Annotated in this window: 45 protein-coding genes and 2 pseudogenes (1 of these 47 running past the window's edge); 17 read left to right on the forward strand and 30 right to left on the reverse strand. The window is 61.1% G+C overall.

What is annotated here, in order from left to right:
- On the reverse strand, positions 1 to 6,797 hold a 6,797-nt coding region (locus tag BLJAPNOD_RS32205), incomplete at its 3' end, for a peroxidase family protein (RefSeq protein ID WP_115422821.1).
- A gap of 431 nt (positions 6,798 to 7,228) precedes the next feature.
- On the opposite strand from BLJAPNOD_RS32205, the gene BLJAPNOD_RS32210 reads away from it, so the two are divergent.
- The 3 genes from BLJAPNOD_RS32210 (at position 7,229) to BLJAPNOD_RS35815 (ending at position 9,724) form a co-directional block, all read left to right on the forward strand.
- Positions 7,229 to 8,701 (forward strand): ATP-binding protein, encoded by a 1,473-nt coding sequence (locus BLJAPNOD_RS32210; protein ID WP_158556204.1) that lies wholly within the window; start codon positions 7,229 to 7,231, stop codon positions 8,699 to 8,701.
- A complete protein-coding gene (locus BLJAPNOD_RS32215; RefSeq protein ID WP_115422823.1) occupies positions 8,694 to 9,353 on the forward strand; it encodes a response regulator transcription factor in 660 nt (219 codons plus the stop codon). Before BLJAPNOD_RS32210 ends, BLJAPNOD_RS32215 begins: the two co-directional genes overlap by 8 nt.
- A gap of 206 nt (positions 9,354 to 9,559) precedes the next feature.
- Positions 9,560 to 9,724 (forward strand): hypothetical protein, encoded by a 165-nt coding sequence (locus BLJAPNOD_RS35815; RefSeq protein ID WP_206750054.1) that lies wholly within the window; start codon positions 9,560 to 9,562, stop codon positions 9,722 to 9,724.
- Between the two features lie 161 nt (positions 9,725 to 9,885).
- Here the strand turns inward: BLJAPNOD_RS35815 and BLJAPNOD_RS32220 are convergent, their stop codons facing one another.
- From BLJAPNOD_RS32220 to BLJAPNOD_RS32235, 4 genes are all read right to left on the reverse strand, one after another.
- Positions 9,886 to 10,737: a ChaN family lipoprotein gene (locus BLJAPNOD_RS32220; RefSeq protein WP_244611184.1), complete on the reverse strand. Its 852-nt coding sequence runs from the start codon at positions 10,735 to 10,737 to the stop codon at positions 9,886 to 9,888.
- A 14-nt stretch (positions 10,738 to 10,751) separates the two neighbouring features.
- Complete coding sequence (locus BLJAPNOD_RS32225) at positions 10,752 to 11,483, reverse strand: hypothetical protein (protein WP_077498122.1); 732 nt, start codon at positions 11,481 to 11,483, stop codon at positions 10,752 to 10,754.
- Between the two features lie 44 nt (positions 11,484 to 11,527).
- Positions 11,528 to 13,228, reverse strand: coding sequence for an ABC transporter ATP-binding protein/permease (locus BLJAPNOD_RS32230; RefSeq protein WP_158556205.1), 1,701 nt, complete (start codon positions 13,226 to 13,228; stop codon positions 11,528 to 11,530).
- A 64-nt stretch (positions 13,229 to 13,292) separates the two neighbouring features.
- Complete coding sequence (locus BLJAPNOD_RS32235) at positions 13,293 to 15,611, reverse strand: TonB-dependent hemoglobin/transferrin/lactoferrin family receptor (protein WP_115422825.1); 2,319 nt, start codon at positions 15,609 to 15,611, stop codon at positions 13,293 to 13,295.
- A gap of 429 nt (positions 15,612 to 16,040) precedes the next feature.
- Here BLJAPNOD_RS32235 and BLJAPNOD_RS32240 point away from each other — a divergent pair, with 429 nt between their 5' ends.
- Together BLJAPNOD_RS32240 and BLJAPNOD_RS32245 are read left to right on the forward strand one after the other, a co-directional pair.
- On the forward strand, positions 16,041 to 16,571 hold the full coding sequence (locus BLJAPNOD_RS32240) for a hypothetical protein (RefSeq protein WP_199566084.1): 531 nt from the start codon (positions 16,041 to 16,043) through the stop codon (positions 16,569 to 16,571).
- Positions 16,572 to 16,703: 132 nt separating this feature from the next.
- A complete protein-coding gene (locus tag BLJAPNOD_RS32245; protein WP_077498127.1) occupies positions 16,704 to 18,020 on the forward strand; it encodes a hemolysin family protein in 1,317 nt (438 codons plus the stop codon).
- A 58-nt stretch (positions 18,021 to 18,078) separates the two neighbouring features.
- Here the strand turns inward: BLJAPNOD_RS32245 and BLJAPNOD_RS32250 are convergent, their stop codons facing one another.
- Genes BLJAPNOD_RS32250 through BLJAPNOD_RS32260 form a run of 3 tightly spaced genes read right to left on the reverse strand, consistent with a single transcriptional unit; the run spans position 18,079 to position 21,874 of the window.
- A complete protein-coding gene (locus BLJAPNOD_RS32250) occupies positions 18,079 to 19,125 on the reverse strand; it encodes a glutathione synthase (RefSeq protein WP_077498128.1) in 1,047 nt (348 codons plus the stop codon).
- 8 nt (positions 19,126 to 19,133) lie between these two features.
- On the reverse strand, positions 19,134 to 21,053 hold the full coding sequence (locus BLJAPNOD_RS32255; protein WP_077498129.1) for a flavohemoglobin expression-modulating QEGLA motif protein: 1,920 nt from the start codon (positions 21,051 to 21,053) through the stop codon (positions 19,134 to 19,136).
- Entirely contained in the window at positions 21,050 to 21,874 is an 825-nt protein-coding gene (locus BLJAPNOD_RS32260) for an N-formylglutamate amidohydrolase (protein ID WP_244611189.1), read from the reverse strand. The genes BLJAPNOD_RS32255 and BLJAPNOD_RS32260 overlap by 4 nt, the downstream gene beginning before the upstream one ends.
- 241 nt (positions 21,875 to 22,115) lie before the next feature.
- On the opposite strand from BLJAPNOD_RS32260, the gene BLJAPNOD_RS32265 reads away from it, so the two are divergent.
- Both BLJAPNOD_RS32265 and BLJAPNOD_RS32270 read left to right on the forward strand, forming a co-directional pair.
- Entirely contained in the window at positions 22,116 to 22,271 is a 156-nt protein-coding gene (locus tag BLJAPNOD_RS32265; protein WP_077498131.1) for a DUF3309 family protein, read from the forward strand.
- 14 nt (positions 22,272 to 22,285) lie between these two features.
- Entirely contained in the window at positions 22,286 to 23,311 is a 1,026-nt protein-coding gene (locus BLJAPNOD_RS32270; RefSeq protein ID WP_244611185.1) for a DNA topoisomerase IB, read from the forward strand.
- Positions 23,312 to 23,323: 12 nt separating this feature from the next.
- On the opposite strand, the gene BLJAPNOD_RS32275 is transcribed toward BLJAPNOD_RS32270, so the two are convergent.
- From BLJAPNOD_RS32275 to BLJAPNOD_RS32300, 5 genes are all read right to left on the reverse strand, one after another.
- Positions 23,324 to 23,686, reverse strand: coding sequence for a response regulator (locus BLJAPNOD_RS32275; protein WP_115422828.1), 363 nt, complete (start codon positions 23,684 to 23,686; stop codon positions 23,324 to 23,326).
- Positions 23,683 to 26,964 carry a PAS domain S-box protein gene (locus BLJAPNOD_RS32280; RefSeq protein ID WP_244611186.1) on the reverse strand — a complete coding sequence of 1,094 codons (3,282 nt, stop codon included), beginning with the start codon at positions 26,962 to 26,964 and terminating at the stop codon, positions 23,683 to 23,685. Before BLJAPNOD_RS32280 ends, BLJAPNOD_RS32275 begins: the two co-directional genes overlap by 4 nt.
- A gap of 119 nt (positions 26,965 to 27,083) precedes the next feature.
- Positions 27,084 to 28,154, reverse strand: a complete 1,071-nt coding sequence (locus BLJAPNOD_RS32290) for a putative zinc-binding metallopeptidase (RefSeq protein WP_115422829.1) — start codon at positions 28,152 to 28,154, stop codon at positions 27,084 to 27,086.
- A 42-nt stretch (positions 28,155 to 28,196) separates the two neighbouring features.
- Positions 28,197 to 28,394 (reverse strand): hypothetical protein, encoded by a 198-nt coding sequence (locus BLJAPNOD_RS32295; RefSeq protein ID WP_115422830.1) that lies wholly within the window; start codon positions 28,392 to 28,394, stop codon positions 28,197 to 28,199.
- A gap of 143 nt (positions 28,395 to 28,537) precedes the next feature.
- Complete coding sequence (locus BLJAPNOD_RS32300) at positions 28,538 to 28,738, reverse strand: CsbD family protein (protein WP_077498137.1); 201 nt, start codon at positions 28,736 to 28,738, stop codon at positions 28,538 to 28,540.
- A 208-nt stretch (positions 28,739 to 28,946) separates the two neighbouring features.
- Between BLJAPNOD_RS32300 and BLJAPNOD_RS32305 the strand changes: the two genes are divergently transcribed.
- Complete coding sequence (locus BLJAPNOD_RS32305) at positions 28,947 to 29,672, forward strand: YetF domain-containing protein (protein ID WP_115422831.1); 726 nt, start codon at positions 28,947 to 28,949, stop codon at positions 29,670 to 29,672.
- Between the two features lie 82 nt (positions 29,673 to 29,754).
- A complete protein-coding gene (locus BLJAPNOD_RS32310; protein ID WP_199566085.1) occupies positions 29,755 to 30,447 on the forward strand; it encodes an aspartate/glutamate racemase family protein in 693 nt (230 codons plus the stop codon).
- A gap of 107 nt (positions 30,448 to 30,554) precedes the next feature.
- On the opposite strand, the gene BLJAPNOD_RS32315 is transcribed toward BLJAPNOD_RS32310, so the two are convergent.
- On the reverse strand, positions 30,555 to 31,568 hold the full coding sequence (locus tag BLJAPNOD_RS32315) for a 1-aminocyclopropane-1-carboxylate deaminase (protein ID WP_115422833.1): 1,014 nt from the start codon (positions 31,566 to 31,568) through the stop codon (positions 30,555 to 30,557).
- 160 nt (positions 31,569 to 31,728) lie between these two features.
- Here BLJAPNOD_RS32315 and BLJAPNOD_RS32320 point away from each other — a divergent pair, with 160 nt between their 5' ends.
- Positions 31,729 to 32,193, forward strand: a complete 465-nt coding sequence (locus BLJAPNOD_RS32320) for an Lrp/AsnC ligand binding domain-containing protein (RefSeq protein ID WP_115422834.1) — start codon at positions 31,729 to 31,731, stop codon at positions 32,191 to 32,193.
- A 198-nt stretch (positions 32,194 to 32,391) separates the two neighbouring features.
- Here BLJAPNOD_RS32320 and BLJAPNOD_RS32325 read toward each other — a convergent pair whose 3' ends face one another.
- The gene (locus tag BLJAPNOD_RS32325; RefSeq protein WP_115422835.1) at positions 32,392 to 33,660 is read right to left on the reverse strand and encodes an alpha/beta hydrolase; all 1,269 of its coding nucleotides are present in this window, start codon (positions 33,658 to 33,660) and stop codon (positions 32,392 to 32,394) included.
- 336 nt (positions 33,661 to 33,996) lie between these two features.
- On the opposite strand from BLJAPNOD_RS32325, the gene BLJAPNOD_RS32330 reads away from it, so the two are divergent.
- Both BLJAPNOD_RS32330 and BLJAPNOD_RS32335 read left to right on the forward strand, forming a co-directional pair.
- Positions 33,997 to 34,242, forward strand: a complete 246-nt coding sequence (locus BLJAPNOD_RS32330) for a type II toxin-antitoxin system ParD family antitoxin (protein ID WP_115422836.1) — start codon at positions 33,997 to 33,999, stop codon at positions 34,240 to 34,242.
- Positions 34,243 to 34,365: 123 nt separating this feature from the next.
- Entirely contained in the window at positions 34,366 to 34,569 is a 204-nt protein-coding gene (locus BLJAPNOD_RS32335) for a hypothetical protein (protein WP_244611187.1), read from the forward strand.
- A 38-nt stretch (positions 34,570 to 34,607) separates the two neighbouring features.
- On the opposite strand, the gene BLJAPNOD_RS32340 is transcribed toward BLJAPNOD_RS32335, so the two are convergent.
- The 5 genes from BLJAPNOD_RS32340 to BLJAPNOD_RS32360 form a co-directional block, all read right to left on the reverse strand.
- Complete coding sequence (locus BLJAPNOD_RS32340; protein ID WP_115422837.1) at positions 34,608 to 35,762, reverse strand: site-specific integrase; 1,155 nt, start codon at positions 35,760 to 35,762, stop codon at positions 34,608 to 34,610.
- A gap of 19 nt (positions 35,763 to 35,781) precedes the next feature.
- The gene (locus tag BLJAPNOD_RS32345) at positions 35,782 to 36,066 is read right to left on the reverse strand and encodes a hypothetical protein (RefSeq protein WP_077498146.1); all 285 of its coding nucleotides are present in this window, start codon (positions 36,064 to 36,066) and stop codon (positions 35,782 to 35,784) included.
- A gap of 33 nt (positions 36,067 to 36,099) precedes the next feature.
- On the reverse strand, positions 36,100 to 36,501 hold the full coding sequence (locus BLJAPNOD_RS32350; RefSeq protein WP_115422838.1) for a type II toxin-antitoxin system VapC family toxin: 402 nt from the start codon (positions 36,499 to 36,501) through the stop codon (positions 36,100 to 36,102).
- Entirely contained in the window at positions 36,498 to 36,755 is a 258-nt protein-coding gene (locus BLJAPNOD_RS32355) for a type II toxin-antitoxin system VapB family antitoxin (RefSeq protein WP_077498148.1), read from the reverse strand. Before BLJAPNOD_RS32355 ends, BLJAPNOD_RS32350 begins: the two co-directional genes overlap by 4 nt.
- A 228-nt stretch (positions 36,756 to 36,983) precedes the next feature.
- Positions 36,984 to 38,096: a site-specific integrase gene (locus BLJAPNOD_RS32360; protein WP_115422839.1), complete on the reverse strand. Its 1,113-nt coding sequence runs from the start codon at positions 38,094 to 38,096 to the stop codon at positions 36,984 to 36,986.
- 125 nt (positions 38,097 to 38,221) lie between these two features.
- On the opposite strand from BLJAPNOD_RS32360, the gene BLJAPNOD_RS32365 reads away from it, so the two are divergent.
- Entirely contained in the window at positions 38,222 to 39,175 is a 954-nt protein-coding gene (locus BLJAPNOD_RS32365) for a DUF1403 family protein (RefSeq protein WP_115422840.1), read from the forward strand.
- Between the two features lie 119 nt (positions 39,176 to 39,294).
- Positions 39,295 to 39,870: an SMC-Scp complex subunit ScpB gene (locus tag BLJAPNOD_RS32370; protein ID WP_244611190.1), complete on the forward strand. Its 576-nt coding sequence runs from the start codon at positions 39,295 to 39,297 to the stop codon at positions 39,868 to 39,870.
- A gap of 121 nt (positions 39,871 to 39,991) precedes the next feature.
- Here the strand turns inward: BLJAPNOD_RS32370 and BLJAPNOD_RS32375 are convergent, their stop codons facing one another.
- Both BLJAPNOD_RS32375 and BLJAPNOD_RS36300 read right to left on the reverse strand, forming a co-directional pair.
- A complete protein-coding gene (locus tag BLJAPNOD_RS32375) occupies positions 39,992 to 41,863 on the reverse strand; it encodes an adenylate/guanylate cyclase domain-containing protein (protein WP_115422841.1) in 1,872 nt (623 codons plus the stop codon).
- Positions 41,864 to 41,932: 69 nt separating this feature from the next.
- Positions 41,933 to 42,132 (reverse strand): annotated as a pseudogene (locus BLJAPNOD_RS36300) (DUF6428 family protein); the annotation flags it as partial.
- Positions 42,133 to 42,372: 240 nt separating this feature from the next.
- Between BLJAPNOD_RS36300 and BLJAPNOD_RS36500 the strand changes: the two are divergent.
- Positions 42,373 to 42,762 carry a hypothetical protein gene (locus BLJAPNOD_RS36500; RefSeq protein WP_343215838.1) on the forward strand — a complete coding sequence of 130 codons (390 nt, stop codon included), beginning with the start codon at positions 42,373 to 42,375 and terminating at the stop codon, positions 42,760 to 42,762.
- Positions 42,763 to 42,795: 33 nt separating this feature from the next.
- On the opposite strand, the pseudogene BLJAPNOD_RS36505 reads toward BLJAPNOD_RS36500, so the two are convergent.
- The 3 genes and pseudogenes from BLJAPNOD_RS36505 to BLJAPNOD_RS32390 form a co-directional block, all read right to left on the reverse strand.
- Positions 42,796 to 43,203 (reverse strand): annotated as a pseudogene (locus BLJAPNOD_RS36505) (TniQ family protein); the annotation flags it as partial.
- Positions 43,200 to 44,075, reverse strand: coding sequence for a TniB family NTP-binding protein (locus BLJAPNOD_RS32385; RefSeq protein WP_115422843.1), 876 nt, complete (start codon positions 44,073 to 44,075; stop codon positions 43,200 to 43,202). The pseudogene BLJAPNOD_RS36505 and the gene BLJAPNOD_RS32385, both read right to left, overlap by 4 nt.
- A 6-nt stretch (positions 44,076 to 44,081) precedes the next feature.
- Positions 44,082 to 45,731, reverse strand: a complete 1,650-nt coding sequence (locus BLJAPNOD_RS32390) for a Mu transposase C-terminal domain-containing protein (RefSeq protein WP_115422844.1) — start codon at positions 45,729 to 45,731, stop codon at positions 44,082 to 44,084.
- A 290-nt stretch (positions 45,732 to 46,021) separates the two neighbouring features.
- On the opposite strand from BLJAPNOD_RS32390, the gene BLJAPNOD_RS32395 reads away from it, so the two are divergent.
- Complete coding sequence (locus BLJAPNOD_RS32395) at positions 46,022 to 46,525, forward strand: dihydrofolate reductase (RefSeq protein WP_115422845.1); 504 nt, start codon at positions 46,022 to 46,024, stop codon at positions 46,523 to 46,525.
- Positions 46,526 to 46,592: 67 nt separating this feature from the next.
- Here BLJAPNOD_RS32395 and BLJAPNOD_RS36305 read toward each other — a convergent pair whose 3' ends face one another.
- Positions 46,593 to 48,191 carry a transposase gene (locus BLJAPNOD_RS36305; protein WP_244611188.1) on the reverse strand — a complete coding sequence of 533 codons (1,599 nt, stop codon included), beginning with the start codon at positions 48,189 to 48,191 and terminating at the stop codon, positions 46,593 to 46,595.
- 204 nt (positions 48,192 to 48,395) lie between these two features.
- On the reverse strand, positions 48,396 to 49,007 hold the full coding sequence (locus BLJAPNOD_RS32405; RefSeq protein WP_115422847.1) for a chloramphenicol phosphotransferase: 612 nt from the start codon (positions 49,005 to 49,007) through the stop codon (positions 48,396 to 48,398).
- Between the two features lie 187 nt (positions 49,008 to 49,194).
- Between BLJAPNOD_RS32405 and BLJAPNOD_RS32410 the strand changes: the two genes are divergently transcribed.
- Positions 49,195 to 51,012, forward strand: a complete 1,818-nt coding sequence (locus tag BLJAPNOD_RS32410) for a zinc-ribbon domain-containing protein (RefSeq protein WP_158556206.1) — start codon at positions 49,195 to 49,197, stop codon at positions 51,010 to 51,012.
- A gap of 780 nt (positions 51,013 to 51,792) precedes the next feature.
- Here BLJAPNOD_RS32410 and BLJAPNOD_RS32420 read toward each other — a convergent pair.
- The 3 genes in view from BLJAPNOD_RS32420 to BLJAPNOD_RS32430 are tightly spaced (at most 30 nt apart) and all read right to left on the reverse strand, a layout consistent with a single transcriptional unit that may run on beyond the window.
- Positions 51,793 to 55,587, reverse strand: a complete 3,795-nt coding sequence (locus BLJAPNOD_RS32420; RefSeq protein WP_199566086.1) for a hypothetical protein — start codon at positions 55,585 to 55,587, stop codon at positions 51,793 to 51,795.
- Between the two features lie 30 nt (positions 55,588 to 55,617).
- Positions 55,618 to 57,174, reverse strand: a complete 1,557-nt coding sequence (locus BLJAPNOD_RS32425; RefSeq protein ID WP_115422850.1) for an SAVED domain-containing protein — start codon at positions 57,172 to 57,174, stop codon at positions 55,618 to 55,620.
- Positions 57,171 to 57,671 carry the 3' portion of an ATP-binding protein gene (locus tag BLJAPNOD_RS32430; RefSeq protein WP_115422851.1) on the reverse strand. Its footprint extends 459 nt past the window's final position, so the window shows 501 of its 960 coding nt (coding positions 460–960); its start codon lies beyond the right edge, outside the window; it ends in the stop codon at positions 57,171 to 57,173. Before BLJAPNOD_RS32430 ends, BLJAPNOD_RS32425 begins: the two co-directional genes overlap by 4 nt.

Consider the following 57,671-nt stretch of genomic DNA (forward strand, 5'->3'; position numbering starts at 1 on the left):
CCCGAGACCTGGCCGCGGCCCATGAAGCCGGTGCCCATGTCGACCGTCAGGGTGCCGGTGGCGGTCGAGTAGTCGAGCGTGTCGACGCCGCCATCGCCCCAGTAGCTGTCGGAGCCGTCGCCCTTGGTGGCAAGCACGATGTCGTCGCCGGCACCGCCCCAGGCCTTGTCTGCGCCCGCCCCACCTTCGATGACGTCGTTGCCGGCGTCGCCGTAGATCAGGTCCTCGCCGCCATTGCCAAACAGCATGTCGGCACCGGCACCGCCGTGGATCTCGTCATCGCCGGATCCGCCAGAGGCAACGTCGTCGCCGTCACCGCCCGACAGCACATCCTCGCCGTCCTCGCCGCGCAGCACGTCGCTGCCCGCATCCCCCGACAGGATGTCGCCGCCGCCGCCGCCCAGAAGCACGTCGGCAAGGCCACCGCCCAGCAACACATCCGCTGCCGACGTTCCGATCAACGTGCGCGCCGCAACCGGCAACGGCGTCTCGCCACCGTCCCCATCGCCAGAGCCACTATCGTCGTCGTCCGACCCGCACGTGTCGTCGTCATCGTCGTCGTGATGATCGTCGCCGGACCAGGTCCGGACCTCAGGTGCGCTACCACTGGCAAACGAGATCGTGTGCGAACCGTTCGTCAGCGTCGTGACGCCGCCGGCTTCGCTGGCGTCGTAATCATTAAGGCTCGCGCCCTCCATGAGCTCGATGACATCCTGCGGCCGCAGTGCCCCGACGATCGTGTCGTTGCCGCCGTTCGAACGGAAGACGATACGATGGGCCGACTGCAGGCCGGTGATGTCGATGACATCGTCTCCGGCCGTGCCATCGATGGTGATGGTCGAGAAGTTGAGGCTGGTGCCGGTGAAATCGCCGATGACCTGGATCGTGTCGCCGCCGTTGTTGCCGCCGCCGGCGCCGCCGGGCGCCGTCACCTGCAGCGTGTTAATCCGGATTTCCTCGATATTGTCGAGTTCGGCGATAACAGCGCCATTGCGGGTGACGACGATCTCGGTATTGCCGTTGAGGACGAGGCCTGACAGGGCCGCGATCGCGGCCGCCCGTGAATAGACCACGAAGGCCTCCGCGCCGGCACTACCGTTCAGCTGATAGGTATCGACGCCGCCGCCACCATTGACGATGTCCCGTCCGCCGGTGCTGCCGACCTGGGTGATGGTGTCGTTGCCGTCGCCCGCGTCGATATAGTCGTTGCCGCCGCCGCCGTTGATGGCATCGACACCACCCAGCCCGAAGATCGCCTGGGAACTGTTGTTGCCGTTCAAGGTGTTGGTGCCATTGGTCCCTGTGGTGACGGCGTAGTCGGCTGCGTTGAAGCGCAGCGTCTCGATGGCATTGAGCGTATCCGTGCCTTCGGCGCCGGTGAGATCGGCGACAGTGATGTTCGTGCCGTTGCTGGTAATCGCGAAGTTGGTGACCGCGCCCGCATAGACTGCAACATCCGTGCCGCCGCCGCCGTTGAGCGTGTCATTGCCCGCGCCACCATTCAGCGTATCGCCGCCGGCATTGCCATTCAGCACGTCGTTGCCGGCATTGCCGTTGAGCGTGTCGCCGCCACCGATGCCGAGGATGCCGCTCGAGCCTTCGGCGATGTCGTCACCTGCCGTGCCATTGAATGTTGCGCCGAACAGACCGGCGCTCCAGTTGGCACCGACCGGCCCCGTCGGCTGCGAGGCGAGCGTCTCGACATGGCCATTGCCGTCGGCAAAGCTGACGACGACCCGCAGTTCAAGACCCGCCTGCGGACCGAACGGGGTGCCGGCGAGATCCTGAGGCGCAAAGGTTGCGGCCGTTGCGCCGGCAACGTTGGTCCAGTCGCCGTTGATGAGCGCCTGCCACTGATAGGAGAAAGGCCCGAGGCCATTGGCATCCTGGATCGACGAGACGTTGACGGTCAGCGCCTGGCCTTCGGTCGGAGTCAAGTCGTTGATGACGGGTGCGCCCGTTGCCGGCTGGTTGAAGAAGATTGCCGTGTCGATGATGCCGTCGGCGAACTTCAGCTGCTCGATGTTGAACAGTCGGTCCGTTCCGTCCGCTTCGCGGTTGCGTCCCGTCGTCGGGTCGACGATCGCCGCTCCGACCGTTGTGTGTTCGACGGTCAGGCTGCCATCGGCATTGGCGGTGATCGTGTAGTTGGCACGCACGTCCCAATAGACGGCCGTGTCCACGTCACCGGCGTTGCCGCCGTCGAGGATCTCTCGCACGACCTGCAATTGGCCCGGCTTGATCTCGCCGCTAAACATGCGTGTCTGGATATCGGCGATGCTGTCGACGCTGAAGGGTTGCCAGACCTGTCCGCGGGAAAGATCCGGCGAGACCAGAATGCGGACATTCAACCACTTGTCGCCATCGATGATGTCGTTGCCGCCCATGCCCTCGATGATGTCGCTGCCGCCGCCGCCGAGCAGGATGTCGGAGGCATCGCCCGTGTGCATGACAATGGTTTCGGTCTTGCCGGCGACAGTGACGGTGGTGCGCGTCAGGTGGTTGGTTAGCGCCGCAAGCCCGGAGATGAGGTTGAGGTTCTTTTCCAGAAGCGCGTTCGAATAGGAATCCAGCGGCGCATCTGCATCGACCTGCGCAGCATTGCCGTCGGCGTCATAGCCGCCGATCACCACGTCGCGACCGATGAGCTGGTCGTTGTAATCCCAACCCGAGAGGCCTTCGACCAGGTCGTAACGATCCCTGACGATGTTGTTCTGCTGGTTGACGAAGATGCTGATGTTCATATTGGCATCGGCGGCATAGTTGTTGTTCTGGAACGTCGTCCAGTCGAAGCCGGCCATGCCGTTCGAGCGGTTGATGCCGATGCCCTGCACCATAATGTCGTCGCCGGATTCACCGTCGAAGTCGGTGTCGTTCTCGCCGGCGATCATCACGTCGTGGCCGATGATGCGCGAGTTGAAGAACAGCTCGGAGTTGTCGCCGGTCAGCGTCGTCATGTTGCCCTGGGCTTCCATCCAGTCATGACCTTCGTTGCCGAGGATGACCCCGCCGCCTGTGGGTGCCCGGATGAAATCGTTGCCCTCGCCGCCGGACAGCGTCTTCTGGTCTTCGCCACCAGCCAGAACGTCGTCGCCGTCGCCACCGAAGACCAGATCCAGGCCCATGCCGCCGTTGATGATGTCGTCGCCGGCCTCGCCCTTGATGACGTCGGCGGCGCCGATATCGGTGCCGCTGTCGGTGATGATGTCGTCGCCGTCGCCGCCATGAAGGTGATCGACACCGAAGCCGCCCTCGATGCGGTCGTCGCCGCCATCCCCCCAGATCGTGTCGTCGCCGGCACCACCGATCAGCGTTTCGCCGGCATTCGTGCCGCCGAGGACGACATGCTCGCCACCGGTAAATCTGAGATAGTTCGCTGCCCGCACCACCAGAGAGGTTGTGCCGGTGATGGCGGAGATAACGTCGGAGTCGCCGGTCGGATCGGCATTGCCAAGGCCGTCGTTGTACTGCCGGGACTGGTTCATTTCGATGATGTAATCAGCCGTCTGGAACGCGGCGCCATTGGTATGCATACCCGAATCTTCGGTGTCGGTGTTGCGCCGGATCAGATCGGCGAAGCTGTCGCTTTCCAGTTCGTTGAGCAGGTTCTGGCCCTGTGTGCGGCTCAGATAGTAGAAGCGGTCACCGTTCTGCAGGTTCTGGATCTGCAGTTCGAACACGTAGGTGAAGGTGGAGCCGAGCATGCCGCCGAACGGCATCAGAGCTTCGGCAAGGCCCCCGATCCAGAAATCGACCTTGTTGAGACCGGTTTCCGTGTTCGCCCAGCTACCGGTCGAGTTGAGATAATCAAGGCGTTCCTGACGCTCGGCGGCCGTCTCCCCGGCAACGCCGAAGACCAGATCCCAGGCGGCATCGCGCTTGGCCTCTGCAGTCGTGGCTGCCGTGATCGCATCATGCGTGCCATATGCGGCGATGAAGTTGACGATCGACAGCGGGTTCTTGATGTGCTGAGCGAAGTCGGCCCAGCTCGTATAGGGCTTTAGGTAGGTGTCGTTCGTCTGCTCGTAGATCTGACGCCGGGCCTCGTTGAGCGAGGGCACGCCAGTTTCCCGGGCGCGGGCCATGTTGAGTGCTGCCAGATCCAGTGGCAGGCCGACCAGGTTGTTACGCAACGCGCTGGTCATGAATTCGTCGATTTCGTTGCCGACCTGCCGTGTCATGCCGCGCAGGATGGCGCCGGACGCGGCATGAGCATCGACACCCGCACTGTTGAAGATGACCGGGTTCAGAAATGCATCGATCAGACCAACTTCTTCAAGGGTTGCCGCATTGTTGCTGAGCTTCAGCATTTCGACGTTCTCGGCGAGCATCGAGTGACCGAAGCGATAGACGACTTGGGCAAATTCCTCGTAGATCACCGCGTCGATCTCGACCGAATGCGAGAACACGAACGGATCGATCTGCGGGGCGACTGCGCGGACGAACTCTTCGAAGACCAGGTGCTGATAGACCATTTCGGTGGAGAAGCGGGCCGCCTGGAAGAGGCGCTCACCGTCCCAGACCAGACCGGAAAGGTCGGTCGGCAGGCTTGTAACATCGACCAGCAGCCATTCGTTGAGCAGCGCCAGATCGCCTTCGGCCAAAAGTGTCGCCTTGATCTCGTCGACCTGGCGGTTGTGCTCGCTGTGGAAGATGGAGTGGGTCGCGGTCAACGCGATGTTCTCGTTGCCGCGGCCGTCGCCGACGATGAAATGCGCGTTCAGCAGCTCATCATCGTAAGTGAGGTTAAAGCCGAACTGGTTCGGGATGATGGGGTTGCCGGCCACGTTGTCGGCATCCGGCAGAACAGTCACTGGCGCGGTCGTCGGGTCGCGGTCGTGGTCGATTGGTGCGCTCGGCACGGCATTGTGGGCGATGTCGTTGAGGAAAGCCCTGCCGGCACTCAAGCTGGTCAGGGCATCGAGCGGCACGGCAAGATTGCCTTCGACCGGCCCTGCCGTCGTCACCATCAATGGCAAACCGTTGGCCCCGCGTACGAACTCGCCATAGAGGTCGGTGACGAGTAGCGGCACGCTGTGGACGTTGAGGTCGCTAAGCTCGATGCCAAGCAGGTCTCTCGCCTGAGCCTTGATGTCGGCCCATGTCGGAGGTCCGCCGGTGGCGCCTTCAAGCATCTGGCCGGTCGCCATCGGCTTGCCGCCCACCAATACATACTCGCGCAGGAAGGCCTGGTGCGACGGGTTCGAGGTATAGACCTGATTGAGGTCGATCCAGGGCGTGGTTTCGTTGCGATGATCGCGGATGTCGTCGGAGGTCCCAACCTGGCCGTCGGCGCCGGCATGGACGGCGTCGTTGGTCGCGCGGGTGAGAACCATGAAGTTGGTCGGGCTGCCCGGCACGTAGAGCGGGTCGTCCGGCTGCAGCGGAATGATGACATTGCCGCTACCGCCCTTGGAGGTGAGGTCGAGGCCGTGGTCGAAGAACTGGCCGAAAATCGTCATGAACCCGTTGAAAGAGGCGGTGTCGCCAAGGTCGGCGGCAATGTTTTTGATGAAGACGTTGTCGCCGTCCATCGTCACGCCGTGTGACGTGACTTCAGCAATCACGGCTGCATCGGCGGCCGCTGCAGCAGCGACGGCAGCTGCCGTTGCGGCACTGTCAGTCGGAATGGCATCGCGCGCCTCGATCGCGTCGGCAAGGGCGTCGTTCGCCTGTGCGAGGTCGTTGGTGGCAGCGCTCAAGCTTGCGTCGGCGTCGGCGAGAGCCGCAGCCGCATCCGTAGCCTCCGCCTGGGCCACGTTGGCTGCGTTGGACAGCACCTGCTGCTCGGCAATGGCGTCCTGCAGGGCAGAGATCGTCGCGGCATGTGCCGACTGGGCCGAACCAAGCACAGCGACCGCATCCTCATGATCCTCGACGGCCTGGGCATGCGCGATCTGTGCATCTTCACGGGCATCCACAGCCACCGCATAGGCTGCGGCATTGGCAGAGCTCGGGTCATTCTGGAAGGCTGTGAGCGCATTGGCTTCCGCCTGCTGGGCGAGGCCCAGATTGGCGAAAGCGATGTTCTTGGACGCTTCCGCGGCGGCGGCCGCCGCAGCAGCGGACTGGCTGGCGACGAGCGCGGCGGCGACGGCGGATTGGGCCGCGGTGACGACGGAGGCATGCGCATCGCGTGCTGCGACGGCTGACGCCAGCGTCGCGTTGGCGGCGCCGAGGCCCTGTGTGGCGCCGGCCTGTCCGGCCGCTGCCGTATCGAAGGCGGACTGTGCTATGGCCTGCGTGGTTTGCGCATTCGCGACGATAACGTTGGCAGCGGCCACAGCGGCGTCGGCGTCTGCCGCAGCGTCGGCGACGGCTGCATGGGCGGCCCGGGCCACCGCCTGCAACTGCATCACCTCGCCAATGATCTGCAGTGCCTGCGAGCCGGTGATGCCGACCGATGCAAGTGCGCCGGAAATGGCGGCCGGATTGTTCAGGGACTGGTCGGCCACGATGTTCGAGATCAGCCGCGGCTGGCTGTCGTAGACCGAACCGCTGAGATCTGCGTAGCTGGTCGGCAGGCCGTTGCGGATGTTGGTTTCTGCGGCCGCATAGTTGGGTGTCAGCAGCCGGGCCATCACCTGGTCCGAAGAACCAAAATGCGTCATGTTCGGCTGGAAGTTGTTGTACGAGCCGTCAACGGTGCGCAGGCCGTAGGGAAGCAGCGGGCTTGATACCAGCTGCTCGAGCGCTGTCCGGGGGTCGGCGCCGCCTTCGATGGCGGCCGTGTGGGCCTCGGCAATCTTGATCTGCTTCAGGATGAAGTCGAGGTCGTTTCGGTTAAGCTGTACCATCTTACCCTCCGTCGGCCGTAACGCAGCCGCGCCCGCCTGTTTTTGCCAAAGTTCCACCGCCCGGCGGGCAGGCATCGCCTGCATCCGTCGGCCGCAACATCGTTCGCTTGCCCGATCCCTCGATCAGGGCCTTTCTGTTGATGCTTCGATGTTCGGGGGAAACGGTGCAGAAAGAAACGTCGCAAAGTCGGGCGAAATTGCCGACGAATGTCGTACCGGCAGTCCGACCACTGTCGGCGCGGCAGGTAGAATAGGACCGCAAGGGATACTGGACTTAGGTCCAGATATAGTCCGACCCAAAGATGTTGTTCGCTGGCGCTCTTTCAATTTATGAAAATACTGCGATCATCATGCCGCAAGGCAGCGGTTTGATTTTTTGTGCGCGGACAATTTCGACTTCGCGCACGACCCGAAGGAGGGACCGGCGCAGTTTGACTGATCTTCTGGGCGGCATAGCGGGCAATACTCCGGCACGGGAGCGGCACCTTGATCCGGCAACGCGCGGACGGTGGTTGTCGCCGGGCATATGGTTCCACCGGCAGACCTTGTCTGTCCAGTTTCTGCTCGCAAGCAGCGTGCTTATCCTTGTTGCTGCGGCGGTCGCCGGCTATCTGATTTCGGAAGAGGTTTCCAAGAACGCCGCCCATGACCGGGCGGCATCGACGGCACTTTTCATGCAGAGTATCCTGGAGCCGATGGCCCAGGAGCTGGACCAGGCGAAGGAACTGTCGCCGGCGACGATCGTGAAACTCGACCACCTCTTCGCCGACGAGCAATTCCGCAGCCGCTTTCCCTATTTCGAGCTCTGGCGCCCGGACGGGACTGTGGCCTATTCCACATCCAGGCAGTTGATCGGTCGCCGGTTCAATCCGCCGGCGGGGCTCGTGCGGGCCTTAGGCGGCGAGGTTGCCGCCGACTATGCCGACCTGAGCGCCGGTGAGCACACGCTTCGCCATTTCAGCACGCGCTATCTGGAAATCTATAGCCCGGTGCGTCGCGCCGACAGCGCGGCGATCGTCGCGGTTGCCGAGGTGCATGAGGATACCGAGCTTCTGCACCAGGAAATCTTCGAGGTGCGACTCAGCAGCTGGATCATCGTCGCCGGCGCCTCCGCCCTGATCATGCTTGGCCTGTTCGGCATCGTGCATCGCGGCAGCGCAACAATCGAGCGCCAACGCCAGAAGCTCGAACAGCGTGCCGACGAGGCCGAGCGGGTGTCGGAAGAAATCCGCATGCTGCGCGACCGCGCGCGCCTGGCGTCGTTACGATTGACAGATTTCAACGAGAAGCTGACCCGCGGCATCGGCGCCGATCTTCACGACGGACCGGCACAGCTCATCGGCTTTGCCGTCCTGCAGATCGAACCGGCGCGCCGCGCCAAAACCAAGGGAGAGCGGGAGCAATCGCTGGAAGCGATCACCCGGACCCTGGAGGAGGCGCTGCGCGAAATCCGCATGATCGCCCGCTCGCTGCTTTTGCCCGACATCGACAGGCTCAACCTTGAGCAAGTCGTCGCGCGCGCCGTCAAGTTGCACGAAGCGCGCACGGCCACGACCGTGCGCGTCGAGACGGCTGCCGCCCGCATCGCCCTTCCGACCGTCATCAAGACCTGCGCCTACCGCTTCGTCCAGGAGGGGCTCAACAACGCCCACCGTCATGCCTCCGGCAACGATCAACAGGTGACCTGCCGCATCGATGGCGCGATCTTGAGGCTGAGCGTGCGAGACGGCGGAAGGCGCCCGGGCGAACCTGTTCCACAAGGGACTGGCGACGGCGGGCTTGGCATTCATGGTCTGCGCCAACGGGTCGAAAGCCTCGGCGGCACGCTGGAGTTCGAACCGGGGCCGGCAGGGACGGTATTGACGATGACGCTCGATCTTGGAGGGGGTATGCTTGATGAGTGAAACGACCTCGGTCATCGTCGTCGACGATCACTCCCTGTTTCGCATGGGCGTGCTGCAGGCGCTGCGGCTGGAAGAGGGACTTTCGGTGATCGGCGAGGGCGGCTCGAAGGCGGAAGCGCTCGGCCTCGTCGAGCGCCTGTCGCCCGATGTGGCATTGCTCGACATCTCCATGCCGGGCAACGGCATCGAGGCTGCGCGCGATATTACCGGCCGATGGCCCGACACCAAGGTCGTGATGCTGACCGTCTCGGAGGAGGACGACGATGTGCTGGAGGCGCTGGACGCCGGGGCGGCAGGCTACGTCTTGAAGGGCACGCCGGCACCGGAGCTGGTCGCAGCCATCGTCGCCGTCGCTGAGGGACGGTCCTATATGTCCCCCAATCTCGGCATGCGGCTTTTCGGTGTTATCCGCAACAGAACCGAGGAGCACAAGGCCGGCAAGCTGATCGATGCGCTTTCGCCCAAGGAGGAGATCGTCTTCCGTTTGCTTGGTCGCGGCTATACCAATCGCGCGATTGCCGAGGAAATGGGTGTCCAGATCAAGACCATCAAGTTCCATGTCAGCCGGCTCTTGGTGAAGCTCGGAACGAAGAACCGGGTTGAAGCAGCGCTGATGGCGCAGCGGCATTTGAGCAATTCGGGAAAGCAGTGACGGCGTTCGAGCGGGCTGTCCGTTCGGCCTTGCGCCACGTGCGACCTGTCGCACATACTGCTACCAAGCGGCTGCAGCGGACCGGTTCGGTGCAGCACAACGCATAAGCCATGCGTTGCACATCCTCCCCGTTTGCCCTTCGCTACGCGACCTTGCTTCGGTCCTGTTGCCCTCCGATCCAGGCCTTTCCGGCGATCGGGAGGGAGATGCCCGTCGCCTTTTCGAAGACTGCGAGCATTTCCGGAGAAATGCAGCCGGCCGATGCGCTGATGCGCAGTTCACCCGAGCTCGATTGGGCAGCCGCGCTGTGCGCGAAGAACGGCGCGCAGGCGCGCAAGGCCAATGCGCCGCTCAGGATTGTGCGCGCTTGAGGTTGAAGGAATGTCTCGTTGTCGCCGGCTTGTGTTGCACCTTGGTGGCACGCTCCTGAATTTGGGCCTGATCCGAAAACCGCGGATGAGTTTGCAGGCGGCGAGGAGCACCTGGGTGTAACAGTTGGACGACAGGAAACCCGACGGCACGGCGGAAGCGATTACACCTCGTCGCGATTGCGCTTCGCCGCCGCGTGCTCGACCGGCGGCAGCCGGTACATGGCCGCCGCGATGTCGCGCTGCTCGGGTATGATCTGCTCGTGATCGCTGGGCAGAAGCACGGCAACGTCCGTGAGACCGAGATCGGCCAGTTGATAGGGTGTGCCGTGACCATATTCCAGATGGCCGCGGCCGATGATGCCGACGACGAGCGCGCCGCCATCACCATGCGCCTCGGCGATGTTGCAGGCAAAGGCGCGATCCCAGGTCTGCTGCGCCCGAACGAAGCGGTCGAAGGCCGAGTCCTCAGCCGAAGTGGCTTTCCGTGCCGGCGATCCGCCGCCGGTGATATGGAACAGATACTGCCGATAGGCCGATGTCGCAGGCTTTGCCGGGGTGACGCCGTCACGGTCTTCGGGGGCGATCGCCTCCCAACCGAGCTTGCCCACCTCTGTCACCAGCGGCCGCCGGCAATTCAACGCCTTCATCGGGATCCTGAACTGCCGGCAGAAATCGAAGATCGGCATGTAGAGATCGGCCGGAAAACCCCAGACGGCTTGCCAGCCGACCTTGTCCAGAAACTCCGCATTGGAAAGGTCCCCCGCCACCCACGCGTCGAGAACCGGTTGGGTGCTGCGCGGAAACATCTCGAAGCCGACGACAAGGTTGGCATTGTGGGCGTAGAGGCCGGCCGTGACGTGAAGCTGCCAGCGATGAATGTCGTAGCGATCATGCGTCTCGCCGAGAAGCACCGCCTGCTTGCTGGACAGGTGGTTCATCAGGTCGTTGTGGCGGATTTCTTCGCCGGTCGAGGGCACGATCCATGTGCCCGGCTTGTGTTCGATTGCAGTCAACGCCGTATCCTCGATCAGTTGGCCGGGCGAAACGCCGCGGCGGTCTTGGCGCGAAGGGTGAGCCCGGTGGGGCGATCGTCCTTGCCGTATGCGACAAGCACGACCTCATCTTCGGTCGCCTCTTCCTGCCAGCGCGAGACGGTGCCGCCGAGCAGATGAAGATGGAAGTCTGAGGTCATCACATTGATGAAGCCCATTGCGGGGCTCACCTTCGGGACGACGCCACTCCAGCGCTGGGAAATGCCGGGCTGATCGAAGGCGATGACGATGGTCTCAGCAGAAGCCAGTGCCGCATTGAGTGGCACGAGGCCAGGATCATCCGCGGCGACTTCGGCTCGTTCGGTTCTTTCTGCCTTTGGCCGCTCAACCGGGTCGACCTCGGTCGGAAGACCGGCAAGTGCGGTCTCGAACGGTTCGAGGCCGCCGAAGCCGACGACGCTGAAGACGGGTTCCCCATCGGCGCCGTTGAAATCGATCCGCGGATAGACCTGATTCTGCATGATGCTCGACGTGTCGATGACGACAGTCGAAACGAGCCGCGGATCCAGGCGGCTGTCGTGATCCTGTCCCAGACAGACGAGGAAGGCGCCGTCATCTTCGACACGTTCGACCGGGCCTATGCGCTCGTGGGTGACGCCATTGCGCTTGCCGATGATCATCAGCTTGCCGATATCGGGCAGTCGGCGCACGACCGTTTCCGGTGTCTCGAGAACGAAGCGGCGGGTTGCGGTAGCAGGATCTGTCATGTGTTGTCTCGCTGTTGCGGAAGGGAACGGGATAGGTGGTGTTGCTAAGCGGCGGCCAGGGCTTGTGTCGGCATCAGATCGATGGCCCGGATATCGAAGGACATCTGCGGCGCGCGATGGGCGATCAGGATCAGTGCGGTCTGGGGCAGGCGGTGCCGGACGAGTGACAGGAGTTTCGCCTCGGCCGCGGCGTCGAGCGCGCTGGTCGCCTCGTCAAGGATCGCCCAGCGCGGCGCGTGTACCAGCAGGCGGGCGATCGCCAGTCGCTGCAGCTCTCCGCCGGACAGCCCTTCGGGCGTTTCGAGACCGGCTGCCCCGTTATCGGTCATGCGCTGCTCCAGTCCGACGTCGCAAAGTGCAGCGCGGATCTGCTCCTGGCCGAAACATTCGACCGTCGATGGGTAGGCGGCCGCTTCGACCAGCGTGCCAAGTGGCAGGTAAGGCTTTTGCGGCAGGAACATCCAGCCTTCCAGCGGCCGCCTGATCTCGCCAGTGCCATGTGGCCAGAGGCCGGCAACGGCTTTCATCAAGGTGGTCTTTCCAATGCCGGACGGACCGCGCAGCCATACGCATTCGCCAGCGTTCACTTTCAGGTTCTCGATGGCCAGAAGGTTGCGCCCATCCGGCGTGTCGAGCGAAAGCTTGTCAAGCTGAACGCCATCGCCGCGCTCTGTGTGGTTGATACGTGTTTCCCGGCCGGCGCTTGCGGTTGCCGACTCCATGAAACTATCCAGGCGCGAGGCGGTGGCGACGAGGTCGGCGAGATCGCGATAGGAGAAGATGAACCAGGAAAGTGTGGTCACGACCTGTGAGAAGGCGGTGCTCAACTGCATGAGGCCGCCAAATGCGACATGGCCCGCGAGATAACCCGGCAGCGCGACAAAGAGCGGTATCCTCAGCACGGAGTGGTTGAACGGATAGGTGAAGCCGCCGAGGATCAGCTCGCGGGTGATCAGCTTCTTCCAGTTGGCCGCAAGCGCGTCGAAGCGGGCACGGAATATCCGCTTCTCGGCGTCTTCTCCGTCGGACAGCGCAACCTCGTCGAAGCTCGTGCGCCACCTGGCCATCGCATAGCGGAAGTCGGCCTCGCGGTGTTGCTGCTCGGAGAAAAGGCCCTTGAGCGGTCTGCCGAGCAGATGCGTCAGCCCGCTGCTAACAGCAACATAGAGAAACGCCGCCCAGACCATGTAGTGCGGTATTTCGAGGTCGATGCCGATGAAGGCAAGAGACAGGGGAAAGTCGGATAGGCTCCAGAGGATGGCAACGAAGGAAACGAGGCCGACCACGCGAGAGATCAGATCGAGGGTCTCGCTGAGCAGACCGCTGACAAACAAACGGCAATCCTCCGCGATGCGCTGATCCGGGTTGTCTATCCTGTCGGTCTTGGCCTGCGCCAGATGCCAGAAGGCCTTGTTGGCGGTCCAGCGGTCGATGGCGATGTCCGTCAGTGTCCGGCGCCAGCGGATTTCGAGAATCTTGCGCAGATATTCTGCCAGCAGATGCCGTGCCGAATTCAAGGCGATGATGACGGCAAAGATGCCGATCTGCCTCAAGACCTCAGGTGCATCGACCTTTTCGACCGCCGAATAGAATGCCCCGGTCCATTCGACCAGGCGCACGCTGGCATAGACGCTGCCGAGCGTCAGCGCGGTGATGAGCAGGAACAGCGCCAGATTGATCTTGCCGCCGGGCGAGCGGACGCAGAGGCCGATGAGGCGCTGGAATTGACCGGCGATCTTGAACATGCTGCGCTCCTGCGTTGGAAAGGGAGGCATGCGCGGCGGTTGCCGCGCATGCCTTGCTCTTCGATCAGAAGCGCACCGTGGCGCCGATCTTGAACACCCGGCCCGGAGCGGTCTGCAGCTCGAGCGGATTGACGTTGGCTGTGGCGACGGATGCGGCGACGCGATCATAGCCGGTGAGCGTGTTGGGGAAGTAGCGGCGATCGAAGATGTTCTCGATACCTGCGGTCAACTCGACGTTTTCCCTTGGCGTCCACTTCGCATAGGCATCGAAGACGGCGTAGCCTGGAACGAGGTAGTCTGCAGGATCGCTGTTCTGCGTGCGTCCCGCCGCGAACGTGCCGAAGACTTCGAACTGAAGGCCGTAATCCGGCAGTTCATGTTTGAGGCCGAGGACGGCTGTGAGCGGCGTTGCCCCATCGAAGGCCGTGGTTGCGGCCCCGGCAGATGTGCGCTGACGCCCCTTGGTCCAGGTGATGTTCGCCGATGCTGTCGTGTCGTCGAGAACTTCGTATTCGCCGCCGAACTCGATCCCCCACAACGCCACGTCTTCGACGTTGTTGGACGTGTAACCTACGACCGGGACGCCGCCAGGACCCGTGACGGTGATGGGTTGAAAGCCGCGAATGAAGTTCGTGTAGTCGGCATAAAAAGTTGCGACGGTGAAATAGCCGCGATCCAACTCGCCACGGAAGCCGATTTCATAGCTGTCGACTGATTCCGGCTTCAGGTCCGGATTAGGCACGAGCGAACTGCCCGTGAACAGGTCGACGCTGGATTGGAAGAGCTGCGCCGAGGTCGGCATCTTGAAGCCCTCGCCATAGGAGGCATAGGCCGAATAGGTGTCATCGAATTTGTAGATGGCGCCAACCCGCTTGAGGAGCTCGGTGTTCTCCTGCTTTTGCGGGCGGAAACCCGGCAGGCCCGGATAGCTGGCGTCACCCGTCGGATCGATCGAGTAGTGCGCAAGACGAACACCGGGATTGACGGTCAGCTGGCCGTCTAGAAACGCGATGCTGTCCTCAAGGTAGAAGTCGGCGCGCTCGGTGTCGACGCGTGGGAAGCTGAAGCCCTGGTTGATCGCCGTGGTCGTCGTGCCCGTCAGCGAATTGTAAGTCGTATTGATGCCGGCGTAGTCACCCTTGGTGCGGTCACCGTCAAAGCCGTAGGTCAACGTGTGGTGCGTGGACCCCAGATCGAAGGATGACTTCATCTGGATGTCCGCTTCAAAGAAGTCTTCGCTGTAATTGCGATACTGGTCATGCAGTTGGATGCGGTTGGAGTAGACCCGGCGCTGCCGGCTATCGGTCTCGCGCTTCTGCGGGGACCATGAAAGGTTCCAGTTGACGCTGTCGAGCCACACTGCGCCGACCTGCCAATCATGTTCGAGCGAAATGCGCTTGCGGCTCATCTCCAGGTCGCGAACATAAGGGTCGTTCACATAGGCCGTCGTCGATGGGATCCCGGTGGTGGAGGCCGACATGTCATAGAGTTGCAGCACTCGCGTGTCGCGGCCGAAAAGCTCGCCGGTCAGCTTGAACGTATGCTGCGCGTCCGGTGTCCAGACGACCTTGGCAAGCGCGTTGTCCACGTCGGTGTCGGCGGGGAACAGGCGATCGCAACCGATGGTGAGGCGCGTGCAACCCCAGATGCCGCCATCGGCGCGTGCCTTGCTCAGCTCCGCTTCGCTTGACGATACCTGGCCGTAGCTGCCTAGGATTTCGATATCGCCAAAGTCGTAAGCGGCGGTGACCTGCTTGCGCCAGCTGTTGTCGAGGCTGTCATAGCCGGTCCTGACCTCGACGGCCCATGGCTTGGTCGGGTCGACCAAAAGATCTGACGGATCGAGCGTCTGGAACATGACGGCACCACCGAGCGCGTCGGCGCCCCACAGCACCGAGTTCGGTCCGCGGACGATCTCGACGGATTTGAAGTTGCTCATGTCGAAGAAGTCGCGGCTGCCGTCGGTGATGCTTTCCTGCACCCGCGAGCCGTCGACCGTCAAAAGTACGCGGTTTCCACCCATGCCGCGTATGGTGAAGCTGTTGAGCTGGCCCCAGGGGTTGGTGATCGAGGTGGTGCGGTTGACGCTGACACCGGGCTCGTGGCGAACCAGGTCTTGGATGTCACGGACGTTGTGATCGGTAATCTCCTCGCGGGTGATGACCGAGATCGATTGCGGCACATCGAGGACCTTCTTCGCTCCGCGCGTCGATGTCACGACGATGCGCTCGAGCGGCGTTTCTTGCTGTACGCGGCGGGTGGTTTTGTCCTGTGCCTGGGCGTGCGCCGGCAGCGCCAGTGCCAAGGCGGCGACGCCGGTCAACAGTGCCCGGCGGTGCTTGCTCGCAAGGTTGTGAAGTTCGAATGTTGTTGCAGTCCCCATGCCCGGCCCCTCGAGAATTGAATAAAATCAATGAGCGGCCTTGTATTCAAACATGAGTAAAAGAATCAAGTTAAAATATGACGTGTCCCGTTTTGTCGCATGTCACGTCGCATTTTGCCCGATGGCAACCAGCGCCAGCGGGCGCCAACATTGCGTTGGCCGACGAACCCGAAACGGTGGCAGACAAGGACTCGCGCTTGTCCGTGTGGGCAAATTCGGATGGCTCGCGAACGAAACCATCGACAGCAGAGTCTTCACGGGCTGCGACGGTTTGACCCGTGGGAACGAGGGCAGCAAGGCTTAGGAATGTTGTGATCTTGGAGGATGGCCGGTGGATCCTTGTCGGCGTTGGACCATGCCTGCAACTCCCGATCGAAGAACGGTCGCACCGGGAAGCTCTCCCAGCACCGACCAATTGGAGTTATGAAATTGTTTTCAAGAGTTTTTCTGCCCGCCGCCGTTGTCACCCTCCTAAGCCCGGCTGCAGCCTTTGCATCCGAAAATGCCCCGGCCTTTTATGATGGCGCCCTTTGCAAGCCGCCCTACACGATGCAATCGGCAACCGAGCTCTATGACGCCGCCGAGAAGCTGACGAAACCCGACACATCCTTGCTCACGGCTTACGTCTACAAGCTGCCGTCCGACATCGGGCAAGACGGTTTCAAGACCAATGAGGTCGTCTTTGCCGGGAGCTCCGTCGGCGTGCTGATCGAAGGCGCGCGTGCCGACGAACTGGCGGCCCGCTACCAGCTGGAGCCGGAGAAAAGCAGCATTCTCGGCACGTCGACCAAGGGCTATGCCCGGGTCCTGCCCGATGCCGAGCAGCCGACGGTGGAAATGGGGGTCGTGTCGATCGTTGCGCGTGAAAGCGATGCCATTCCCGGCAAGACCTTGCTTGCATGTGAGTTCGTATCGCATGCGGATCTGGAAGCGCTCAAGGCTCTCGAAGGCGCCAACTAAGCCTTACCATGTTGCGGGGATGCAGGCGAAGCCAGGAAGATTGCCTGCGTCCCGTCTGACGTGTGCGGCAAGAGCGTGTTAGGCTGATCGCGTTATCAACGGCACGAGGCGCCCCGCGCCCGAAGGGAGATCATGTCCGGTTCGGATGGCAGTATTTTCGATTATCTCGGAATACTGGCCGTGTTTCTGCTCGTTGCCGCCAACGGCTTTTTCGTTGCGGCCGAGTTTTCCCTGGTGTCCGTCCGGCGTAGCCGGGTGACGGAGCTTGTGGCGCAAAGGCGCATGAATGCGGGCGCGCTCCAGCATGCCGTCGACAACCTCGACGCCAACCTGGCCGCCACCCAGCTCGGCATCACCATCTCTTCGCTGGCACTCGGCTGGGTGGGGGAGCCAGCCCTGGCGCACCTGATCGAGCCGCTGTTGAATGCGCTGCCGATGGCCTGGGCATCGTTCGGCTCGCATGCGATCGCGGTCGCGATTTCCTTCATCATCATCACCGCCCTTCACATCGTGCTCGGAGAACTGGCACCGAAGAGCCTGGCGCTCCAGCGCAGCGAGGGCACGGCCCTTGCAGTCGTGCGCCCGCTCGGGCTTTTCCTGTTTCTGTTGCGTCCGGCGATCCTCACGCTCAACGGCCTCGGCAATCTCGTGCTGCGCCTGGTCGGGCTGCGGCCGGGCACCGGCGAGGCGTCGATGCATTCGCCCACCGAACTGAAGCTGCTCGTCGCCGAAAGCCAGGAGGCCGGTCTTCTCGATGTTGCCCAGCAGGAACTGGTCGAGCGGATCTTCAACATCGGCGACCGCCGGATTTCCGATTTCATGACGCCGCGCATGGAAATCGACTGGATCGATGCCGACGACACGCGGGAGGAGATCCTGCGCACCATCCGGGATTGCCACCACGAGCAGTTGCTGATCGGCCGCGGCGGTATCGACTATCCCTTGGGCATGGTGCTGAAGAAGGATCTTCTCGATCAATTGCTCGACGGCCAGACGCTCGATCCGATGAAGGCGATGCGCGAGCCGCTGGTGTTGCACGAATCGGCACGTGTCTTCCGTGTCCTCGAAACCTTCAAGACGGCACCGGTTCGCCTGGCGATCATCGTCGACGAATATGGCAGTCTCGAAGGCATCATCACCCAGACCGATCTGCTCGAAGCGATTGCCGGCGACCTGCCGGATACGGAGGCGAGCGATCCTGACATCGTCACCCGCTCGGACGGCTCGCTTCTGATCGAAGGGCTGATGTCGGCGCACGACGCCTTCGAGCGGCTCGGCATCCGCGAGCGGCCGGAGGGCGATTTCCACACCATTGCCGGCTTCGCGCTGCAGATCCTCGGCCATCTTCCGCATGTGGGCGAAACCTTCGATTTTCAGGACTGGCGCTTCGAGATCATCGATATGGACGGCATGCGCATCGACAAGCTTTTGGCATCGCGCCAGGAGTAACCTCGGGTTACGACGCCCTGGTGTTCGCCTGGCCCGACCGGCCAAGCGAAAGGACCACTCAGAGGGTCGCTAGCGCCCGGTTCGACAGGGCGCCACCATAGGCCTCGCGAATGGCAAGCTTGTTTTCAAGCGCGATCATGATCTCCTCGGCGAAATCGATCTTGTGCAGAGCCTGAATATGCGGCAGCCCGCCAGGGGTGAAGACGTTGATCTCCAGCACCTTGTCGCCGACGATGTCCAGCCCCACCAGGAACATGCCGTCATCGATCAGCTTGGGGCGAAGCTTCTCGGCAATCGCCAGTATGGCTGGGGTAATGGTTGCCGCTTCTGCGGTGCCGCTCGCGTGAATGTTGGATCGCACTTCGCCCTTGGCAGGCACACGGCGGAAGGCGGCGTAGACGTCGCCGCGCACCAGCGGGCGGCCGTTCATCAGGAACAGCCGGATGTCGCCGGCGGTGGCTTCCGGCAGATAACTCTGGGCGATGAGATAGCCGACCTCGCTGACGGCTTCGAAGATCTGGTTGAGATTGGCTTCGTCGCTGGATTTTATCTTGAAGACGTTCTTGCCGCCCGAGCCCTGCAACGGTTTCAGGATGACGCCGCCTCGATGGTCGTCGATGAAGGCGCGGATTTCCTCGATGTTCTTCGAGATCAGCGTGGTCGGCCGCACCGCCTGGGGAAAGTCCTGGAAATAGAGCTTGTTCTGCGCCAGCGAAAGACCGGAGGGATCGTTGACGACGATCGCGCCGCGTTCCGAGGCGAGACGGCCGAAATTGGCGCCGACATTGGCGGCCCAGGGGCGGCCCTCGGCATCTTCCGACGGGTCGTTGCGCAGGAACAGCACATCGACCTCGCTGATATCGACCACGCTCATGACTGCATCTTCGGCCTTGAGCGCCGAAATGAAGGTCTCCGGCTTTTTCGGCTTGGTGCCGTTGAGGCTACGCGCCCGGATCATCAGCCTGTCGTCGGGCCGCAGGATGAAATCCGCCGGCGTGACGTAGCAGATCTCGTGCCCACGGGAGAGCGCGGCGAGCGCCAGAGACGTCGTCGTGTAGGACGCCGTTTCCAGCTCAATCGAATTGACGAAGAACGCTATGCGCATCAGATCTCCTATTCTGCGACCATGTCGAGCGGGGTTATGCCCGCACGTGCCCGGTCCAGCCGGCCGCGTGCGTGGGCGTCATCCAGAAACATCGGGCGCACCGCCGGCGCACCCAGCAAGCCACGCAAGCTCAGTTCCTGCATGGCGGCAAAATGCGAGGCGGCGATCTTGCCCATCCAGAAGGGTTCGAGGCTGCCGCCCGCGGCCAGATGGGCAAGCAGCTGAAGCAGGCCGCGCAGATAGATCGCGTCCTTCGCAAGCCCACCGCCACGATAGATCCGCAGCACGACGTTGAACGCATCGTCAGGCTGAAACCGGTGCTGATCGACGAGCAGCCGGTAGGTCTCGGGGAAGAGCGCGCCATTCAGCATCGCGGCGCAGGCAACCACGCGCGCCGCGATGAGACGCAGGCGCGAAAGTGTCATGCCGCCGCTCAAGTACTCGGCAAACACGGCAAGCCCTTCCTGCATCCCTTCATAGCCGGCAAGACCGGAGCGAAAGAGCCTGAGCCCTTGTGCCGAGCCGTTGAAGTAGGTGAGCAGGTGCACGCCGATTTCGTGACTGAGCAGAGCCTCGACACGGTTCCGGCTCATGGCCGTGCTGCGCGCGATCAGGAGCTGGCTTCTTGAGACGAGCAACCCGGCGGGAATGTCGTCACGCAGCTCCACGGAAGCATTGAAATCGGCATATTGTCGCTTGTAGGCCGAAACCATCACTTGTGCCCGGTTGCGAACGTAGCCGCAGTCCACGTCGTCAATCGCCGGCTTTTGCCCGGGCTTGCTCACACGCTTTTGCGTCTGCGCCAGGATGTCGGTCGCCGCATCCAGCAGCTTTGCCTCGACCGGGCCATAGAGCGCGCGGCCGAACTCGACAAAGGTGCGACGCTCGCGGGCGGAAATCATCGAAAGCTGCAGGTCGAGCTCCTGCTGTTTCTCACGATAGAGCGCGTAGAGCAGCGGGTCCTCGAGGTGCTCGAAGCTGATGGAAAACAGCTTCTTCTTCGCTGTTTCGACTTCAAGCGTCAGCGGCCGATAGAGCAATCTCGGGCCGACCTGGTGTCGGCTCGACGTAAACTCGGCCCAGGCTGCGTCTGCGTTGATCGGCGTCACCGCCAGGAGGAAATCGAAGCTTGAGGCAATCTCGTCGATGGCCCGGTCGGTGCGGGTCACGGTTTCGACGAAGGTTTTGCGCCCGAAGGCACGGTGCGTCGAAACCTTGGTGTCGGTCGCGCTTTGCGTCGCTGCCGCCAGCGCCTTGAGGCCGGCGTCGAAGATGTTGGCGATCAGCCGTTCGCGCAGTTCCGGGTAGGTCCGCTCCGTACCCGGTTCGCGATAGATCGGCGCGAAGCGCACACTGATCTGAGGAAATGTCGTCAGCGGCTCGCCGTCAGCCTGCTCTTGCGGATGCGGCTCCTGGAGGTCCATGTGGGCGGTGCGAAACTTGCCTTCGATCGTGCCGACGGCGCCGAGGAACGCTTTCGCGGCAGCCTGCGCCGCCGGGTCTTCGCCGGCGGTGACTTCGATGGTGAATGGCGGTAGATAGGGCGCGTCCTTGGCGGGAGGATCGTCGTGGTTGAGTTCGCCATATTCGAGCACGAAGAAAGCGCCGAGCCGCTCCTCGATGGCGCGCGCCACCGCTGCGATGACGATCGCGGCTGTCGCAGCGTCCGGTGCGATGAGATAGGATGCATTGGACTGGGTGATCTCGCGCGCCACGACGGCTTGCTTCGCCTCGGCGATAAACACACAGAGAAACGGTAGTGGTCGATCGATGTGTAGGCGCCCGCCCTCGGCAAACTCCCGCCGCACCGCCTTGCCGGCTGCAAGGCAAGCGATCACTTCGTCGAGCCACGCATGATCAGGTGCCGGGCGGTCGGCCTCCCGGTGATGCGGCGTGTCGCGGTCCCTCGGCGTCGCTGCGCTTTTCATTGGCGCCCATCCAGCGCCTTGACGAGGTCGGGCACGGTTGACGCGATCAGCGCACGCAATGCTTCCAGGACCTCGAAATCCGGCTCGCCGGTCCATTCGTCCATGAAGAATTTCTTGAACTCGATGGCGATGGCGCAGCCTGTCTGGGGAAAATGCTCGTGGATGAAACGGGTTTGTTCACCGCGCCCCTGGAACGCGACGTTCTCGCGAACGTCGAACCGCTTGCCTCGAAATTCGAAACGACGAAAGGCATCAAGCAGCGTTTCGAGCACATGGGCCCAGCGGCCGCGGTCCATCGAATGGGTGCCGATGTTGATCTCCGGCGCGGCCGCCGGGTCGGTGGGGTCAGAATCGGGGCCGTCGCGGCGGTGGTTGTAGCTGTGCACGTCAAGGACGACGAAGCTGCCATGGCGTCGCTCGATCGACTGCAGCATTGATCGCAGCATGCGGTAATATTCGTCATGCAGAACGAGCGAAGCTTCGTGTCGATCGCGCGGAAGCGCGTCCCGCCAGACGTTAAGCCCCCAGGCTTGCGATGGATCGGTGTAGACCGCGCCGTCGCGCGCTCGGTTCAGATCGACCTCGAAGCGTGAGCGGTGCACGATCACCCGATTTGCCAGATCCTGAAGGATATAGGCCGTATAAGGATCCTCTTCCCGCAGCCGCTCGTCATCGGCCAGGGCCATCAGAGCCTGGAGATCGGCGCGCAGGCCATGCCCGTCGTGTATCGCCGTGGCGACAACGGGACTTTCGCCGCGATGCACTGTCCACCAACTGTCGTTGTCAGCGTCCGTCAGCGGCTCACCTTTCAGGGTCAGCATATTCAGGTCCCGTTCCTCCTCGTCCATGGGGTTGCTGTCCCGCTACAATTCGCGAGGGAAGGGTTCGGTTCCAATCGCAGCGGAATTCCTCTGATGAAGCAAAGCAGGGAGATGGGTACCCGGAGTGGGCACGCTGTGCCGCTGTCGGAAATTGTGTGTTTGCAGCCGGACGGGTGGCGGAACCAATGCGCCTGCGCCGCATTTTCTGAGCACGCAACAACACAAAGGGAAGGTGAATGCCATGCTGGGAACTGTGCTGCTTATCGTTTTGATTCTGCTGCTGATCGGTGCGTTTCCGAGTTGGCCGCACTCGATGAATTGGGGCTATGGCCCGTCAGGGATACTGGGTGTCGTGGTCGTCGTTCTCCTGATCCTGCTGCTCATGGGGCGGATCTGACCTTGAGGTGAATCGTGTCTGCTGCGTCGCCCGAACTTATCTACGTGACTGACGCTGATCCGGGCATCAAGCGCTACCGGAAGGGGAAGCGCTTCAGCTATCGCCTTCCGGACGGCTCCATCCTCAAGGACCCGGATGCAAGGGCACGCATCGCGGCGCTCGGCCTGCCGCCAGCCTATGAGCGGGTCTGGATCTGTCCCGAGCAGAACGGCCACTTGCAGGCCACTGGCTTCGACGCGCGCGGGCGCAAGCAGTATCGCTATCACGATGCGTGGCAGCAAATGCGCAACTACGAGAAGTTCGACCAGTTGGTCGATTTCGCCAGGGTTCTGCCGAGACTTCGCCGGACCCTACGTCGCCACATGGATGGGCCGCCTGACGACGCCCGCACGGTCCTGGCCGCGCTCGCGGCCCTGCTTGATCAGGCGTGCCTGCGCGTCGGCAATGTCTCCTATCGAGAGGAAAATGGCACCTACGGCGCAACGACGCTCCTGAAGCGGCACCTCAAGCTGCGCGACGAGGGCATCGAGCTTCGCTTCATGGGCAAGGGCGGCAAACGTGTTGTTCGCAAGCTGCGCAGCCCGCGGCTGCAGCGGTTGCTCGAAGATATTGCTGACCTGCCCGGACGCCAGCTTTTCGTCAGCAGGGATGCGAACGGTGAATTGCATCCGATCGATTCCGGCCGGCTCAATCGCTATCTGGCCGAAATCGCCGGCGCACCAATCTCGGCCAAGACGTTTCGCACCTGGGCGGGAAGCGTCGCCGCCTTTGCCGAGGCGCGCCTGGCGCTTGGCGAGGGACGGCGCCCCTCCGTCAAGCGGATGTGCGAAGCTGCGGCCGACGTGCTGCACAACACGCCATCCGTCTGCCGCAAGAGCTACGTTCATCCTGCCATCATCGCCTTGGCTGACAAGGAGGCCAAAATCAATCTGCGCCGATTCGAAGCGCAGCCACGGCAAAGCGGCCTGCTGCGTGCCGACGAGGATCGACTGTTGCGCTTCCTCAAATATGCCGCGCGGGCAAAGAAGCATGCGACATGATCCGGGCCGGCCTTATTTACCGGCCAACAAACCTTCGACGGTTCGGATGAGGTCGCGGCTGTTGAACGGTTTGGAAAGGCGGGGAAGGGTACGGTACTGCTCGGGAAGGTCGGAGGCGGCGTAGCCCGTCAGCAACAGCACGGGAACGCCACGGGCAAGCAGTTCATCGGCCACGGGATAGACGAACTCGCCGTTGAGGTTGACGTCTAGCGTCGCGGCCTGAGGGGTTTCTCGCTTCGCCGCAGCGATCGAGGTGCGCAGACTGGTGAAGGGACCGATGACCGAGAAACCGGCGGCCAACAGATCGTCCTGGATCTGGATCGCAAGCAGAAACTCATCCTCGACCACAAAGACGCTGCGCTGTCCGCCATTCATCGGTCGGCACCTGCTGAGTATGGCATGTTGATGGTGTATCTGAGCCCGGTTCTTGCGAAATCCAGGTCGACGTCGCCGCCGAGGTCGGAGCCTACGACGCGTTCCAAGAGCAGTCTGCCAAAACCATTTCTTGAAGGCGGTGCGACTGGGGGACCGCCGGTTTCACACCAATCGATGTGAAGCGCCTTGTTGGCCGCGTCGAGGCTCCAGCTGACGTCCACATGTCCGGTTTCGACGGAAAGCGCGCCGTGTTTGGCAGCGTTGGTTGCAAGCTCGTGAGCCGCCATGCCGAGCGCCAGCGCGTGCCGTGGCGACAGCCTGATCGCCGGGCCGCCGACGGAGACGTTGCCGGCGTTTTCGTTCCGGTAGGGCGCCAGTTCGTCGCAAAGGATCGTTTCCAGTGAAACGCCGGCCCAGGTGGTCTCGGCCAAGCGGGTATGGGTTTGCGCGAGAGCCCGGATGCGCGCGTGGAAGGATTGTTCGGCGTCCTTGCGATCGGGGGTCATGGCGAAGGATTGCCGTGCGATCGAGGTGACTGTCGCAAGCGTATTCTTGACGCGGTGGCTGAGTTCGGCGACCAGCAGGTTGCGCTGCGCCTCGGCGTCCTTGCGTTCGGTGATGTCCATGCAGACGCCTGTGAGGCGGAGCGATGACGAGCCAGCGCCTTGCAGAAAACGCCCGAACGCTTCCAGCCAGCGAATGGAACCATCGGGGCGGCGGATGCGGTAGGATGTGTGGTAATCCTCGCGTCTGTCGATTGCGGCCTGGATCTCCAGTTCGACCATGGCAAGATCGTCGGGGTGAATGTCCGCCTTGAAGTCGTCGAGCGTGCCGCCGAAGCTGCCCGGTTCCAGGCCATGAAGCACCTCCAGACCCGGCGACCAGATCACTTTGCCGGTCTCGAAGTTCCATTCCCACGCGCCCATCCGCCCGGCTTCCAGCGCCATTTGCAGCCGCCGCTCGCCATCGCGCATCGCCTGCTCGCTTTCCTTGCGCTCGGTGATATCGACGAAGGCAGCAACCGCGCCTTGCGGTATGCCCAAGGCATCGATCAGCGGCGTGGCATTTCCGAGAAGATGCCGGGATGTGCCGTCGTCGAAACGGATCTCCTGCTCGAAGCTGCGCACCTCTTCGCCACGCGCGGCGCGCTGAACCGGCAGTTCGTCCGGTGAAAGCAGCTTGTCCTGCGAATAGACCTTGAAGTGCGCAGGCCGCTCGCTGAGCGGCGCCGAGAGCGAAGGATTGCTGTCCGGCGGCAGCCTGAGCAGTTCGAACGAACTTCTATTGCCACTGATGACCTGGCAATCCGGGGTCCTGGCAATCCATATCGGTGCCGGTACCGCTTCCATGAGCGCCATCACCTCCGTCGCCCTGGCGCGCTCCTTAGCCTCGTTGTGCCGCAGCAGATCTTCGGCCCGACGCCGTGCCTCTTCGGAACGGATGCGCTGCACGCTGAAGCTCAGCTGCCGGGCGATGGTCAAGGCGAGATCGATTTCGGAACCGGCAAAGTGGTGTGCCGTGTCGTAATAGGTCATGAATTTGCCGATCAGTCGGCCGGCCGAAACCAGCGGGATGAAGCCGAGTGACCCGATGCCTTCGGTCTGAACGGCCCTGCGCAGGTCGTCTTCAATATCGGCCAATTCGACGTCTTCGATAAAGATGGGGTTGGGATCCTGCGCCTCCGTGCTCCATGGCGTATGGCCATCGACGGCGAGGCGATAGCTCTCCGAAAGTCCAAGCGAGGCGACAAAGCGCATTGTGCCGGTTGCATCGACGAGCAGGATCGATGCCCGGCTGCAGCGCAGCGCCGTTTGAATGGCGTCGAGCGCGGCTTCATAGACGGCGGTGATCGACCGGGCGCGGTGTACCCGTTCGGTAAACTGATAGAGCGAGGCCTGTTCACGCATGCGCTCGGCCAGTGCCACTTCGGAGGCCTTGCGCTCACTGATGTCGCGGGCGATCTTCGAAGCGCCGACAATGCGCCCGTCGTCATCAAGGATCGGGGATATCGTCAGCGAAATGTCGACGAGGGTGCCGTCTTTTCGTTGCCGCCGGGTTTCATAATGATCGACGCGTTCGCCTCTGCGGATCCGGTCGAGGATCTGTATCTCCTCGTCCTCATGCCCTTTCGGAATGAGCCGCATGATCGGCGTTCCCACCATCTCCTGCACGCTGTATCCGAACAGGGCCTCTGCACCTCTGTTCCAGCTTGTGACGACGCCGTTCAGATCCTTGCTGACGATGGCATCGTCAGAGGATTCGACGATCGATGCGAGATGGCGAGCGGAAAGCTCGGCGATCCGCCGGCTCTCGGCCTGACGCTGGCTGTCGGCCAGCAGTCGGGCATTGTCGATCGCGATCGCCGCATGGGCGGCGATGGCAAGGACGACATCCTCGGAATCATCGGTGAAGACAGCCGGGGCGTCATGGCCGAAGAACAGCCCGCCAAGGACTGCGCCGGAGCGGGCGATCACCGGAACCGCCAGATAGCTGACGACCGGCAGATGCCCATTCGGCATGCCGAAATGCGGCTCGCTCAATCCGTAACGCGGATCCTTGCGGATGTCGTCGCTGCGCACGACCCGCTCGCCGTTGAAGGTCTGGGCGAACACTGCCGTCTTGCGCGGCAGACCGAATTTTTCGAACGCTTCCCGCGGTGCGCCAGACAATGTGAAGAGCTGAAAATGCTTTCCGGTCTCGTCGGCCACGTTGTAGAAAAAGGCGCCGAATTTCGCGCCGCTGAGTTCGGTGGCGCTATCGGTGACTGTCTGCACGATATGCTCGACATCAAGGTCGCTGGCCAGAAGTCGGGAGATGCGATCGAGCGCCTGAATGCGGTCGGTCTTCAAGCGCAGTTCCAGTTCCGCCGCCTTGCGCTTGCCGATGTCGATGAGCACGTTGACGGCGCCGATCATCTCGCCTTCGGCATCGAAGATCGGCGTCGGATACGGCAGCACCGGTACCATCGCCCCGTCGGGCCGCGCGACGATCAGCTCCTCGCCATGCATGGCCCGTTTGCTGCGTAGCGCCTCGGCCATCGGGCATTGATCGAGAGGGAGTGCTGTACCATCCGGGCGATGCAGGCGCCAGCAGATGCACCAGCGGTCGGCGTTGAGCTGTGGCTCGCGTCCGGCCAATTCTGCCGCTGCGCGATTGAAATAGGTGACGACCCCGGCTGCATCCGTGGTGTAGATCGCGATCGGAAGGTTATCGAGAACCGCCTTGGATCCAATTGTCTGCGACCCCACCGCTCCCGCCAATGCTTCTGCGCCGCTCATGGTTCCCTCCGCAAGCGCTTGCTAACGCAGGGCAACGCGGCACGATGCGATTTTGTTCCGCTTGCCTACTGTTGGCGTGGGCGCCACTCCCGTGCGCAGCTTCGTCAATCCGTGTCCTCTCATCGGTTTGGCGTGGCTGCATGAAGGATCAGTTGGTTGATGAAATCCAGCTTTTCGACAACGGGCTGGGACAGGACGAAGGGATAGCTGTCGGGCTGGCCCATCGACCGCTGGAGCGCGTTGAGGGCGACGCTGAGCGGTACCCATGCCTCGACAAGCGCTTCTGCGCTCGTTGCCCGATACGGATTAAAGTTGATCTGCGTTTCAAGTGCATCATGGCCGATTGGGTCGAGGTTCATGCCGAAGGCGCGTCCGGTCTCCAGCGTATCGACGATGTGGAAGAGATGCGCCCAGCACTCCGCGAAATCCTCCAGGGGATGGGCACTCGCATAGGGGCTGATGAACCGCTGCTGCCAGTCGTCGGGAGGTCCCTGCTGGTAATGGCGCTCCAGTGCCGCGGCATAATCCTGCGTTTCGTCGCCGAACAACGTGCGCGCCTCGGCCCGGATTGCGTCACCTTTGATGAGCTGCTCAAAATAAAAGTGACCGATCTCATGGCGAAAATGCCCGAGCAGAGAGCGGTAGGGTTCGTTCATGGAAACCCGAGCACTTTCGCGCACCACATCCTCCGCTTCCGACGCGCGTAAGCTGATCAGGCCGTTCTCGTGGCCCGTTCGGGCAGGCACGGTGTTGCCGTAGGTATCGACGGTGTCGGCAAGGAACTCGAACGCCAGCCCGCCGTCCGGATCCTGCATTCGGGTCGGGTGCGGCAACCGCCAGCGCAGAAGCGAATAGAACAAATGGCGTTGTGCCAGGCCTATTCTGCGCCAACGCTCAAGGCCGACGCTGTTTGTCCTTGGCACGATGGTGTTGTGGCGGCAGGCGACGCAGTAGCGATCGGGCTGATCGGCCGGTACCAGCCAATGGCAGACATCGATGGCGGCGTTGTCGCAGAAACGAAAGGTACGCGATCCGCCGCCGTGGATCTGCCAGAGCCCGTTGTCGAGTGGCAGCAGGGCATGCATCGCGATATCGCCGGGGTCGAACCCCAAGGTGGATCCGCAGCGCATGCAGCTGCGGTTTTCAAAGTGGATGGTCTGGCCGCAGGCGCCGCACTGGAAGAGCCGCATTTGTTCTCCTTGCAGGGATTTCCTGGTCTGCGAAACGCATCATTAGATGCAACTTTTGCGTGCTTTCATGGCGGCGTCGAGGGACTGTCGCGACGGGCCATGTTCCTGAAACAACGGCCGCGCTTCCAGCGGCGGCAGATCATAGGCACGAATGAACTCGGTCAGGTCGTAGATGTCGCTCCAGCCATAGACGACATCTCTATGAACCGCCGGCCTGTTCTCTTGCGTTGATCTCGCCATCGTGATCGATGTCTCCCTGAGGTTTCGACATGGCCGCGTTGGCGACCCTGCCAACAACTCTCAGGGCAGGACAAAGTTCCCATTCTCCTTGCCCCTAAACGCGAAAAACCCCGCCGAAGCGGGGTTTTTGAAATTACTGACCTTTAGTGCTGGCGGCCATACCAATCGTCGATATCGCGGCGAGCACGGTCCTTCTCGATACCATAGCGTTCCTGAATCTTGCCTTCGAGCTGATCCCGCTTGCCGGCAATCTGGTCGAGGTCATCGTCGGTGAGTTTACCCCACTGTTCCTTGACCTTGCCCTTGAACTGCTTCCAGTTGCCTTCAACACGATTCCAATCCATCTGCGCATCTCCTGACGTTGTGGTTGTACTGAGAGGAAAACGCCTCGTATCGGCTTTGGTTCACTCCCCGCGGCAAAAAAAGTTCGGGGAGCAGAATTCGTTGCGATCGTCCAAACGATGTTCTCCTCTCGTCTTTCCGTCCGATCGCCACAGATAAGCAACGTGCAGCCGCCCGAACCTCGCGGCGCGTCCTGGAGGAGTGTGACCCATGAATGAGCCCGTCGTGGCTTTTGATCTCGGCCGGATGCTGATCGGAGACGAGCCGCCGCTTTTCCTGCTCGAAATCGCGCTGAGGACGGTGATCATCTACGCCTACACACTGTTCCTGATCCGCTGGATCGGCAGCCGGTCGATCGGCCAACTGTCATTGGTGGAGTTCCTGCTGGTGATCGCGCTCGGTTCGGCGGTCGGCGATGCCATGTTCTATCCCGACGTTCCGCTTATCCATTGCATGGCCGTCATCACCGTGGTCGTGCTGCTGGACAAGTCTTTGAGCTACATCGTCGCTCGCAACAGCAAGCTTGAGGATGTGATCGAAGGCGTCAGCGTCGAGGTGGTGCGCGATGGTGGCATCCTGTGGAAGGCGCTGAAGCAGATGAACGTCGGTCACGACGAGCTGTTCGAGCAGCTCCGCCTGAAGCAGGTGCGGCATCTGGGGCAGGTGCGGCATCTGGGGCAGGTGCGGGCCGCCTATTTCGAAACCAACGGGTTGCTGTCGGTCTTCACGTTCGACGATCCGCCGGCGAGGCCGGGGCTGGTGATTGAGCCGCCCTGGGATGTCAGCAAGCCGATTGAGTTTCGGTCGGGCGCCACTGTTCGGGAGAAACGCCGTCTTGCCTGCGTGCAATGCGCCGAGGTTCTGGAACTTTTGCCCGGAGAGGTGATGCCGCCGTGTCTCCGTTGCGGCGCGGAGGTCTGGCACGAGATCCGTTAGTCTGTTGCTTGCGCATCGCGGGTTGTGGCAGAACCTCTGGCACGCCGAGCTTGAGGTCTGTTGGCAATCGGGGGGAATCGCGTTGAAGGTCATGGGATTGATCGGCGGCATGAGCTGGGAAAGCTCTGCCCAATACTATCGTATCGTCAATCAGGAAGTTCGAGCGCGTCTCGGTGGCGTGCACTCGGCCAAGAGCCTGATGTGGTCGATGGATTTCGGCGAGATCGAGCGGCTGCAGCATATTGGCGATTGGTCGGCCCTGACAGGAGAAATGACCGATGCGGCCCGGCGCCTTGAAGCCGGCGGCGCTGACTTTCTGGTGATCTGCACCAACACGATGCACCGAATGGCCGATGCGGTGTCGGCGGCTGTCGCCATTCCGCTGTTGCACATCGCCGATCCGACGGCGGAGAAGATCAAGGCGCTCGGCCTTAGCCGCGTCGGCCTCCTGGGCACAGCCTTCACCATGGAGCAGGATTTCTACAAGGGGCGGCTGGTGGAGCGACACGGGCTGGATGTAATCGTTCCCGGCGAGGCCGATCGGAAGGCCGTGCACGACATCATCTACAAGGAGCTGGTGGTCGGCCGCGTCGAGGATGCGTCGCGTGACGCCTATCGGCAGGTCATTCAACGGCTTGTAGACCGCGGCGCCCAGGCGATCATCATGGGCTGCACCGAGATCATGCTGCTGATCTCTCAAGGCGACAGCCCGGTTCCGGTCTTCGATACCACCGAGCTTCACGCACTTGCGGCAGTCGATCTCGCGCTCGCCTGAGACCGGCGAAAACGACGGCCACGGTGCGTTGCCCTGGGGGGCAGGGTGGGCTTGCCACGGCCGGTCATCCGGCCGTGGCTCGTCGAGAGGTTCAATGGCCGGTAACGTCAGCCATTGCGGAACGTGTAGCCATAGCCGTTGAGCGCCGGAGCACCGCCGAGATGGGCATAGAGAACCTTTGATCCCTCGGGGAAGTAGCCCTTGCGGACGAGGTCGATCATGCCCTGCATCGATTTGCCCTCATAGACCGGGTCGGTGATCATGCCTTCGAGGCGGGCACAAAGGCGGATCGCCGCCTTGGTCTCGTCGGAAGGCACGCCGTAAACCGGATAGGCATAGTCCTCGATCAGCACCACGTCCTCTTCGGCCAGATCTTTGCCGAGTTCGACAAGCGCGGCGGTCCTGCGGGCGATGTCGAGGACTTGGGCTTTCGTTTGCGCCGGCGTGAAGGAGGCGTCGATGCCGATCACCCGCCGCTGGCGGCCGTCCTTGGCAAAGCCGACCAGCATGCCGGCATGGGTCGAGCCGGTGACGGTGCAGACGACGATGTAATCGAACTTGAAGCCGAGTTCTTCTTCCTGCGCCCGCACTTCCTCGGCAAAGCCGACATAGCCGAGCCCGCCATATTTGTGCACGGAGGCGCCGGCAGGGATGGCGTAAGGTTTGCCGCCCCGCGCCTCGACGTCCTCGATCGCAGCCTCCCAACTGTGGCGAATGCCGATGTCGAAGCCTTCGTCGACCATCTGGACGTCGGCGCCCATGATGCGGCTCAGCATGATGTTGCCGACGCGGTCGTAGACGGCGTCCTCGTGCGGCACCCAGCTTTCCTGGACCAGCCGGCACTTGAAGCCGATCTTGGCGGCAACGGCGGCGACCATGCGGGTGTGGTTGGATTGCACGCCGCCGATGGACACCAGCGTATCGGCGCCGGAGCGAAGCGCGTCGGGTATGATGTATTCCAGCTTGCGCAGCTTGTTCCCGCCATAGGCGAGGCCGGAATTGCAATCGTCCCTCTTGGCGTAGATCTCGACCCTGCCGCCCAGATCTCCCGAGAGCCGATCGAGTTTCTCGATATGCGTGGGGCCGAAGGTGAGCGGATAGCGTTCGAATTTTTCCAGCATGGTGTTCCCTTCCTTCCGTTTTGAAAGTGAGGAAAAAGCTAGCACTCATGGCGTGAAAGGTGCTCTCTAATGCGCCGGCAGGATTTTACAGGTCTCCTGGTTTCATGCATTTGATACTAAGTTACTTCCGGTTTTTACTTAAAATAAGGAAGATTCTTCCATGCAAAGTGAACTCGATCGTATCGACCTCAAGATGCTGCGCCTCTTGCAGAAGAACGGCCGGTTGACCAATGCCGAACTGGCGCAGATGGTCGATGTCAGCGCCGCCACCTGCCACCGCCGGACGCAGAGGCTGTTCGAGGAGGGCTACATCACCAACGTGCGCGCGCTGGTGGCGCCGCGGAAGGTCGATCGCGGCGCGCTGGTCATGGTCGGCGTGGTGCTCGATCGCTCGACGCCCGAGAGTTTTCGCGATTTCGAAAAGGCCGTCGAAAAGCTGAAGTTCATCCTCGACTGCCATCTCGTCGCCGGTGATTTCGATTACTTCTTAAAGATCCGCGTCGGCGACATGGCCGACTTCAACCGCATCCACGGAACGCAACTGATCGCGCTGCCGGGTGTCCGACAGACGAGGACGTTCTTCGTCATGAAGGAAGTCGTCGACAACGCCGCTCTCGATTTTTGAACAGTCGACTCGATCGGCGCCGGCTAGGGCTGCTCGCACGGTTGGCGTGTGACGGCGCCCACTCGTCGATTGTCATGTTGCCTCTATGTCTGTGCATGAGATCATCACCTTTGCAGGGCAACGGTTCGTTGCGCGACTTGGCCAACAAACGCCGAGTGCTCTCGATTCTACGCTCTAAAGATGTGGGCTGCATCTGCCTCACTGACCACGACGAGTATCGCTTGGCTCGTGCTCCTCCAGAATGCGCCAGATTTGGTCAAGGACGTAAGCGCGCATGGTCGGGTGGTTCAACGGAGAATGGTAGTCGAATAGAAACCGCCACCCGGGCATCTGCTCCAGGTCGAGCTCGTGGTAGGAGGGATGCGCAATTCTGAAATCGTAAGCCTCTGTGAGCTCAAATCGCACTTGCGAATCGTCCGGCGGACGCAGAGATGGTTTATCCCAGTCCTCCTTCTCTCGAAACCTGTCGGCATAATCTGATGGGCTCGGGGGCATCGGAAGGCGGTGAATACCTACATTTTGAGCCTTAGCGATGCCCAGTCCGACGGCGACGGTTTGCGGCAGGCTGCGAACCGGCTTTCCTTCAACAGGCAAAAGCCGTGGGCCTTGGCATCGACCGGGGAGAAAAATCTCATCCGTGGCGTACATGCGGCTTAGCGTGATATCGTCCTTTGAGTACGTGACGATCAGATCCTGTGCTTTCAGTGCCGCTACGACATAACATCCAGTACCAGTCCCTTCTTCGACGTAGGGATCGGGCGGCTTTCTCCCTGCTATCCTATCGTGAATTTCAGCTGCCGGATTGCGAGATGTGATCTTGTACGACCATGTGCGAAGGCTCGCGATCGGGATTGCCGCTTGGATTAGGATAAGGGCGCGAAAAGATATGTCGGCATCGTTCGCCAGTGGGAGCTGGGACACAGCGTCCATGACGACTGAGGCCCCTAGGCTGTGGCCGATAAGAACAATCTCGCGGTCGCGGAGTCGCCACAACAGTTCCGCAAGATACCCGGCCGCCTGTAATGCGGCGCTCTGCGCGCGCGAGAAATGTTGCGCCTCAGTTTCACCGGGCCAGCCGAACACAAGCACATCCGGGTTAACGCTGTCCGCCGCAGCCTCTCTCCTGGCCAGATCAAATGCCACCGCCTTCGCGGCGCAGGTGGCGTTCCTCATACTGGTTCGGAATCCGTGAACGTAGACGATAAGATGCCCCTTTCCTGTTTGAAGAGGGGTGAGCGAATCTGCTTGGGCATTCGCCCACTCCTTAGGGGAGCCCAAAACGAAGCCGGTTTTTGCTTCTGGCGAGCGCAGGTCGAGGGACACGAGTTGGCCGGCATTAGAGGCCGGGTTTTCTGGCGGATAACAAGTTGAGGAAAGAGCCTGAACGATCGGAAACTTCACGAGGTCGAGATTGAATGGCAGGAGAACAGCCCCAAAAAACGCGATAGTCCCAACAACGAACCGCATTCTGCTCGGCCTTCGATTGCGGGAATCTCTCTGCGTGACGCCGCCGCTTGACCAATACCCGCTGAGTGAAGCTAAGCCTGTATCGTCGCTCGAATGTGCGGCTTTGACAACAAGGAGTGGTGTTGTGCATTTGAGGTAGGCATGCAGTTTACCTACCTTCCTTGGCATCTAGCGCAACGCGAAAGTCGCATCGGCAGTCGCTGAAGGCGAAACACCCCAAAGCCTCTTGAAAGTTGGACTGAGCGGTCGCATTTCGCATTTGATGTGCTGTCCAATGTCAATAATTGCGCAAAGACTGTTATTCTGCCATGCTAAGGGTCAACTGGAGGCTTTTACATGAACGTATCCATTGGTGACCGTTGGGAAAGTTTTGTGTCCAACATTGTGAAGGACGGCCGTTACGGTTCCGCCAGCGAGGTTGTGCGTGAAGGACTGCGCTTGGTTGAGGAACGGGAACAGAAGCTGAGGGCTCTGACCAGCGTGCTAAACAAATCGATCGCCGACGGCGGTGAAGCATCGGATGCAGATATTGACGCTGCACTGGAAGCCAAGGCCGCTCAATTGTCTAAGGAAGGCTATTAAGCGGCCGCAGCTTCGCATGCTGCCGTCGGCGCTCACTGATCTGGTCGATATTCTCGAATACATCACGCGACAGAGCGGCAGCTTGGTTGCAGGTCGTCGCTTTGTCGGAGAATTGCGGCAAAAATGCCGGACACTCGCCGGGCTGCCGGGCTGCCGGGCACCGTCGGCCGATCACGGCCGGAACTGCGTGCCGATATCCGCAGCTCGGCGTTCAAGGGATATGTCATCTTCTTTCGCTACGTCGATGAACGGTTTGAGGTGGTCAATATCATCGAAGGACACCGCGATATCGACGAGTTGTTCTCCTCGATCGACACGGACGAATGAACCACCCTTCGTGCTTCGTGCACGGGTGGCGCGGGTCACTAGGTGACCAACCGCGCCGCTCGCCCCAGTTTTCGCTCCGCATCGTTGTAGTAGCGCGCCGCCTGCGTCACCGACTTATGCAACGACTGCTGCATCGCTTCGGGTAAAGGGATGCCGCGATTGGCTGCCTCGGTCAGGTAGCCCGACCGCAAGCCATGCGCCGAGAACAACGTCGGATCGAGCCCAGCCTGTTTGCAGCGGGTTTTTAGGATTAGATTGACCGACTGCGGTGTCATCGCCCGCCGATCGACATTCCCCCACTGATCGATGCGTCGGAACACCGGCCCCTCGGTGATACCGGCTACCTCCAGCCATTGTTTCAGCGCCAACACCGGCCGCCCGATCAGGATCACATGTTCGTCGTCGTCACTCGTCGTCGTCTTCGTGCGGCCGAGGCGGATCGAAAGGCAGGGAAGGGGAGGGGAGGCCATGTCGTTCGGATCGGCACGAACGGGATCTTCGTCGACGAGATCCTCGACCCGCAATGCTGCGACTTCGGATCGCCGTCGCCCGCCAGACGCGAAAGCGGCCAGAAGCAGGGACCGGTCGCGCAGATCGACCAGGCGCTCGCCACCGCAAGCCTGCAGCAGCTTGGCCAGAATGTCGGCCGTGACGGCCTTCTTGCTTTTGCGCTGTCGTGGTCGCGCGCTCGCGCGCACCGCAAGCCGCAACGCGGATTTGAGCGAAGGGCCGTCGAAGCAACCTTGTAAGCCCCGCCAACGGGTGAGGATCGACCAGCTCGTCAGCCGACGTCGAACAGTCTCGGAGGCGTGTGGTCCGTCGGTGCGCAGGAGGCGTCGGGAACGCAAGCCATTTTCCACCCCAGTCGGCATGCCATGGCTCGGATCCTCGGCGCGCTTGGCCGGGTTCCAAAGGTGATGAGCGACGAATTTGAGCAGCAGGCTTTCGGGCGCCGGCCAGGGGAGGGTGCCATCGGTTGCAAGCTGGCACCAGGCCTCGAGGTAGCCGAGGTCGGAGGCAAGCGCCCGCAGCGTATTGGCGCCCATGCCTTCGTTGGCGAGGTGCTTGAGGGTATCGACGTCGTCGTCGGTCAGAAGCGCGGCGAGCTGGTCGCGGCGATCGAAGGGCAGGATGGCGTCGAGGGCGTCTAGCTGCTCAGCGCGCCGCAGCACGTCATCCCGGACCGGCGACATCACCCTTCCCTTACCGCGATCAGCCATCTGTTTGTGGCCGCCAGCGGTGGATGATGCTTTCCATCTCGCCACGGTATTCCGTCGGATAGAAGGCGTCCTCCTCGCGCGCGAGATAGGTGAAGACTGTCACCATGTCTTCAGAGACGTCGCGGTCAACAGCGAACAGGTCCGGGATGTCGAAGCCGCCGAGTGCGTCGGCGTTCCACCAGGCGAGCAGGAAGTTCGCGACCCGACGCGCCTGGCCGGTATCGGCATGGGCGATGTTCAGGAGCTTTTCGAGGGCAAATCTGACGCGCTCTTCCATGGGATCCTGTCGGGGGTGGTTGGCGATCGTCCTTTAGCCGAAGGATGCTGGGTGAATTTTCAGGTCCGTCTGGCTGAAATCATTGCCCTTGAACAATAGCGGCGCCTTGGCGATCCTCGCAACAGCATAGGAAAAACAGTCACCCATATTGAGGGTCGCCGGATGGCGGCCTTTGCCGAAGCGGTCGAACGCTCGTTCCGCTTCCCGGTAATGCGCCTCGTCGAAAGCAATCGCCGTGACGTTGGGCAGCTGGGAAAGCTGATAGACAATGTCCGAAGCGTTGGGGAATCCCTTGCCTGTCAGCACCATTCGCGCCTCCAGCATGGTCGGCCAGCCGATCGCAACGGCCTCCTGTCCCACCAACGACGTAAACCGTTCGGCCTCCGGTTCTGCCAACGCCATCGCCAGAATGACCGACGTATCGACAGCGATCATCGCGGCAAACCGTGTTCGTCGTAGAAATCGTCATGCGCCGATGTCGTGCCGGCCGGGACCGCACGCCGGCCTTCGGCCATCAAATCCGACAGGACATCGATAGGCGCCCGCGCAGACTGCTGGCGCAGTTCCAGATCGTAGTGCTCGAGCGCCTGCTCGACGAGCCTGTTGATCGGCTGGCCCGTGCGGCGCGCCAGCGCGTGTGCCAGATCCCTGGCCTTGGTGCTGCGGACGGACAGTTGCGGTTCGGACATTGCGTTTCCTCGATCGAAATCTTGTTCAAATATAGCGATTGTGGCTTGAGGTGGCAAGAAAATCGCCTTTAGATGGCTAACTATCGATACTTGGGACCTATCGATAGCGAAGAGGTGCGGATAACGGCTGTGGCTTTTACTTAGCGATTTCAATTGCAGCGCTAAGCTGAAATTTCGTCCCTCGATTTTTACCTTACGGTTTCAGCGCGGTACCGGGAGAGGAACCCTTCAGAGCCCGGATGCCTTGGTCAGATTGACCCGGAAACGGTCGCGCCGACGCTGATATTTGCGGGTCATTTCCGCGCTCGCGTGGCCGAGCTGCTTTTGCACATGACGCTCATCGACCTCAGCCGAGGAGGCCAGACCGGCGCGCAGCGAATGACCGGAGAATTTGGCCGTACGCTCGTCCTCACCAAGGTCGCCATACAGGCCGGCGGCAAGGGCTGCGGACTTGACGAGGCGGGCGACCGCCTTGTCGTTGAGACGATCCGGTCCAACGTCTTTGCCGCGTCCTGTGACACGGCGGAAGAGGGGGCCCTTGGCGAGCTTGGCGAACCTGATCCAGGTTTCGACGGCGACGAGTGGGCAGGTGGTGTCGGCGGAACCGCGGCCGATCTCGACCTCGCGCCAGCCGGTCTTGCCGCGCAATGTCAGCAGCAGCCCCTTGTCGAGGATCTCGATCCAGCCGCGCCCGTCCTCGGTCTGATCGCGTCCGAGATCGAGACCGGTGATTTCGGAACGGCGCAAGCCGCCGGCAAAGCCAATGAGCAGGATTGCGCGGTCGCGCAGGCCCCGAAGCGTACCGCGTTCCAGGGTCTCGAGCATGGCGATGAGGTCTTCCGGCAGGATCGCCTCCTTCTGCCGCGGCGGGGCGGCATGGCGATTGCGAATTCCGGCCATGACGGTGGCGATGGCGCGGTCCTTGCGGTCGAGCGATAGGCCCCGTTGGGTGCAATTCCAGGCGATCGCCGAGAGGCGGCGTTCGATCGTGGATACGGTATTGGCCTTGACGCCGCGCTCGGCGGTTCCCGAGGCGCAGGCGGTGACGTAGAGGCCGACGACGTGTGGATCCGGGGGGAGGGGAGCGAGGTTCTGACGCCGGCACCAGGCGGAAAAATGCTTCCAGTCCGCGGCATAGGCCTTGCGGGTGTTGGCGGAACTTGCCGCCTCGACATAAGCGCGGGCGCGGTCGGCAAGGTCGCCGAGATGGCCGGGAAGAGGGGAAGGGCTTTCCGCTGTCGACACCAACGCCGGATCATCATCAGAATGGGCCGTGCTGTCAGACGGAGCAGAGGTGTCTTTTGCGTGATGTTTACCGTTTTGCGCGACGATTTGGGCCATTCCTTCTATAAAGACCGAAATGTCCGATAAGGCAAGATTATCGGACATCATATGTAATCGACAAGCTGTGCGCTTTGTGGCGAATTTGATGGCTATAAGTGCACGCGCGGCATAAGCTGGACGACATGGATTCGCGCCCGCTCAAGTCGTCATCGCCGTCCCTGTCGACCGCTCAACTGCCGGGCTGGGCGCTGCCCCGCGGCCGTGAGCCGAACGAACCAGACGCCGCCTTCGCAGCCGGCATCGCCCTGAAATCGCTCGACGATCTCGTCAAAACCGAACCACGCTGGGCCGGCTGTTGGCGCGCGCGCCAGGCTCTCAAGTGTGCCGCCGTGGCGGTGCGGCTGATGGGGCGCAACGAGGACGAACACGCGTTGCGTGACGCGCTTTTGCTCACTGCCGCCGGCGACGATCCTGGACCGGCCGGAAAGGTGTTTCTGACCTACAAAAGGCTTGTTAGCCGCAAACCCGGCTTCTCCTCCAAAAGTGTTGCCGAACTGGCTGACCTGCTGGAGCTTGTCTGGGACGACGATCTGGCGGCGGCCGTCGATCATGCCGACACTGCCCTGCAGTCCGGCCGCGCAGTTCCCTTTGCCGCGGCCGACCTGGTGAGCGCCATCTATGCCGCCCGTCCGGATGCCGAACCGCTCGCCTGGGCGCTTGCCGATAGTTTGGTCGCCTCCATGTTGAATTGGCCGGTCCCCATGCCGCTGCTGATGGGCGAGCGCTATGGCCCGGCGTTCCGTACGCTTGGGGGCAGGGGACGGGTGCGGCCAGGCGAGGGCGCCTTCCCCCGTGCCGTGTGCCTCGCCCTGGTCGAAGGCGCTGGCGCTGCGCTGCGCTCGGCCGGCGAAATCGCCCGACGCGCGGACCTGCTTGTCGTGACCGCGTCGAAGGTGCGCACCAAGGGCGCTGAACCGGTCATCCGCAAATTGCTCGACGAGGATGCCGTGCCGATCTCGGGCCCGGGTACGGACCTGTCCCGCTGGGCGAGCAAGCGCCTGTTTGAAAGGCTGGAAGCCGTCGGCGCTGTGCGCGAACTGTCGGGACGGCCATCCTTCCGGATATATGGGTTGTGACGATGACCGGAGCGGCGGCAAAGAGGACACCGCGCAGCGCGAACACGAACGGCGCAAGTGAACACTTGTTTGACCGGGAACTGGAGGAGCTGCCGGCGGAGCTTCGCTGGCGGGAATGGATGCTGCGCGTCGAGGCGGTGATCTTCGCTTCCGCCGAACCCGTCACCCGAGAGACCTTGGCGCGTGTGGTTGGCAGGGACTGCAGCATCGAGCTGCTGATCGATGATCTGCGCGAGGAACTGCGTACACGTCCCTATGACATCGTTACTGTGGCCGGCGGCTGGCAACATCGAAGCCGTTCGGCGTACGCGCCGGCGATCCGCGCTTCGCAGGCGCCGACCCGCTCAGGAGGAGCACGCCTGTCTGAACACGAGGCGGCGGTGCTGATGGCCATCGCCTATCTGCAGCCGGTGACGCGGGGCGAGCTGTCGAAAGTCTTCGGTAAGGACGTCAGTCGCGACACGATTGCCAGCCTGCGCGACGCCGGGTTCCTCGCCTCCGGACCACGCAGCCCGACGCCTGGCGCGCCGTATACCTATGTGACGACGAAGCACTTTCTCTCCGCCTTTGGCATGGAGACACTCCGCGACTTACCCGACCTCGAGCGGTTGGAGGACGCGGGATTGCTTAGCCGGCAGGCGATAGCGGGGGACCCGGCTGCGGAGCCTGAGAGCGAAGTGTCGGAAGACGACTGAGCTGCTTGGTGAAACCTGACGCTTGATACCCGAGTTTGTATACCGCTTTCGACCCCATAGTGGCCGGTCGTCGGTAGCACATAGAATTTCTGGTGCGCGGGACGCGCCAACGGTCGCTGGGTTATCCGACGATTTCGAGCAGCTTTTGAAATTGCGGATGATTGCGGACCGGATCGAGATCTGAATCCTTCATGGCCCAAAGTTTCATGTCACTTCCAAACTGCGGCAAGCAAATTTCCAGCAGTTCAATGGCCCGATCGATCTTGCCAAGCTGCGAATAGGTGCAGGCGGCGTTGTAGCGGGCGAGGTTATCGTCCGGATCGATCGCCAAAGCACGGGCCAGCCATTCTTCGGCCCGATCACGCTCTCCGAGGAATGCCAGCGCGACAGCTCCCAGCTGCGCAGGCTTGGAGCTGTCCGGATACTGCCTGAGGGCCTCCTCGGCTCGTCTTACTCCGAGACGCGCATATCTTGCTGCCTCCTCTGGACGTCCGAGGGACTGAAGGACACCGCTCAGGAAGAGGGGCGCCTGATAGTCATCGGGCTGAATTTCCATTGCACGAAGATAGTGTCGCGCGGCCTGTTCGAATTTGCCCTGAGTAACGAAGAATTCGGCGTACAACTGATGGGCTTCGTAGCAATTGGGATCGAGCGCCAGGGCCTTTTCGAAAGCGGCGGCTGCCTCCGCGGCGTGGCTGTCGATCATCAAGGCGTATGCGCGTGCAGTGTGGGCTTCCGCCAGATCGGGCTCGATCGCCAAGGCCTTACCGGTGATCACCATAATGTCGCCGGCCGATATCTTCTCGCCATGCTTGGAATGGAGTCGGGAATCACAGTTCGCCATACCCGCGTAGGCGCGCGCGAACCGTGGATCGAGGTCAGCGGCTCTGGCAAACATCCGCCGAGCCAATATCAGGGAGGATCTCGTCGCCGCATGAAGTAGCTGGCGACCCCTTAGATAGTCCGTATAGGCTTCGACATTGCCGGTCGGCACTTGCTCGATGGCCTTCTTCTCATCCGCCAGGAGCTTGACCTTAAGCTGGTCGACAATCGTTTTGGTGATCTCATCCTGGACCGCGAAAATGTCGGCGAGCTCACGGTCGTAACGGGCGGCCCACAAATGGCCGCTGGTGGCGCCGTCGATCAATTGGGCATTGATCCTCACGCGATTTCCGGCTCGGCGGACGCTACCCTCAACCAAATAGGCAACTCCAAGCTCCTTCGCTGTCCGTTCCAGGTTCACCGTCCTGCCCTTGTAGGTGAAGACCGTGTTGCGCCCGAGCACGAATAGCCCCGAAACATTCGACAGGTCGGTGATGATGTCCTCGGTGATGCCGTCACTGAAGAACTCCTGTTCGGGGTCGTTGCTCATGTTCGCGAAAGGCAGGATCGCCACCGATGGCCGGTCCGAGCGCTCACGTGTGTGTCCGTCGGCAGTTGCTGCCGGAACGCCACTGTCCGACGGGCCCAGATTGATGAAGTAGACATGCACCGGCTGGGCAATGTTCTTAACGGTCTTCTCACCCTGATCGAGGAACTCAAGTTGGAGCTTGTTGCCGACCTGATGGCGCACGAACGCTGAACACGCGATACCGCCGGGCCCAGCCAGACCCTCGAGCCGCGCGGCGACGTTCACGCCGTCGCCATAGAAGTCCTCGCCGTCGATGATGATGTCGCCGACATTGATGCCGATGCGGAACTTTATGTGCCGGTCCTCGGGGACGCCTGCGTTGCGGTCCGGCATGCCGCGCTGGATTTCAACGGCGCAACGCGTCGCGTTAAGAACGCTGCTAAACTCCACCAAAAAGCCGTCCCCCATCACTTTAAAGATGCGCCCGCCGTACTTGGCGATGGTGGGATCGAAGAACTCGCGGCGATGCTGGCGCAGCGAGCTGAGCGTGCGCTCCTCATTGGCTTCCATAAGGCGACTGTAGCCCACGACGTCGGCGGCCAATATGGCCGCCAAGCGTCGCTCAACCTGCTCCTCGGTCAATGCTTCGCCCTCTCAATCGGGAACTATCTTACTCGATCCGTAAACTGATGTGCAGCTCCAGCGCCGAAGCATGTGCGTGTAGTCGCCATCATCGACGTTCCAGAGCTGGGCGAAGATTTCCGACAAGGCCTCCGGGTTGGCGCCGCAATCCAAGGCGGAGAACTGATCGCCTTGACCTCGGTGACATGGTAGCCCGAGCGGACTGCCTTGCCGTCGTGATCGAAGACGAGCGGCATGGCGGCCATCGCCGCCGGGGCGGCGTCACCCATGGCCTGCGCACCGCTGGCATCGGTATCAGCACTTCATCTATCGCCGACAGGACCGCGATTTCGACGCGGCGGCGGATGAGCTGCCTCCCTGATGCGTAAGTAGGCGCCCAGAACGGCTGGAAGCTCCGCAGCCGGTGGAGGCCGGCTCGTCGGGAGGTGTTGCCCCCGCCGCTCCAGCGTTGTTACGATATGGGCGATCAACGGGGCATGCCCACCTGCCGACAGAATCAAACGCCGCCGATGGGCGACGACAGCGTCGTCTTCTGTCGTCAGCCAATTGACCGGCTGCTCGGCCAGGCGTTCCATGCACCGAATACGCGCCGCTGTGGACAGGCCGACCAGGTTCAATGTGGGATAGACGCCGGCGGCGGCTGGCATGTCCAGCAAGCGCTGAACGAGGTTGCCTCTGGTCAGAGATCCGGTGATCGCCTCCAGGCGGCAGATATCATTGATGCAACGGTCGAGCCGCCTTGCCGGAGCACGGACCGCGACATTCGACGCACGCCGCAAATCGAAGCCACAGATATCGCAGAAATGTTGCGGGACGAGCTCGTCCTGATCGAAGGCCGCGATGCGATTGGCGCAGGAAGGGCATCGGTCACGCAATCCGCACCCGTGGATCAGACATGAAACCTGGGTCGCAAACCGCCAGCGCCGCCGAAAATACGGCTGAGCGTCATCGGCAAGACATCGCGGGCAGAACTGCAGCCAGGTCGAACTGCCTCGGCGACCGTCGCTGCGAAGCGGAAGCAAGAGCGGCTTCAGCGGCGACGATGTCATTGGCATCGCCGAGAGCTTTCGCAGAGAAAGGCCCGTATGTGCGTGGAGCAGGCGGGCGACGTCGGCGGGAAGTCTAAGGTCCACGGATGCCGCCCGCATCCCCGGGCCTAAACCGAGCATACGGGCAAACGCACGCGGCGCAGCACCGTTGGCATAGGCAAGCCGGCGCAGCCAGCTCGACAGCAATTCGTCATGCTGCGGGGCGACGATGGCGGGCCACCGGTCCGAGACAACGTCGCGGTATCGCTCGCCGATCCCGATTGCTACGCCTGGCCTGTCGGCTATCGTCAAAGCAGGCTCTCGCGCAGCGCCGAATTGCGCCGGTGCGAGATCGGAACATAGTGCAACTCGCCAATGCCCGCCTTCGTGATCCGCTCCGCACCGGATCCGATCGCGGCGACTGCCGCCTTGGTGACGATGGTGACGATCTCGCCGATCAATCCCTCCGAAAGGCTGAATATCTGCCGCGCCAGCCGTTCGTCCGACAGATCCGAGATACGAGCCAGCGGCAAAGCTGCCTCAAGGCTATCGAGGAGTGTGAGAAAATCCTCGTCATAATGCCATCGTGGGACTGCGAGCAGATCGAACCGGCTCGCCATCTCGCTCGTGGCGTTGACGAAGTCGTAGACCGCCACCTCCCCGATCAGCACCGGTGCCACATCGTACTGGCGGCCGATCCGTCGCAGAAACGCAAAGATCGCCTCGATGTCACGCGTCCGGCCGCGTAGCGCGTTGTGGAACTCGTCGAAGATCAACACCCTCGGCTTGAGACTGGCCAGCAAGTGATCGACTTGTTCAGCCTTTCGACCCACGCTGCGGTCGCCGATCGGCGCCCGCAATGCCTGAAGAATGCTTGCATAGAAATGACCGAGGCCGGCGCCTTCGCGGGTCTGAACGATCCACACCTTCTGTTTCGCCGCGGTTCGCAGATGTTCAACGGCAAAGCGTTCGGCGATCATTGTCTTGCCGTTGGCATAGGGCCCCACCAGCATCAGGCCCTGCGTCCGCAACGACGCTGGTCGCGACAGCAAATCCGCCAGCCGTCGATGGGTGTCCTTTGCAACCTGGTGCCCGATCCATCGCGGGGCGCGGACATAGGCAATGCGATCGTCGGGATCACGGTCGAGATACGACCGGACATGATCAAGCAAATGATCGGGCATGCGGGGCTACCAATCCTCTACCGGCAACCGGCGCTTCTGGCGCACCGGGTGTTGCGCGGGATCAGACACTGGTGGCCGCATGGCCTGATAGGGTTTTGCTGCGGCGGTGGCGTGCGCGCTGCGCACGGCATCGCGCAACTGGCGCTTGGACGGTTTCGCCGCTTCGACAATGGCGGCGATTTCACGGCGGATCGCGACTTTCTCGTTGCTTGAGCGGTGATTTGCGGCCCGCCGACCCGCGCGCTCGGCCTCGTGCTCCCACAGCGTCAGCGACGTCAACTGGCCATCGCGGCGCTCGACGGGACGAAACTGCCGGGTTTCCGGGTCGCGGACGTAGACATGGCTGATGTCCCGCGGATCGTATCGCACCTCCAGCTTTCCGAGCCGGTCGCGCTGCGGAATAAGGCTACCAAGCCAAGGCGCGTAATAGTGCAAGGCGAACATGTTGATCCCTTGCGGCGACAAATGCCGTTCCGTTCCTGGCAGAAACGACAGCAGTACCTGTTGCGGATCATCGTCGAAGCGCGGCAGAGCCGCGCTGTTGCGCTGCCACTCCGTGATCGGCACCTTCAGCGTCTTGGCGTTTTCCTGAAGATTGTGATCGATGACCGCAAGCGCGATGCAGCGCTCCAGCTCCGCGAAGCTCAGACGCGCACGCCGCTCGGACGGATATTCGTCACGGTCTGCCACAGACCGCCCCGAAGACCCGGGGTATGCGGCGAGTATAGCATTGAGCTTGCCCAGCAGCCGCTCAACGACGCCGCCCTGATGCACGCGGCCGCGATCGCGATAGCGGATTCGAATGCCATAGTCATCGCAACCGCGTTGGAACGCATGCCCCTTGAATTCCTTCGCCGAGTCCGTGACGAGCAGCTTTGGCCGGCCGAACATCGGCCAGGCATGATCGAGGTTGCGGGCCGCAAGCCATGCCTCTTTCGGGCACAGGGCCTGGGCAAGACAAAGTGCGACAGACAGGACCGAAGGCTTTTCCAGTGCGAGGCAGAACCCCAGAATGCACCGGGTCGCAACGTCGGTGACGATCGTCAGGTAAGGGCGGCCAACGAACAGTCCGCCTCCGTCAACCACCTCCACGAAATTGATATCGGTCGGCGTATGGTCGATTTGGCAGACGTCGAGTGGGTGCGGTGCGTGGATATAGCCTGGTCGCGGTTTTAGCCGCAGCAGGTGCTTTGGATTGGCCGACCGCTTTCTGGCGATCTCTTCGGGCGAAAACAGCGCCGGGATGCGCCGGGCAATGGTGACATAGGACGGCAGGGCAAGACCGGCCTCTTCACAGCGCGCACGGATTTCGGCAACAACGGGTGCGAGAGGAGGCGCCTCGAGCGTCAGCCATTGCTCGCGCAGTGTCGTGCTGATGATTGCCTCGATGCCTTCCGGCAGCCGCTTGCGCCGGGTTTCGGCGGCGCGCGGCAGCAAAGCCGTGACCGTCCGTTCGCTGCGGTATCGGGCAAGCAGATTGTAAACTTGCCGCACGGACAGTCGTAGCTCGGCCGCAGCCCGTTCAACGGCGGCGTGTGTTGGACCGGAACCATCGACAATCTTGTCCAGTTCACGAGCCAGACGACGCGCTGTCGACCATTGCTCGTCCAAAATCGCGCGGGGCGTCAAGGTTCGGTTGTGCAATCGCTTTGGCAAAGTCGGAGTTTCACTGAAATCATTAGCGGAAAATAAGACCGCTTTTACCGGCTAAAGCTAACGGGCATGTGACATTTCACCGTTTGAAATCGCAAACTAAAATCCACATTTGGTGGCGGTGCTGATTTTGTGTCCAGCTAATGCGGTTTCTTCGCAATCGGAGGCGAGGATATCCCACACTGCGCAAAGGCGCCTATTTCGGACATTGTGGTCACCGACGATACCGCTAACATTTGCCTGATTACACGAGTGAGCGCTGTCTCCCAGCAGCCAATTGAAAGAGCACAGCCGTGAAGCCTATTGTCCTGATCGCAGCCATGGATGCCGGTCGTGCCATCGGCAGGGGCAACGATATTCCATGGCACATCCCTGGCGAACAAAAAGCTTTCAGGGAACTGACAATGGGCAATGCTCTGATCATGGGACGCATGACCTTTCTCTCTCTACCTCGCCCGCTTCAGGGCCGGTATTGCATCGTGCTATCTCGCTCGTTCGCTTCTCAGACTTCTGAGGTGCGCTCGGCTGCGTCGGTCAGCGAGGCTCTTTCACTGGCATCGGAATTGCCGGGCTCAGAGATTATTATCGGTGGAGGTCAGGAGATTTATGAGCTCTTCCTGCCGCTCGCCAGGCGGATTCATCTGACGGTACTGGACGCTATGTTTGGTGGCGACCGGTTTTTTCCATTCGTTCCTGAGGATGAGTTCTCAATTTGCACTGAAGAGCGAGTTGAAGGTGCGATACCTTACACGCGCCGCATATATGAACGCAGCTCCGGATTCCCGAGTTCGCTTTGATGCGGGTTTGATCCTGCGTGATTGGTGATTACGATGCCAACCGCCGGAGCGCAGGATCCTTGGGCGTTCAGACCTTTGACGCGATCAATGCGGCGAGCGGCGGGATGGCCTGGCCATGGAGGCCGTGGCGATCGCCAAGATAGTGCCAGAACGAGAGGCCGAGCTTGCGGCACGTCTTCATCAGCACGAGCATGGTGTCGCGTGCCACGCGGCCGTGCCGGCTCATCGTGCCGCCGGAAATCTTGCGCTTGGTGAGGAAGCTGCGCAGGTCGTTCTCCGATGCATTGGTGTGGTGGGGAATAACCGGCCGTTCCAGCACTTTGAGCAGCTCATCCTTTCTGCGAGAGAGACGTGCCAGCAGTTTGTCGAGGTCGTCAAAGCCGGTGCGCAGTGAAAAGATGCGATCGAAGCGCTTGTGAAATGCCGCGGTAAGACCGGGCGGCGGCTTTCGTTTGACGCTTTTCAGCGCGCGGTAGAACAGCCACAGGAGATCCCGCACCGTTTCGACCAGACGCGCCTGCCTTGGCGTGGCCGGCATCAGCTTCTGTAGCAGCCGCTCGGCGTGCACCCAACACAGGGCATGGTTGCCGACCCGGAACTGACCGGCATCATCAAACACGATGACAGTGTCGCCAAGCAGACCATGATGGCGAATTGATCCCCAAATGCCATCTTCCGCCAGCACGCGGACCGCCTGCCTGTCGAAAATGTCGATGCCCTTGTCGGCCAGATACTCCAGGAATGGCACCTGGTTGCAGAAGCGTCGTGGTTCGTGGCTGCGGATCTTGGCTACCAGCGCCGGATCGGCACGACGGCCGTCTAGATAGTCGAGGGCGGCGTCGTTGAGGACATAGTCCTGATAGTTGCCTCTGAGCAGCGACAGGAAGTTCAGCCGGGATTTTGATGCAGTGGTGCGAAAAGCGGTGAAGTGCGCGCCGCCGATCTGGGTGGTGTGGAAGTTACCGCGTTGATGGCGGGCGCCGGTGTCGTCGACGGTGATGTAGGGAGCCGAGACAAGGCCGGCATGCAGCACAGCCGCATCCTCGGCAGCAAAGCCCTCCAGTCCCTTTGTCAAAAGTCGCACGACCTGGCGCTTGGAGACGCTGACGCCGACATCGTTCAGCAACGTCGTCAGCCGCGCCATCGTCACCTGTCCTTGCGTGTGCAGCATCAGGCAAAGTCGCCTGAGATTCGGGCCGTAGCCGCCGACGACCCCTTGCGGCAACGGCGCGAGCACCGTCTTGCCGTCGGGCGTGAGCCAGCATTCACGTCGACAGTGAACGAGTTCAGCTGTGACAATCAGGTCCCGCACATGGCAGCTCTTGTATCCCTTGAAGCGGGAGCCGGGCGGAGCACGGACATGCAGGATTTCTTCGCGGCTCACCCGCTTTAGATCGAGCTTCGGGCCGCGCGGTTTCTTCTTGGCCGTCTGAGGCGCGTCCCGTTTGTCATCAGTCGCCTTCTCCATGCCCGAAGGGCGAAACGGCGGCCGGGGCGGCAGGTTCTTCAGCCGTGCGATCTCGTCCCGCAAAAGCTGGTTCTCGACCTTGAGGCGGGTGTTCTCCTGGCGAAGCGCCGCATTGTCTTCACGAAGGGCGGCGTTCTCGGCGCGAAGGTTCGTGACCTCTGCTGAAAGCTCCCTGACCTCATTGACCAGACCTGTCACGAGCTCGCGCAACACCTTCAGCGAAAGCGTGTCAGCGTGTCAGCGTGTTCGGGCGAGGCAAGGCGCTTCTTCGGCATGATCGAAAGGAATCATGATTTGCCCCAGATGCGGAATCCCCCCGGCATCACTCACCAAGGCCGACCCTCGCTTATGCACACTTGTCTGAACTGGTCGTGGGTAATACCGGAAGGACCGAAATCGCATCTATGGGAGGGTGACGACGCCTGTCGTTGGAGGCAGACCAAAATCGCCGGCAATCACCCGGATAACATGTTGCTGGATTGCCGCTGCACTTGCTTCCGCTGATTTCGAAGTGACGTCCAAATCTGAGGCAAAGGGGTGTTGGGGATCGAAGACCCGAGCTTTTCTGCTTCTCTCTCTGGCGGCTCTTGCGTCGATCGACTTTAGTCGCTCACGGCGTATGGGAGTGGAAACACGGCGCGCCAACTCGTCCTCATCGCAAAGTAATCTTATGGGTATGAGCGGCGCAGCGCACTGCTGCGCCGCGCCGGCTATCTGTTCAAACGTGTGAAGACTACCTTGGTTGCCTTGGACAAGGGCTTGCGTGAAGATGAAGCTTGCCGAAGGGGGGCTGTAGGCCACGATCGCGTCCAGGACTACCTGTCGGATTCTTCCAGTGTATTCCGATATCCCGTTCGGGAGGGGCGTCATCCCGTCGTCGTCCAGGAGGCGAAATATTGGATTGTTGAACCAATGATTATCAATGACTTTTGCAGAAACGAGGGTGCGCAGTTCATTAGCAATTGTCAGCTTCCCGACGCCAGGGAAGCCCATTAGCAAAACGAAAACGCGCATAACAGCATTAGCCTCGTAATGGGTTACCACGACAACAATAGGTAATTTCTCGAGCGTCGCAACGTCCGTCGTGCGACCAAATCTGCCCCAGTTACCAGTGTGAGGCAGCCGGTGGTCGTCGTTGACGCGCCTTTAAGATCGGCAGCATATGGGTTGAAGCCTCGTGTGGATTTACGGAGCCTGGCACGTGACGCATGTCGTAAGAAGGAACAATAGCCCGGAAGAGCTTCGCGTGATCGCCGAAGTTGAAAGCGATGAAAAGGTAAAGCAGCGCCTGCTCGCGATCGCTTTTGTCCTTGAGGGAGTACCGAGACGGGAAGCGGCCGAGCGCGCTGGAATGTCGCGCCCGGTTCTCGCTGAATGGATCGTGCGCTATAATACCGGATCGGTTACGGCGCTCCGGGACAAGCCGAAGCCCAGCCGTCCGAGAGGCGATCTTTTGGTTGAAGTCTTTCCCGACATGGCGCCCTGGTTTGCAGAAGATAATGACGTGAGCTTTGACAGCTTGCCGCGGACGTCCAACATTTCTCGCCTTTGGAAGTGCCGCCGGTGTGCAGAAGCGGGCAAAACGACTATTTACCCTCGGAAAGTCTCTGACCAAATTAGAACTTGGAAATCTGGCGGCGGATGCGGCGGCTGCAGACCGGCCGCTATATCGCAGGCCCATCTGACACGAGCGGTGGCTCATTGTCCATCACTCGACGTCACTCATCCTGAGCTCATCATTGAGTACCACTCTGGTAATCGGTTGGCGATTCAACAGCTGACGGCCGGGTCAAAGCAGGACGTCAAATGGATATGCCCGAAATGCACCCACACTTGGAACGCGACACCCTATACCCGGACGAATCTGGGGTGCGGTTGTCGAAAATGCTCAACGACGTTTTCCAGGATTGAGGCTCGCTTCTACGCCGAAATCGCCGATCGGTTTGCCGATGCCGCGTGGCAGTTTACCGATGAGGGCAGATTACCGGAAATTGACATATTTATTCCCAGTTTGAATTTGGGAATCGAGGTTGACGGGTTCAGACACAAACATCGCTACGAGCAGGATCGACGAAAGAATACCACTCTCGCCGAAGCCGGGATCGATTTGATCCGCGTGCGGCAGGACGTTCTGGAGCCGATCGAACCTTCCTTCACAATCAATTTTGGTTTGGACGACCTTGTCATTTTCTCAAGGTTTCAAGAATGGGTATTGGCGAATGTCCCAAAGTTACGTGACTTTGCCGGAGACTGGCTTTCTGATGGTGTGTTTCGTGCCCAGGATCATTATGAGCGCCTCTGCGCTTCAGGGTCCTATCCGCCCGAAGGCGGATCAGTGAGCGATCACTATCCGTGGGTCTACGACGTATGGAATGCTGAAAATCGACTCGGTCCGGACGCATATCACGTGAAGTCGCATCGCGTGGTCAAATGGATCTGCGCCGCAAATCCGGATCACCTGTACGACGCCAGCATCGCGGACAGAGTGAGAAGCGGACGGATGGGATGCCCCTTCTGCAAGGGGCCTAGGATGACGTATGAGCGATCACTGGCGGCGAAAAAGCCCTCGGTTGCAGCGCAATGGGACGAAGCGAAGAACGGCAAGCAAGCCTCGGACGTCGCGGCCAGTAGCGATGGGAACGCATGGTTCCTGTGCAAGAAAGGACATTCCTACGAAGCTCGGATCGCAAGCACAAAAGAAAAAGCTGACAACTGCACCGTCTGTCGGGCCGAAAACAGAAAGAGTAAGTCGCTGGCCAGCCGGTTTCCTATTTTGCTTCGCGATTGGGAGCGCGCGAAAAACGACGCTATCGGTCTCGATCCAGAGATCACCAGCGCTGTAAGCCAATCAGAGGCTCACTGGAAATGCTATAAATGCGATTACGAGTGGCAGGCGGAAGTCCAGTCGCGGACGAGGGCGAAAACAAGATGCCCCAACATGTCATGTCGGCATTCTCACTGGACCGATAAACCGGCACGCGCCGGACCCAACACGCCCAAACGATCAAAACAACAATGACTGCGGTCTCGCATCGCGCTCTCTTCTGGCGCCAGCCTGGTTGCTATGGCGTGGTCGTGCGCCGAGGCGTCAAGTGCTTCACGCACCTCTTCAATGGCAGCCCGTGTTGATATCCCTTTCACTTGGCATCGTCGACGGGGCGATCACTGCCGACGCTTTTTGTGGCATCATCGTGGACGGCCATCGCGTCGCCTGGGAAACGATCGGACTCGTTTGTCGGGCGCGGTCTGTTGAGAATCGAATGTTCCATGGTGTCGGATGCCAAGCTCGTTTAGCCCGGCAACCTGTAAATGCAGCCTGCCCTTAATGCGGGAGCGAAAATCACTAAGTCATTTGGTCGACTGCAGCTTTCACCCCTCAACAGCGGGTCGGCGGTTCTTACCGTTTCGAGGCGTGGGACTTGAGGGGGGCTCAATTGGGGCCGATGGCCGACCGTCCGATGTCCGGACACTGAACACGAGAAGCGGAAATCAGAGAGCTTGCCGCCAAGGTCTGGGATCGGCCCTTACCTGTTGCTCTCACCAGTGAGCCCGATGGTCTGCGGTGAGGGGAAGGAGACGTGACCAACACCACGACGACGACGCCGGAGGCGAGACTGTAAGGGCGGCTACCGAAGCGATCGGCCAAGCCAGTCCGAAGAGGTCTGCTGTCACGCCTGCCGTCAGCGCGTGGACCGCGTAACCGAGGTCACGCTAGGTTCGGGGCACTTCCCAAAGTGACGGAGACATACAAGGGTGGAATTCCGCCAATGCGAACCGGAAAACGGAAACCACCCTGTATCTATGGATGCCAACGCTCTCCTACGGCTGCGCGCTCATCCTCTCGACAAGCATCCCATTCGTAACTCTTGGCAATCGATACCAGCAGAGTTGAAACACGCGGATGAGAGTTCTCATATCGTGCGGCAAGCTCGCGATACCGCCCCGCTAATCTGTGCTCTTGTTCGCCACCATCATATGGCCCGCGCGTTGTCACACCGCGTGCGTTCCGGACGCCTAGGTCAAACTTTTCGCGAAGGCCGCCGTTTTCAGCACGATCCAGGAAATCCAGTATCGTCAGGGGAACCCAGTCCTCCCAAGGACGCCGGCGCGCAAAGCGCGCTAGCAAAGCGCCGAAATGCGTTTCGGCGACCTCGCTGCGATCTGCTTCGGTTGCCAGTCGCATCGCCTCGTCAGCCCACGCCGTAAAATCCTCCTCGATAACGACTCGATCTTTGTTTAGACCGGGTAGTTCATTCCACCCCTCGAGCGTATGGTATGCCAGTTCGGCGAGGAACTTCTGGCGCTCTGGTCGCAGCTCCTGCTGCCCCGGATCATCATTTCCATCTCTGCGGCGGTAATGCCAACAAAGCAGCTGCACAAAGAAAGATGGATTGCGCGCAAGTTCTCGATGTACCGCAAGGGTTCTTTCATGGTGGCGGTGCCCATAGCTGCAAAGAAGCGGAACGAAAGGGAGTTCCAGAGCTGCAATTCGCTCATCCGAGATGTCACCGGCCTCGTCTAGGCGCTTAAGGACTTCGTCCAAATGATAAGCGGATGGCAAAGTTCCGTCAGGCTCTTGACCGTATGCAATGGCCTGAAGGATACGCTCCCATTGCCCTGGAGACAGTCTTTCAGGGCGAAGGCCGGTAGCAGCAAACGCTGAACGCGGACGTTTCGCATCGAGCAGCTTTTCTATGGCATAGTGGACTTCGTTGGTTGTTGCGTAGTCCCATATAGCGATGGACACGGTGCTCCAATATGTGGCAGCAACGTCACTTCCCAGCTCTTCAGCGATTGTCCAACCCGGCGCACGTCCAGGAAGATGCTGAGCGAGCCGATGCTGAACGGCGATATCGCCCAAAAAGCCATTTTGGCGAAGAATAGAAATGACAGCCCGAAGGTCATTCCATCCGGACGTCCACAGAACCTGCCGAAGGAAAATGCTGGCTGGTTCGCTTGGCTGGCACTGAAGAGCACGGGTGACCCATTTGGCTCCTATTTCTGGACAGGCATCCGCGGGCACCAAGGCCTGGGCAACGAGCTCGGGTTGTTTGACGCCAAGTCCAAACTCGAAGACTTGATCTGCGCCGATTTCCTCGCGAATGTCCGCGATCGCCTTCATTCGTTTCTGTCGTACGAGAGCGTCCCGTTTCTGCCACGACAGGCTGTTGTCTTCCTCGTTTTCGACAAGAGATCGCCATTCGATGTAAGAACTGTCGAACAGCCATCGATGACGGGCGGTCGCTACTACGGGCTCTAGAGCCGCTTCCATACTTCGGCAGGCAACTACAAATTCGTCGTCTTTTCTGCCATCCTGATAGGCATGCATCACGTCACGACGACGAAGATTATGACGCAGATCTGCCTTTTCTTCGTCACTGGCAGATAATGCCCACCGCCCAACCTCCCCGACCAAGCGGCTCAGATCGTCCGGGTGCAAGCTTGGTGCGATTTCCAGCAGTTGTTCCAGCTCAGACCTGTTGAAGGGAGCCAAATCCAGCAATAGTTTGCTGGCTTCTACCGAAGCCTCCCACAGATCAACATTCGTCGGTGCGGGTACGTCCTGTTCAAGGGCACGCCACCGAGGCCTTGTGGGCTTTATGGCGAAGCCTGTTCCACCGCTTGGGAGCAGCGAGATGCAGACACTGATTGCCGGGCTGCGGAAGCGTTTACACAGGTTGCGCAACACTCGCATCCGTTCGGCGACATCCACCGAGGTTGCTGGGAGCCAGGCGCGAAACAGCGATTGGGCAGTCGATGCGGGAGAATTCGACCAACTGTCCTTTATCTCAAAGCGCTGAAGGTCGAACACAATCCCCGAAACGCGCGAGAAATACACCGGGTGCCAAGCCAGAAGTTCAAGGGCCCAGAGGAGATCGGTGCGTAGGCATTCGCCGCTACCGGGCCTTCCTACCGTTCCCATAATTGCTTGGATAGCGGGCTCCGGATGTCGAAGTTCTTCTTCCAAACAATCGAGAAACGTATCTGGCGATGCTTCGGCAAGCGTTCGCAAATGGCCGCGAATCGAAAGCCAACGTTCCTCACCCGCATTCTGCATAAGAGAACGCACAACGTGGCTGACGCGGTACGCCAGATCTGTTTGAAGCCGTTTCCCGCAGATCTCTGCACCATGGATCGCTAAAATGCACAGAGTATCGCCAAGCCCTGACAGAAGCGCTCCAGAATAGATATGCCCTCTGCCCAACACGTTTGCCATCCACCATTGATCTTGGGGGAGATCCAGAGCGGGGTCCCGTTCGCCGAGCAATTCGGGCACGAGATGAAAGAACCGATCCAGATCGGTACGCTGGACGTGTGGTCCTATCGCGAAGAGCGCATCAAGCTGAGAAACAACAATATTTGTATTGCCGTACTTCGTAATGGGTGCGTCGTCGAGCGTCAGCAGAGCATCTCGAATATGCTCTGCTTCACCATCGGCGAACTCGCCAAGAAGCTGAAGAACCGTATCGTCATGGAATTGCGCCCGTTCAACCCAGGAGCCTGCCAAAACGAAGGGGAGGAGTTGCTTGGCTGACGCCCTGTCTCTCGCCCAAACCGGGCGTCTCACTTCTGGATCAGGAGATAGCTGGCGCCTCAGGACCGGAACAGAGTGGCCGGTATTCCGAGCCAGGATCTCAGCCTCCTCTTCAGGCAATCCCATGCCCTCAAGCTCAGAACGGAAGGTCCGGGACGGCACATGGGAAAGCTGCACGGACTCTTGCACATCGGAGCGCCCCTTAGGATATGCCCTGACAATTGTGACGTTACGCCTGTCCCCGAAGTCGATGCCCTCACCGTCCGCAACATCTGCTATCGCGATCAAACGTGAGGCGCCGGCGGTTGGGATCTTTGCTGCGCTGGAAGTTACGATCAACGCGCGGTCCAGCAGATCAAGAGCATGTGCTTCGATCATGGCTGCGATAACGAATGCGACCGCTTCGCTTCGATCGTCCGCTTGGACCGTGACTACCTGTCCGCCGTCTCTAAGCTTCTTTAGAAGCGTGTTGGCATCGTTATGCCGACGAGTGGCGACCAAACGCATCGATATCGATGGCACAGAGGCCGTTGACCACTTTTGCCACCACTCGTGTGGCGTCAATATGCCTGGACTGGCTACCCCAAGCAGCTCACCCAACCACCGAGAAGTTGCGGGTGCTTCTTCGAGCCAAGTCTCTAGATCGATAGCATCGTAAGCATAGACTGCCGACCAAGACCTTTCCCGGCGGCGCTCCGCCAGCCATTCGTCTTTCGTCTTCCAGCGTCTCGGAGTGACGAAAACAAAGCTGGTATTTTTTCGATCATCGCGGGACATTTCCGCAGCTCGTTTTTCGTAATCACTGTCCGCCTTGGCGCGTGGTTCTTGGTTGCATCCCATCTCCCAGACGCTTCGTCCCTGCGGAACCCAAGCAGTTGCTTGCCCGGCCTCGCATTGACCGTCGAGACCGGGCAGATCGATGGCTTCATTGCCGGGAAAACGCAGCTCGGCCAAAGAAGGGGTTGTCTCGCGTATCAGTCGACGGACCAAGAGCGGCAGGTTCCTTCTGCATTCGTGGCGGTCTCCCCATTGACGAATGGCCGTTTCATCGACTGGCATGAGGGCCTCTCGCAAGTATTAGTTGGTTCTTTATTCAGATAGATTTTGTGGTTCGCTGGTACTGACACCATTGCCGGCGCTGATCGGCAGAGTAAGTGCCGGCGTATAAGTGCGAGCCTGTTCGAAGTCGAACTCGTAAAGACGAACGGGACCGAGGGCGGCCTGGCGTTGGCCGAGAAAGAATGAAAAAGCGTTTGGCGCTGCGATAAACAGATGCGTGCAACCGGAACCCGCGGGCCTTGCCTTGCGAACGGCATTGGTCGCTGCATCGGCAAGTTCGAAGGCATGCCGCCCACATGCCACCGATTGCGCCCCTGCGCCGGCGCTTGGCTGCATCAACAGAAGTCGTCCAACATCCGGAAGGTTGGCCTCGCAAAATCGACGTACATCTCCTGACAGGTCATGGGTAAGCCCGAGGGCGACCGCCAAATCGGGCTTATCTTGCTGAAGCTCGATCGTCTCACAGGTAAGCCGCGACCAGTTCGGATCGGGCGCCAAATCGTCTCCTGCCCACAACCGTCGACCTGTGCTGCGCTGTTCCAGTTCGATGTGCCGGCCCGACTTGATGTTAATGATTGAGCCTGCGGCAAATGCCAGCGTTACGTGGGCGTCGAGCGCCAGTCGCAGCCTCGGCTGTTGTTTGGCTGCCTTAAGCAGAAAGGCCCGAAGTCGAGGATAAAGCGTAGTTTCCCAGTCCTCGTCATCGCGGATATACCGTTCGTCGAACGCGGGGATCAGGTCGAGGACCTCGTGGCATCTTTCTTCGAGGCGGTCAAATGCGTGCTCGAACGATTTTACGCCGTACACGCGAGGACTTCCCTGACCAGATCCGAGCAAGCCCTCCCGCGCGCAGAGAGCCTGGAACCCGGCCCGATCAAATTCCAGCCGTCCTTGTGCCATCCACTGAAATACGAGATCGTCGTAAGGAAATGCACTTTGGTTTGCCGGAATGCGCTGTAGACCGACGAAGCCGAAGAGAACGTCCAGTTGCTCGCGCAGTGCGTCGAGCGTGTCGGTAGCCTCGCCAAACGCCAATGTGCGTGCCAGGAGCCGCAGTTCGTCCTCATCAATCTCCAGGTGTTCCCGCCAGGCTTTGCGCACCGCGCCCGCCTTACTATTGTCCGTTGCCGTGCCGTAGAGCCGTTCGAGCCTCATTGCGCCGGACCGGTTGCCTATCATCTCGCGCAAGGGATCGTTTCGATCAAGCCGCCAATTTGTCACCAGTTTGAAGCGCACGCCGGAACCTGCCGGGGCGTGAGCAATTTGCGCCTGCCGTGCCCTTTGCAGCAATGAACGGGCGTTCGCGTTAATGAACTCGGGATCGATCAGGTGGGTGTAGCCATAGCTGTCCGGCGTCACATGCCATTTACATTGGATGTGTTCGCGTCGAAGCGGATCGCCATACTGGTCGAGCGCGCTGCGCGCCGGATCATATTCCACCCAGACGTCGTCGAAGCTCTTAGGCCCCGTCTCGAAAGCCACGCGAGAAACGGCGCTTCCTGGGTCAAGCAGGCGGGCTGCATGCCACCAGAATAGGCGCGCCTGGAACGTGTCTCCATCGCGTCGAACAGTTACAGCTTGTGTCACGCAGGTTTCCTCATGCTGTCGTTCGGGTCGTGGAAGGGAGGTGTCGGGATCATTTCGCGAGCGATCTCCACGGCGCGTGTACCGTCGACCGGTCGCGACGGATAAGCGTCCAGTACGATCGCAGGCAAGAGGCGTTGAGTGATGTCCGAGAAAGTGAACCCGTGATCGCGAGAACCCTCAACAGGTCCGGTTGCAGCCACCAGGGCTTCGATATGGCCGCGACCAATACCGACAGGCTCGAGGCGGCTGGATAGCACAAATCGCCTTTGTTCGTTGCCGGGGCGGCCAAAACGCAGAACATCTGCCGCACGCCTCCGCACTGCCGGGTCGAGTGCGTTCAGTCGGTTCGTGCACATAAGAACGGCAGCGGGAAGTTTCGCATTGGCGATGCGGTCGATGCCACGGATGAACGCATTGACACCGGCTCGGTCCTCGTGATGCATTTGAGCGGTTTCGCGCGATTGGGCGATCGCGTCCGCTTCGTCCACCAACAGGAT

Source organism: Ensifer sp. M14 (genome assembly GCF_003355565.1).
Classification (GTDB): domain Bacteria; phylum Pseudomonadota; class Alphaproteobacteria; order Rhizobiales; family Rhizobiaceae; genus Ensifer.

Bases quoted from the DNA above. Each gene is read 5' to 3' on its own strand.
- BLJAPNOD_RS32215 (WP_115422823.1), top strand. From the start codon at position 8,694: ATGAGTGAAACGACCTCGGTCATCGTCGTCGACGATCACTCCCTGTTT.
- BLJAPNOD_RS35815 (WP_206750054.1), top strand. From the start codon at position 9,560: ATGCCCGTCGCCTTTTCGAAGACTGCGAGCATTTCCGGAGAAATGCAG.
- BLJAPNOD_RS32225 (WP_077498122.1), bottom strand. From the start codon at position 11,483: ATGACAGATCCTGCTACCGCAACCCGCCGCTTCGTTCTCGAGACACCG.
- BLJAPNOD_RS32230 (WP_158556205.1), bottom strand. From the start codon at position 13,228: ATGTTCAAGATCGCCGGTCAATTCCAGCGCCTCATCGGCCTCTGCGTC.
- BLJAPNOD_RS32235 (WP_115422825.1), bottom strand. From the start codon at position 15,611: ATGGGGACTGCAACAACATTCGAACTTCACAACCTTGCGAGCAAGCAC.
- BLJAPNOD_RS32245 (WP_077498127.1), top strand. From the start codon at position 16,704: ATGTCCGGTTCGGATGGCAGTATTTTCGATTATCTCGGAATACTGGCC.
- BLJAPNOD_RS32250 (WP_077498128.1), bottom strand. From the start codon at position 19,125: ATGCGCATAGCGTTCTTCGTCAATTCGATTGAGCTGGAAACGGCGTCC.
- BLJAPNOD_RS32255 (WP_077498129.1), bottom strand. From the start codon at position 21,053: ATGAAAAGCGCAGCGACGCCGAGGGACCGCGACACGCCGCATCACCGG.
- BLJAPNOD_RS32260 (WP_244611189.1), bottom strand. From the start codon at position 21,874: ATGCTGACCCTGAAAGGTGAGCCGCTGACGGACGCTGACAACGACAGT.
- BLJAPNOD_RS32265 (WP_077498131.1), top strand. From the start codon at position 22,116: ATGCTGGGAACTGTGCTGCTTATCGTTTTGATTCTGCTGCTGATCGGT.
- BLJAPNOD_RS32275 (WP_115422828.1), bottom strand. From the start codon at position 23,686: ATGAATGGCGGACAGCGCAGCGTCTTTGTGGTCGAGGATGAGTTTCTG.
- BLJAPNOD_RS32280 (WP_244611186.1), bottom strand. From the start codon at position 26,964: ATGAGCGGCGCAGAAGCATTGGCGGGAGCGGTGGGGTCGCAGACAATT.
- BLJAPNOD_RS32290 (WP_115422829.1), bottom strand. From the start codon at position 28,154: ATGCGGCTCTTCCAGTGCGGCGCCTGCGGCCAGACCATCCACTTTGAA.
- BLJAPNOD_RS32295 (WP_115422830.1), bottom strand. From the start codon at position 28,394: ATGGCGAGATCAACGCAAGAGAACAGGCCGGCGGTTCATAGAGATGTC.
- BLJAPNOD_RS32300 (WP_077498137.1), bottom strand. From the start codon at position 28,738: ATGGATTGGAATCGTGTTGAAGGCAACTGGAAGCAGTTCAAGGGCAAG.
- BLJAPNOD_RS32305 (WP_115422831.1), top strand. From the start codon at position 28,947: ATGAATGAGCCCGTCGTGGCTTTTGATCTCGGCCGGATGCTGATCGGA.
- BLJAPNOD_RS32315 (WP_115422833.1), bottom strand. From the start codon at position 31,568: ATGCTGGAAAAATTCGAACGCTATCCGCTCACCTTCGGCCCCACGCAT.
- BLJAPNOD_RS32320 (WP_115422834.1), top strand. From the start codon at position 31,729: ATGCAAAGTGAACTCGATCGTATCGACCTCAAGATGCTGCGCCTCTTG.
- BLJAPNOD_RS32325 (WP_115422835.1), bottom strand. From the start codon at position 33,660: ATGCGGTTCGTTGTTGGGACTATCGCGTTTTTTGGGGCTGTTCTCCTG.
- BLJAPNOD_RS32330 (WP_115422836.1), top strand. From the start codon at position 33,997: ATGAACGTATCCATTGGTGACCGTTGGGAAAGTTTTGTGTCCAACATT.
- BLJAPNOD_RS32335 (WP_244611187.1), top strand. From the start codon at position 34,366: ATGCCGGACACTCGCCGGGCTGCCGGGCTGCCGGGCACCGTCGGCCGA.
- BLJAPNOD_RS32340 (WP_115422837.1), bottom strand. From the start codon at position 35,762: ATGTCGCCGGTCCGGGATGACGTGCTGCGGCGCGCTGAGCAGCTAGAC.
- BLJAPNOD_RS32345 (WP_077498146.1), bottom strand. From the start codon at position 36,066: ATGGAAGAGCGCGTCAGATTTGCCCTCGAAAAGCTCCTGAACATCGCC.
- BLJAPNOD_RS32350 (WP_115422838.1), bottom strand. From the start codon at position 36,501: ATGATCGCTGTCGATACGTCGGTCATTCTGGCGATGGCGTTGGCAGAA.
- BLJAPNOD_RS32355 (WP_077498148.1), bottom strand. From the start codon at position 36,755: ATGTCCGAACCGCAACTGTCCGTCCGCAGCACCAAGGCCAGGGATCTG.
- BLJAPNOD_RS32360 (WP_115422839.1), bottom strand. From the start codon at position 38,096: ATGGCCCAAATCGTCGCGCAAAACGGTAAACATCACGCAAAAGACACC.
- BLJAPNOD_RS32365 (WP_115422840.1), top strand. From the start codon at position 38,222: ATGGATTCGCGCCCGCTCAAGTCGTCATCGCCGTCCCTGTCGACCGCT.
- BLJAPNOD_RS32370 (WP_244611190.1), top strand. From the start codon at position 39,295: ATGCTGCGCGTCGAGGCGGTGATCTTCGCTTCCGCCGAACCCGTCACC.
- BLJAPNOD_RS36500 (WP_343215838.1), top strand. From the start codon at position 42,373: ATGGGCGACGACAGCGTCGTCTTCTGTCGTCAGCCAATTGACCGGCTG.
- BLJAPNOD_RS32385 (WP_115422843.1), bottom strand. From the start codon at position 44,075: ATGCCCGATCATTTGCTTGATCATGTCCGGTCGTATCTCGACCGTGAT.
- BLJAPNOD_RS32405 (WP_115422847.1), bottom strand. From the start codon at position 49,007: ATGCGCGTTTTCGTTTTGCTAATGGGCTTCCCTGGCGTCGGGAAGCTG.
- BLJAPNOD_RS32420 (WP_199566086.1), bottom strand. From the start codon at position 55,587: ATGCCAGTCGATGAAACGGCCATTCGTCAATGGGGAGACCGCCACGAA.